The following is a 53,648-nucleotide window of genomic DNA, read 5'->3' on the forward strand; positions in this document are numbered from 1 at the left end:
TTCTGGGGTATTGGTTCTGTCGTCGGCTTCCTATCCGCATATGGCATGGCAGTTGCCTGGGGAAACACGAATCCAGACTTTACCTGGAGGTTCATGCTTGGTAGTGAGGCCATTTGGGGTCTGGTAGTCATTCTACTTAGGATGGGCATACTTGAATCACCTAGGTGGGCCGCACTACAGGAGCAATTGGGCAGGAGAGTTAGGGAGAAGAGTACTGATGTTGTTAAGAAAATGACTGGCGGTAGGGAGGCGAGCTTTGACCCTGGCGTTGTAAGAAAGCCATCGATTAAGGACTTATTCGCTGGTAAAATGTGGATAACAACAATATTCCTATGGGTTTGGTGGCCTGTAGCCGACATAGCCTTCTATGGATCAAACATGTACACGCCATACATTACTAAGGGCCTTGGATTAACAACTACGGAATTATCCTTCCTAGCATCAGCCCTCTACTGGGCTATTGCGCTCCTTGGTTATTACACAACGGCAGTTACCTACGATATACTTGGCAGGAGATTTGTGACAATACTTGGGTCGACAATAATGGGTATTGACATGCTCATTGGATTTGCACTATATGAGATGAAACTCTTCTCAACTTCCTTGGCATTCCCACTCGTCATGGCCTTATTCACAATATATTACTACTTCATGAATTTTGGCCCTGGTCCATTCACTGTGGCAATGGCCGAGATATGGCCAACTAGGGTTAGAGCTACTGGTCAGGGTCTCGCTGCAATGTTTTCAAGGTTTGGCGCCGCATTTGCTTCCTTCTATATGCCAGTACTGATTAATCAAATTGGGTATGATGGGGCCTTCATATTGCTTGGTGGTGCAATACTCTTTGTGGCCCTTTGGTCATACCTATTCATGCCTGAAACGAAGGGTTTAACGCCATCGCAGATAGAGCAAATGGTTCTAGAGGGGAGGATAGGTATATTCTCGTAATAATGACCTTGTTTTAATTACAGCCTTAATTAAATATTTCAATTACTCAATGAGAATTTTTGTTAATTTATCCTTCAGTTTCTCTATTTCGAGCAGTATTAATCCGAGGTTCGGTTCAGGCTTTGCTATCGCCGTTAGTATTAAGTCCTTACTTAATGGTGCTATTAGCAATGTGTCCTTTGTATATTGCACTATGCTTATTGCTGGTTCACCAAGGCTTAGTTCTACGCCAAGCCTATCTATTGTACTCCTTGCTATTGCAACCATGGCGCTCACAACCTTGGCATTGAATTCATTGCTAACCTTAAAGGCCACGGGTAATCCATCACGCCTAACCACGAGGGCGCCAATGATGTCTGGAAAGACCCTACTCATGAATTCCTCCAGGGTATCCACGACCTCCTTACCCACGCTGGATTCCATCGTTAAATCTACAGAGTTTTTGATTAAAAATCTTTCTATTCTTTATGAATTAAAGAATTAAGGAAAAACACTAACAAACCTTAAAAATATTCGTTAGATTAGGTGCCGTGCCAATTAAGGAGCACTTAGACATTATACTCGGTAATTCCACATATCTAGATGATATTAAGCTCAACAATATGGCTTACCTCCACGTAATTAGATCGCCATATGCAAGAGCCAGGATATTAAAAATAGAGGAGCCAGGTACTAAGGCCCTGCTATTTTTCACGGTAAAAACCATAGGTAATCTACTGATGCCAGCGGTGTCCGTACCCAATGCAAGGATAGTTAGGATGCCCGTACTGCCTAGCAATACTGTGAACTTCGTCGGCCAACCAGTGGCTGCGGTAGTCGCCGAGTCCAGGTACTCACTTGAGGATATTGCTGATGAGGTATCAATTGAGTATGAACCATTAAAACCCATAATTACGATAGATGAGGCATTGAAAAATGAGGAAATAATACACCCTGAAATAGGCACGAATATATCCCTAGACGCCACATTAGAGGGTGGCAACCTTAATGCGTTCAAGGAGGCAGACGTGGTTGTTGAGAGGGAGATTGAACAGGCCAGGCTAGTTGCCAATCCAATGGAACCCAAGGGCTGCATTGTTTATTACGACGGCGACAAACTCCTCGTTTATGCATCAACACAGTCAACATTTAGGGTTAGATCAGACCTGGCTGAGACCCTTGGTCTACCCATTGATAAGATTGTGGTTAAGGCGCCTAAAAATATTGGAGGAGCCTTCGGTAATAAGACGCCAGCTTACCCTGAGTACGTACTTGCTGCAATAGCGTCAATGAAATTGAGAAGGCCCGTTAAGTGGGTTGAAACGAGGACCGAGCACTTAAACAATGCGACTCAGGGCAGAGGCGTTAAGTCAAGAATGAGACTCTATGCTAAGAGGGATGGCACTGTGTTAGGTATTGAGGGTGAGGTCATCGTTAATTTAGGCGCCTATAACTTCACGATAAACGCATCATCGCCATTGTTCATTGCGAATCTATCCACAGGCCCCTATAAAATGATTGCGGCCAGGGTCAGGGCGGTCGGTGTTTTCACAAACACACCACCCTCTGGGCCATACCGTGGTGCTGGTAGGCCTGAGGCTGCGTTGATTCATGAGACATTAATGGATGATCTAGCTGATGAGCTTGGTATGGATCCTGTTGAGGTTAAGAGGAAGAATATAATTAGGGATGGAGAAACCTATAGGACACCGCTGGGCCTTGTTATTGACCCAGCCAATTATCAATCAATACTTGAGTATGCGGCAAAGCGTTACTACGAGTTCAGGAGTAAGTACCCAGATAAGGGCGTGTCTATTGCCGTTTTTGCGCTGTACGTGAGCGTACTCGGTGGTGAGGGTGTTAAGGCCGTGATAGGTAACGGCAAAATGAGACTAATTATTGGTTCTAGGCCGCAGGGCCATGCCCACATATCGGCCTTTACGAAGTATGCATCAGAGGTTTTCGGAATACCTGGGGAGTTTATTGAGGTTGTGCCTGGTGACACGGAGACACTTAATTATGGTGTTGGTACATTCGGTAGTAGGAGCGCTACCGTGGTTGCGGCTGCCATTACGGAACTAGCCGAGAGAGTTACTTCGAGGTTATCGTTAATGGGTTTATCATTAATCGATGCGATAAGGTCTAAGGATGTGGTTATTGAGGAGGAGGTTGATTATAAGCCTAGCATTGCTGTATTCGCACCAAGTGCTCATGTTGCAGTGGTTGACTTTAACCCAGAGACGCTAACTGCTAGGGTCATTGATTACTACACGGTACATAATGTGGGTAAGCCACTCCTTAAGGATGAGGTTGAGGCCCAAGTCCATGGTGGCGTACTCCAAGGTCTTGCCCAAGTCCTTTGGGAGGGCGCATTTTATAGTGAGGATGGTACACCATTGCATGCATCGCTTGCGGATTACGGCCTACCAAACACGGGAGATATTACCTATAGGATCACGACAAACGAAATGAATACACAATCACCACTACCTGGTGGCCTTAGGGGTATTGGGGAGTCGGGAACGACAGGTGCCTTGGTATCCGTGTTCCTCGCATTGGAGAAGGCCATAAAAAGTAAAACCAGTGTTAAGGTAAAGCTCGGTAGAACGCCTGTAACGCCGTCCTACCTATACCAATTAATAAGTGGTTTTTAAGTTGTGAATATTATCTCCAATACATCATATTGTTTCAAGTAAGGCCTTTAGTAGGTTTATTGGGAATCTATGGTCCATGCCTAAGTAATCAAGTAGCACTCTGTATAAATTAAATGGCAGTGAACCTGCCAATAAAGTCCTTACCAGGAAGAACTTCGCATCATTTTCACCGCAGGTCTTTGCTACCTCCATTGCCTGAAAGGCAGCAAATACTGCGTATATTCCTGGATCGACATTATACGTAGTGAATATTGTTAATACACTATCTGCATATTCACCAACGTCCTTAATCCCAACAAGTTTCTTACTTGCCTCCTGTATTTCCGTAAACTTACTGGCCAGTGCATTTAACTCCCTTGATAGTTCAGGGAATAACTTAATTATTGAGTTTACGGCATTCATTGTAATAACACCATAATTATTTAATAGGCAATCACTAGGTTTAACATCAAGCGATGATGAAATTATGTGAGCAATGTACTTAATAATATCCTTAACATCTGCATTGCCAGCAATGCCAACTATAGTTCCTCCTTCCGTACCCATCCCATTTATTGCGTAACTGAAAAATATAAACATTAAGTAATTGAAATAAAAATTAAACGCCTCTTCAAGACTTGATTATTACGGTATTATTTCAATGTTCATGATAATCTAGGGACACCTATTCTACTGTAAAAAGTGAGCTACAGAGGAATTCAACCTTTATTGTGATTGTTAACCACTTGTCTTCATTACTCGATCTCCACCAAGTTCGCAGGAGTCTAATAGCGGCATTCGTACTCAAGGAAGCAAGGGTATTCAATTAACTAATGTCTAGATTTTTAATTAAAATAAAAAGAAAATTTTTTCCCGAATTATGAAAGCTAAAGTGATGAAGTGCCAGCTGGAGTACTCCGAAATGCCGAGTACCTATCCTAAAGACGAGGTGGACATATACAGGGTAGTTAAGGGCGAGGATGGCAAGTATTACGTGAGACTTGAGTTAATGGGGTTTCCCTACTACTTCACAATTACGAAGGACAAAGTAGTCACCCACACGAAAGAGGCTCTCGAGACTTTCAAGGAAATAGAGCCCAAGGACTGTTCTCCCTGGAGTATCTTCACTGAAATAGTTTACGAAATGATTTACATACTTGGCGAGAAGAGGAACGAGTACTACGCTATCTATGAGAAGCTCTTTGAAGAGGCAATCGCGGGAGAGCCCATTGAAGGCATCGAAGTAGTCCAACTCAGGAGAAAGGCCTATCAGCTGTTCTCTGACGCCACTGTACTTTACTTCGTTGTTAAGAAACTCTCAAAGGAACTGGAAGAGCAGGTGGAGGATGATGCTAAGTTCTCTTTGGATAGGGCCGAGCTACTAATTACGAGATTGTCGGACTTGTATAATTTGTACTACACGAAAGTGCAGTACGACTTAAATGAGGTAATCAAGAAATTGACCTCAGTTTCAATCCTATTCTTGCCCATTACAGCAGTAGCGAGTGTCTATGCGGTGACCTTTCCCTCTATCTGGCAGAGTCTCTTAAACATTAGTGCACTGATTTTCCTGTCTCCTGTCATAATCGTCACTGCAATAATGGCCGTTTACTTAAGGAGGAAGGGATGGCTATGAGGAGAGTGATCATTACTGCTCAAGCATACATTCCTTTATTCCCTACCAAACTCCAAGAAGATTTTCCTTTTCACTTTCACAGAAAGGCAAATATATTCCTTATAGTATCAGAAAGATAGGGCGGTAATTGGGGGAATTAGAAATAATTAAAATAACAAATAGTCATACAAAAGCATTATAGGCCTTACTCAAGTTATTTAGTATTGGTGCTAAAGCAAGTGAAGCCGTTATTATGGCTATGGGTTTCCAAGGTATTAATGCCTTGGGCGCCCTCAACTCAATACCGATATTCTCAATAACATCACCTATACACATACCAAACGGCCTAATGCATATCTTCCTTTCGCTAACGTAATTCCTAAGCGATTCATAGGTCTCATAAACAACATTAAACCTGGGGCCAACAAGGTGCTGTAGGTAATCCCTGTTAATCTCAACCTCAGTCTCTATGGTGCCATCATTAAATATTCTTGTATGAAGTTCCCACGGGCCATAAGCCCTCATCGAGAGACTATATGACTCGCCCTTATTAACCGCTAATAGCGTTGGTTTAAATCCCTTCTCAATTAATCCCATGGCTGCGCGCCTTATTTCATAACTTGGTATCTTAATGATGAAGATGTTGCTACGTAATCCCCTCATTATTAAACTAAGTGGTATCTTATACCTGGTACCATCCTCGAGCTTCACGTACCAAGGCAGATAAGCAATGTATGTATTTTTCATATACAGAGATTCTATGCGGATCCCTTAATTTACATTGCGCGGAATACATTATTAAAGGGGTATTGTTGATTGATTCTTACGAATAAATGGCCACCAGTTCCACCTACCAAGTAGCACGATTATTGCCGGCACAAGCAATGGTCTAACTACGAATGAGTCTATTATGACTGATGAAGCCACGGCTAACGCGACTTGCTTAAGTATGTAGATGCTTGATAACGCCAGTGATGCGAAGGCCATGGCCAGTACTAGGGCTGCTCCCGTAACCACAGGCCCTGTGAACTCCACAGCCCTAACGATAGCGTCCTTATCGTTATATCCATTAATGACCTCCTCCCTAAACCTGCTGATTATGAATAAGTCGTAATCCGTACCAACACTTAACAATAATGATATTAATATCACAGGTAATAACCAATAGGTCTTTATCCCCATTAAGCCCTGGAATACGAATATTGTCAATGCAAGTGACCAGGTTATGCTCATTAACACGGTTGCGACGAGTCTCAATGGTATCATCACCGACCTCATGTAAATCGTAAGTATTACTACGTTAATTATAATCATTATATAGAGTATGAAGCCGTAGTATTCACGTTCAAAGCCAAGCACGAAGTAATACTTATATGATGGTGAGCCTCCAACAAGTACCTTAACACCATACTCCCTAGATACCTCATTGGCTATGCTCTTAAGGCTTATGTAGATTGGTATTAACTTATCTGATAATGATTGTTGATTTACCGTAGCAGTTATTATGTATAGGTTTGAGCCATTATATGAGAGAGCTGCATTAATTACATAGCTCTGATTCCTAGTCTCATTAAGCAATGCTAATGCCGCCGTCTTGTTCCCATAAACCACTAGATACGCTGTTGAGTAATCATAATTCCTAAAATAATTAATTAGAATGCTAAGTCCGGTCTTAGCAGGTGTGTTTGGCATTACTTGTACTGGGTCTGTGGTTATGTTAATGTTGAGTAAGAGGTACGTGAGTGCCAGGATCGTTACAACCAAGAATATTGACAATATTGTCTTTGGTTTGTTAACAGCCAGCTTGGCCATTCTTGAGAGGAAGGCGGTCCTTAACTCAATTGACTTAGCCCTTAATCCCATAGGCCATAGTACACTATCGCCGAGTAATCTCATGATCTCGGGTAGTATTATTGCGGTTGCCATTATCGTGAGTGCCACGGCAATTATGAAGCCAATACCAATGTCCTGTATATAACCATACCTCGATATTGCGAAACTACCGAGTCCAAGTCCAACCACGGATGCGCTTGTTAATACTGTCGGTCTAACACGGGATAAAACAATGCTCAATGCCCTATCCTTACTATACCCCTTAATCCTCTCCTCTAGATACCTACTGAGCATTAGCATGCTGTAGTCAACGCCTATTCCGAAGATTATTGGGGCAATCATGTAAACAGTGAGGTAATAAAGCTTGAATTGTATTGCCCAATTATGGAGGAGTCCAAGGGATGCTAGGTATGTTAATCCAAGTATTGTTAGTGAAATTACTGGCCCTATTAATGTTCCTAGCATTGTTGTCATAGTTGCGAATACGAGGATTGCCGTTGACTTATCAATTATATTCACATCATTAGTAACCATCTTCTCAAGTTCATAGAGAATAACACCAGTACTGACTGGGTATATCCAATTCTTATGTGTTAATAGGTCGTAAACCTCATCCTCATAATTACCTGGCAATATTATGAAGACCACGGTATACGTACCATTCAGGAACCTTTGCGTCAAGTTATTGGGTAGATTAAGTATACTTGGTGGTGGGTATTCCTGCATTAGGGCGTTCATGATGCTATACCTCAATTCATTAATTATTGAGTAAACAATCGATGTATTATTGTTACACGCTAATTGATAAATGTATGGCATGAGTATTGGTGAAGTATCATTGAGGTATTCCTGAATTAATAGAAACCTTAGGAGATTTAAGTTAGTACTAGGTCCTATTAATATGGCAATCTTGAGTGTTGATTCATTAATACCATCATTAATTAATTGATTATAGACGTAACCAGTCACGTTATTTATGTTAATTCCCGGATATTCCTCCTGAATAATACGTTCATAATTCGTCAGTAGAATGCCAGTTATGTTTCTCGTGATTAACACGTATGGTGATGGATCATCACCAATTACACTAATTAATTGACTGAGGGTTTCATTGGCTAGCTCATTGATGTACTTGTCATAATATCCATACTTAAGTTCGTACTCCCTAGTCGTTAATTCAAACAAGGTATTTAGTGATGTATTTGGATAATTCCTCAAGTAATAATTTTCAATTTCATAATAAAGTAATTGGGCATAATTTATTGTGGCGTTGAGTTTACCCCCCATTTCATTACCTATGCCATAAACCGTTGAATAATACTCCCTATTCAAGTGTATTATTAATGAGCACTTATTATTTAATGACCAATAAAGTTCCCATATATCTTTAGTTTCATTACTAATTATTTCATTAGTAGCATTACTTATAGTTTCATTATATATCATATAAACATCATTATATGCAGTTAACAGGCTAGTTACTGATATGTTGGGTGCATCAACTTCCCTAATAATCCTACTAACGTAATTCAACCTATTCCTTATACTTACTGTTCCATTACTACTCAATTTAACTACGACCACAAGTGTTGTTTCGTTAGACACACCTACGTACTTATTGACTAGATTGCTTACAATTACTGGTTCTATATTACTCGGCATTAATTGTGTCTCGTCATATGTTAATACATTGAACACATTTATCGAATAATACGTTAAATAGATCATTACCATTAGCCAAGCCATGATTACTGCGATTGATAGTGCCTTTCTCGATATCATTCGCAATAAGGATTTTAACTAGTATTAAATACCATTTTCCGTGAGAAGCAATGAGGAGGTCATTAAGCTAATTAACATTAGTAAGAGGTATTACCTAAGCAGTAGTGTTTATGTTGATGCATTAATCGATATAAACCTAGTCATTAGGAGTGGGGAGATAGCAATTGTAATGGGGCCCAGTGGCTCTGGTAAGACGACGCTTATGAATATAATGAGTACGCTCGATAAACCAACCAGTGGTAGAGTTATCATTGATGGTGTTGATGTTACGGATGCTGATGAGAATTACCTATCGAAGTTTAGACTTGAGAAACTTGGCTTTGTATTTCAGCAGTACAACCTGGTTTCACAATTAACAGCGCTTGAAAATGTTATGTTGCCAATGTTGTTGACGGGTAGGTATACGAAGGATGAAGCCAGGGAGAAGGCTAGGTTACTTCTTGATCTTGTGGGTGTTGGTGAGTTCATCAATAATAAACCAAATCAACTAAGTGGTGGCCAGCAGCAGAGGGTTGCCATTGCAAGGGCCTTGGCTAATGCCCCATCCTTCATAATAATGGATGAGCCAACGGGTTCCATAGACCTGGCCAGTTCATACTTAATCCTAGACCTAATTAGATTATTGAATAGGGCCGTGGGTGTTACCTTCGTGATTGCGACACATAATATGGAGGTTGCATCAATTGGTAATAGGATTATTTACCTCAGGGGTGGTAGGATAATGCAGGAAAGCGACCTTGAAAGGATAAAGGAGGAGTTCAGTAAATTAAGGATTGATCAATTAGCGGTGATTAAGTCGTATTTGAGGGTACTCGAAATTGATGAGAGGAGACTAAGGAGACTAGGTCAGGATATTAGTGATATAGAAAGGAAGAGGAGTTTAATTGATAGTCTCATGAAAACGATATAAAAGTTTAATTAAGTAATATGGGTGGTGCATATTGATGGGAATTAGGTACATGTTAATATTAATGATATTAATAGTAGCATTAATGAGTACCATAACCCACGCCAGCGAATCATTAAATGCATACTTCACTATTAACTACGTCACTTACCTAAACCCCTATAATCAAGCTACGAATTACTATATCGAATACTCATTAATGCTTTATAATAATGGGCCATACGTAATACCACTCAATGTTTCCATGACAATACTACCATACTCAAGCATATTATACGTATCACCATCAGCAACAGTAATTGGTACTAATACGGTTGACTGGGTAATCACACTTCAACCATATTCGCAGGAAACCCTTGAGGTAAGGTTTAAACCCATTTATACAATGCTCCCAATAGCGTCGATGAATTATGCAGTTCTCGTTAATGATTCCTACGTGAATTCCACAGTAATTAATGGTGGCGTTGGTACTGAGGTAAGCGTCTCCATAAACACCACAAATTCATTGCCATTCCCTGTAATGACCACGATATCCCTAACCAAGCAGTCGGGGCTTTTTTATGAATATAACATCACACCAACAATAACACAAAATATACTTGGTTATGAGGTTAATTATTGGTTATTCAATACTGAAAACTCGTCATCATTGTCATTAAACATGGTTGTTGAGGATATGGGTCCATGGCATAGCGTTAGGATAAATCCAATAACTGTCCAGGTAAGTATTGACTTAAATGAATCAGTGAACTCATTGAATGAGGCCATTAATAGCCTAAATAATACACTTGGTCAATTAAGATCATTATCGAACTCTGTAATTAACGCATCTGGAATGGCTAATAACTACACGGCGCAATTCCTCCAATTAATAGATTTACTTAATCAGACGGCTCAGGTACTCGGTGCATCAGCATACTTGATAAATTCGACGCTCATCGTTGAGAGCCTACTTCAGGCTCAATTAATTGAGCTTAAGGTAGCACTTTCCGCGGGAGGTCAGGTATTGAATACTGAGGCTAACGTAATATCCCAATTAAGGGCTTCGCTTAGTCCTCTTGTTAGTAATCAACAATCATACATGAATTCACTGAATTCATTAAAGCAGGAATTACTACAAATAGAGAGTTCCACAAACAATAGTACGCTTACTAATGAAATAAATAATGCAATAACGACAATAAACCAACTCGAGAATGCATTAACAACTCTTTCTCAGGTATATAATAACCTTGGTACTATTCAAGGTGAGCTCTCAGCAACGCAGAATCAGGTTAATCAGGCTACGGAGGGGCTTAATTATGCGATATCTGCGGCTAATGAGAGTGAATTATTAATAATTAATATATCAAGGAGTCTTTACCTGTTGCACAATGAATTGCTTAATTTAACGAACCAGCTACTAATTACGTATATAAACATATCATCATATCAAACAAGGGCTTTATCATACATCACCAAAGTGAGTGGGTATGAGGGTGAGGTTGAGAGCATGATCATGAGAGACGAGGTTAAGAAGGCAGTACTTACTGCCTTAGCTAGGCAATACCTCAATTATCTGTACATCAATAATAGTAATGTTAATGTCGACGTGACTGTGGAGGAGACTTTTATCATAAACATGCCGTCAATCATAAATACACAATACCTGGCGCAACTCATAAATATGACCACGGTCCCAAGTAATGAGTCAACAAGTTCTAAGGTTGTTGGTGTTATATTGAGTAATTACTATGATTATTACTTATCGGTAATCGGCATTATAGCATCAATAATATTAATAGTAATATTAATGAAAAGACTTCGTTAATAATACGCTCAGCAATTATTTTTAATAGGCATGGGTGCTTTATTTAAATAGGGGTATTATCCACCTGGTCTTGTGAATGATCGTTACAATGATACAATGTTAGAAATTGAAGAATACATAAGAAAGATAATAGAATTTTTAGGTGATGACCCAGATAGACCTGGATTAAAAGAAACACCTAGGAGATTTTTGAGCGCACTTCTTGAGTTAACTCATGGCTTGAGGGAATCACCACCCGAGGTTAAGTTTTTCCCTATGGAAGGCAGTAAGTATGTTGGGCGTATCTCTGTTAATGATATTGAGTTCATATCACTATGTGAGCATCACTTGTTGCCTGTCATGGGCACCGTCACTGTAGTTTACGAACCATTCAATAGTGAGGTTCCCGGTCTAAGTAAGGTGGCTAGGTACGTTAAGTGGCTTGCTGCGAGGCCAATGCTTCAGGAGAGGTTTACAAGTAAGTTGGCTAATGAACTCAAGGAGCTACTGCATGCGAGGTATGTTTATGTTAAGGTTTGTGCCCTTCACATGTGTGCTATGGTTAGGGGTGTTAAGGACGAGGACTTGTACATGGTTACGGAAGCTTGGTCTGGCGGTATAGGTGATGATGAGTTGAAGGAGTTAAGGGAGACAACTCATTGTAAGGTGCCTAAGATAGTTCTGGTTAAGGAATATTAAGGGGTATTACTAATTAACTTGGTAATGAATCCCGTGGAGCATATTGAGATTAGTACCCATGTACATGCCACAGAGAGCGAGCTTAAGGTCGTAAAGGCCCTACTTAACTTATTACCACCGCAGTATAGGGATAATGTGAATATAATGAGGAGCGGTGGGCAGGGGCACTTCGGCAATAATATAGGCACTGTGAAAACGCAATTTAAGGGTGAAGATGCACTGCAGATTGTTAAGTATATGTTTTCAATTATTGATCAGTTGGATAGGGAAATAATTCTGGTTACCATTAATAGCAGGTTCAGTGATGGTAAACTATACCTCAGGTTTAATAAGCAGCTGGTGTATAATGGCGTGGCTAGACTCGATGATGGTGACGACGTTATTAAAGTAATAATAAGGTTCAACCACTGGGTTCTCAAGAACGAGGGTATTGAAAACGTAATTAAACAATTAATGACTCACTAGGGTTTTGGTAAAGTCACTGCGCCTATTGATGCCGATGTAACTAACGATGCATATTTAGCCAGTAACCCCCTCGTATACCTAGGCGGTGGTGGCTGCCAATTCTTTAATCTTCTCCTAATCTCCTCCTCGGATACAAGTAGGTCTAAACGCCCATTCTCTACATCAATTAGTATTTTATCTCCATCCTCAACAATCGCTATTGGGCCTCCAACGGCCGCCTCAGGAGCCACATGACCAACCATGAATCCTCGAGTAGCGCCACTAAACCTACCGTCAGTGATCAATGCGACGTCCTTACCTAGCCCAGCACCGACAATGGCTGCCGTGACCCTAAGCATTTCCGGCATACCAGGACTACCCTTAGGACCTTCGTACCTAATGACAACTACGTCACCCGGCTTAATCTCACCCCTCCTAATTGCTTGGAATGCCTCCTCTTCACTATTAAATGGCCTTGCTTTACCCTCAAATTTCATTAATTCAGTCGCTGCAACCTTAATGACGGCACCCTCAGGTGCCAATGAACCCCTAAGTATTCTAATTCCGCCCCAGGGCTTTATTGGATTGTTGGCATCCCTAACAATGTGGTCATGCGGTACATTGGGGAATTTATAATCCCTTAAATTCTCCTCCATTGTCTTACCAGTTATTGTTAGTACCTTACCATTGAGCAAACCAGCCTTCAGTAACTTGAGCATGATTAACGGGACTCCGCCAACCGCATCTAAGTCAGCCATTACATAATCACCCCCTGGTCTCAGACTAGCTATGTATGGTGTTCTCCTGGATATTCTATCGAAATCATCAAGGGTTAACTTAATCCCAGCCTCATATGCAATGGCCAATAAATGGAGTATTGCGTTTGTTGATCCACCCATTGCCATTAGTACGGTTATTGCGTTCTCAAATGACTCATAAGTCATTACATCCCTAGGTTTAATGCCGAGTTCTATCGCTTTCATAAGCGCTGCACCGCTTTCTATGGCATACATTACTCTTCGAGCAGATGTCGCTGGTGGTGATGCGTTACCGAGTAGTGCCATACCCAATGTCTCAGCGAGTGTTGCCATGGTGTTTGCGGTAAACATGCCAGCGCAGGTTCCGTAAGTTGGGTGAGCCCTCTTTTCTATTTCATAAAGTTCATCCTCAGCGATCTTTCCCGACAAATAGGCACCAACGGCTTCATGCACATCCTCAATCGTGAGCTTGCGATCACCATAGAAACCAGGTTCTGCAGTTCCACCATATAGGTAAACTGCAGGTATGTTTAGCCTAGCCATTGCCATTAAAATACCAGGGGTTGTCTTATCACAGCCGCCAATACCGACGAACCCATCAAATGCATGGGCATTAACCTGAGCCTCTATAGTATCAGCAATGACTTCCCTACTCACTAGGCTATATCTCATGCCCTCAGTGCCCATACCAATGTTATCATTAACAACAATTGTGGGTACAGTGAGTGGTGAACCACCACCCCTACGTACACCCTCCTTAGTATGCATAGCTAATTGAAGTGTATGTATATTGCACGGACCAGCCTCACTCCATGCAGCAACAACTGCGATCAATGGTTTACCAATATCATCATCAGTAAAACCAACAGCCCTCAAGAAGGCCCTATGCGGAGCATTTAAGGCTCCGCCGTATCTTTCCTGACTACGGAGGTTTATTTTAACCATTAATACTGCTTATTTTAATCCTACTAATTAATTTGCTATTTAACATGTTATATATGAAATTAACGTAATACTTAATAAGTTTGAAGCAGTAGTGACTTAGTATGTCGTTCACATTAATGAGTACAGCCTTTAAGTACGGTGAACGAATACCCAAGAAATATACCTGTGATGATGTTGATATAAGCCCACCATTGCAATGGTCAAATATACCAGCTGGTACGAAATCCCTCGTCCTAATAATGGAGGATCCAGACGCACCGATAGGAGTATTCACGCATTGGGTATTATATAACATTACTCCTGATAAAACAGAACTCCCTGAGAATGTTCCGAAGACACTCGTGGTTGAGGGCATAGGCATGCAAGGCGTAAATGACTTTGGTAGGGTTGGTTATGGTGGACCATGCCCACCGAGAGGTCATAAACCTCATAGATACTTCTTCAGATTGTACGCGTTGAATACCGTGCCTAACATAAAGCAGAGGGCGTCTAAGGATGAAGTGCTGAGGATCATAAAGAATAATATAATTGGTACTGCAGAATACATGGGCACCTACTCAAGATAACACTTTGTATTTACTTTTGTTCTATTTAAAATCACGCCTCAGATAAGTACCTCCACGAAAGTATTATGCCTATTATCGAGAATATTGCTGCAAAGATCACTAGATACGTATAATCAAGTAGTAAGCTATGTCCAGTTACACCAAGTAGTAGTTGCCTATTGATATCGTTGACATACGTGAGTGGATTCACGTAGGCTATTGGCTTAAGCCACCAGGGCATTGACTTAACTGGGTAGAAGGAATTGCTTGCGAACATTAGTGGCATGTTTAGTAGGTTCATGATGGCCATTTGTGATTCCCAGGAGGTTGACCTTAGGGCTAGCATCACGAATAGGGATGCAAAGCCCATGGACATTAATGTCAATGCCGCATACGCACCCACTATATCCAGTGGGTTAAGGCTTGGGTTTAACTTCATACCTAGTAATACTGCTATTATTAGGACTATTGTTGCTTGAGTTAGGGATCTAATCACGGAATTAAGTACCTTAGCCATTACAATATTACCCCTAGGCACTGGCGTTGTTAATAACTTACCTAAAACACCAAGTCTCCTATCCCACACTATGCTCATACCGCTTTGCAATGATGTGAATAGCGTTATGAAGGAGAGCATGCCTACGGCAAGGAATGAGAAGTAGTCCGTAGTTCCAAAATTCGCCTTAAGAATCTCGGAACCTATCTCATCAATTACCTGCTTAGGTATGTTTAATCCAGGTATGTTTAGTCCGCTTGTGAACATCGTTGCGAAGTTCATGGACTTACCAAAGAATGCAAGCCAAACAATTGGTTGTATCAATGAAATTATTAATATCACTGGCGCCTTATACCACTTAGATAGTTCCCTGTTTGTTAATGCCCAAAGACCGTGCAGGGGATGCAGTCTCACTGCCATGTTCATCACCTTCTCGCCCTAGTCACCGTTCTCCTAAACCTCATGAACTCCTCTGTACTGCCTTCCTCCTCTCTAAGTCTCCTACCTGTGAATTCAAGAAATACCTCATCCATTGTTGGTTCCTTAATGGTTATGCTCGTAGCCCTTATACTAAGTTTATTAAGTGTCTCGAGTATGGCTGGGGCTGCCGTATTTCCATTCTTAACCTTAAAGGTTATCGTGTTGCCATTCACAGTAACCCCATTAACACCATCAATACCCTCAATAACCTTTCTGGCGAGACCAATATCTCCATTAACCTCAATCGTCACAACATCACCACCAACCTTCTCCTTAAGCTCCTTAGGAGTGCCAATGGCGAGTATCTTGCCGTGGTCAATAATCGCAATCCTCTCAGCATACCTATCAGCCTCTTCCAAGTAATGCGTCGTCATGAATATAGTTACGCCATACTGCTTCCTAAGCCTATACACATAATCCCAAATCGCGGCTCTGGTCTGAGCATCAAGGCCAAGGGTCGGCTCATCAAGGAACAATATGGCAGGCCTATTAATAAGTCCCATGGCAATCTCCAATCTCCTCCTCATACCACCAGAATAGGTTTCCACCTTCCTATCAGCAGCATACGAAAGTTCCACCAAGTCAAGTAACTCGGCAGCTCTCTCCCTAGCCTTCTTCTTAGGTATGCCGTATAAGGCAGCAATAAGCATTAAATTTTCCCAGCCCGTCAAATCCTCATCTGCAGTATATTCCTGAGGCACGGTACCTATGCTTTCCCTGACCTTGGCTGGTTGTTTAACAATGTCATAGCCATTAACTATTGCCGTTCCCTCTGTTGGTCTCGTTACCGTGGTTAGCATCTTTATTGTTGTTGTTTTACCTGCGCCGTTCGGGCCGAGAAATCCGAAGATCTCTCCATAATATACCTCAAAGTTTATGTGATCAACGGCTGTGAAGTTTCCATAACGTTTTGTTAAGTTTATTGCTTTAATTGCTGCTTCCATGATGGTCATGTAAGCCGCTCTATACCTTAAATATAAATCTTTCTCTAAATCGATATCGGATAATCGATTACGTATCAATCCTCCTCATTACCTGGGATATATTTGGTACAAAATTATCTAGTGTAATGTGGGGTATGAATTGCCTAATGTATTCGAAGGCATTGACTATCGGCCAATTTGTATTATTGCCTTCATTTCCCCTTAATTCCACATACCCAGTTCTCCACAATGCCGTTAATGTCTCCGCATAAGTCTTTCTAACCTTAATTGCTTCCTTGGCAGCCGCCACTTCCCTAGGCATTACCTTAACGGCAATCTTAATATTACCTATCATCATCTCTAAATCCTCCTGCGTATAATTATTCTTAATGACCGGGCATAATGTGGATACTACGAACTCTACGGTGAAGTCTACGAGCTTTAGCTCTGGGTCAATTACGTACCTAATTACTCTGGGTAGGTATGGAAAGGATCTACAGGTTAACGGCTTATAGAGGGAGTGCACCTTACATGTTTTATCGCTTGGTTCTAGGAATGGGCATATTCCCTTATCATTTAGTTGCATTAGGTATGATAATGCGATCCTAACACCATTCTTAATATCCGCTATTACATAGCCAGGCCTGAATGTTAAGTCATTTACGTTAAGCTCCTCGGCTAATTTACTTAGTATTATCATTTCATGTGGAAATACCGTCACTGGCGATATTGCGCAGCAATAGCCGCAGTTTGGCATGCACTTAAAATGCGTTACCACGGTTCTCACCTCGGTTCACTAATTAAAATGTTTTCTTCATTCGAGTCTCACGAACAACCAGAGACTATGTGGGGTATTAGTAATACTTCTTTTAATCTCCTAACAGCATAGGCCCTACACCTAATGAGTTCCGTGGGACTACCACTACTAACCACAGAATCTGTCCTATCTATGTAAACGCCTATTACATCATCAAGTAATGCGCCAAGTAAGTCCTCCTTAAATCCATCACCGACATGTATAGCGACATCAGGCTCAACACCATGCGTGAGTAACGAGTACGCTCGTTCAAAAATGGCTGGATGAGGCTTGGCCCTACCAACCTCATCAGCATAAACCTGCACGTCAATGAACCTACTTAGGCCAAACTTATCAAGAAGTTTCCTAGTTACTGAACTACTCCAAAATATTACATTAGATATTACGCCTATCATGAATCCATCGCTCTTCATCTCCATTAATACATATTGAGCATCCTCATTGAGCTTTACATTACCTGATCCAAGTAATGTATTCGCTATTATATTGGCAACGTCAATTACCATCCTCTCATTAAGTTCAATATTGTACTTACGCATTAATCTCTCCAGGAATGTCCTCACGTTATCCATCGGCGGTACGTACACCATCTCCACAACTCTCCTAAGCCTAATTTCCCTATCAAGGCCCATGTATATTTCGTAAACGTGATCGAAATGAGCCTCAATATCTAATGACTTAAGGTACTTGGTGATATTCATGGCTATCTCCTCTATTAATTCCTTACCGTAGTTTATCAGCGTGTTGTAGGCATCGAATGTAATAACCCTTAAGCTCATTAATTTGTTATTCAATCACATTATTTTAAGTATTCCTACTCATTTGAAGGGTTATGTTTTTAAACTAAAGGTTTAAGCTCGGTCTCGGTGTTAAACCTTTGGTTCAGGTAACAATAATTAGATTAATTGGGTATAGGGAATGGACTGAGAGTCTCGGGCCAGATAGGGAGCACATTATTCAACGCGTACAGGCCCAATTACATAGGGAGTTGGTTGAAGCATTCTCCAAGCTTAACGCCTGGGCTCATCCGCTCAGGTATGATTACTTGCTTGCAATAACTAATGGTTTGGGTAATGATGAATTAATAAGGATTATTAAAGGACTTGCTGATTATAGTCCAGTGCCGTTATCAAGCGGTACATATGCTGATGTTAATCCTAGAGTTGCCGAGAAGGAGGCATTTAGGCTTGCCATAAAGGCAGGCCCTGGTGTATCATTAATGGGAGACTTTGATGATGGTCCTGTTGCTATTGCCCACATTGATCTTATTGACTCAACATCCAGTACTGAGTGGACATCCAGTTATCAATTATATGAGCATGTATGGGGCGTAGTTAACCAGGTGAGACTTCACCTGGCGCAATATGGTGGTATCACGCTTTACCTAGGTGGTGATAACATAGTATCAATAATACAACCAACAATTAATGAGGATGACCTCAAGCCGTTAGCCAACCTAGTAAATTCAAGGATAGGTATTGGCATTGCAAGTAGTGGTAGGGCTGCGATGAAATTAGCGACTGAAGCCCTTGACATGCTTAGGTCTAGAAATAATCATGGAGTACTAATGCTTAGAGAGGATTAATCAAGCTTAGGCTTCTTAATGAGCCTAATCTTATTAACCCTACCCTCCTTAATAATCTGTACATAACCTGCACTCTCAAGTCTTCTGATTGCTCTCCAAAGTGTTGCCTTAGGCATGTTCAGCTTCCTCTGGAGATCAGCTTGATAAGCCTCACCGCCCATGTCAATTAAGGCCTTAACAACATCCTTATCCGTTGGGTTCAAGCCCTCAACAATTACTGGATTTATCTCAGGACCTCTATGCCTAATTACAAACAAGTAGGTAAGCAATACTGCCGTAACTATGATTACTGCAGTAATGATGTAATAGAGCACTGAGCCTATACCAAGTGATGAAGTAGTAGTCTTAGTGGTACTTGGTGTTGTTGTATTGGTCGTGGTTGTTATGGTACTGCTTCTATTCGCACTGGTTGTTGTCGTGGTTGTCGGTAATTCAGGTATGAAGCCTATTGAGTAATTACCTGGTGCTAGTTGAAGTAGTATTCCATTATTCATCTTTGTGAAGTTTGTTATTAAGCCTATGGGTAGTTGTGTTAATAATATGTTGTTGCTTACGAATAGATTAATGGTGTATGGTGATGAAACATTGATGGCAAGGTAACCACTGGGTAATGATATTATGTAAGGTACGTACTTAATTATAAACGAACCATTACCAAAGACTGGTATTACTAGGTGATTTCCTATGAGTATTGCTGGTATTGTTGATCCGCTTGAATTCTGAACTATTATGGGTCCCATTGGCCTTACGGGTAATGTTACATTTAGTAGGGCTGTGCTTTGCATGGTAGTTACATTTATGCTAATTAATGATCCATTGCTCAGCAGGTACATGAATACAGTGGTTAATGCTATTAATAGCATTAATCATAAAGTAATGCCTATGACTTAAAAACTTTATTAATTCACTTAATAATAAGAAGAGAAATAGAATGAAAAACCCTAAAGAACAAGGACGAAATTAATGAAATAATTTTAACGGAAAACGAACCTATAGTATTAACGACCTATTAGCCACCGCCTTTACCCCGTCCTCCCTGCCCATGCTGTCCCTGTTGCCCACCATTTCCTTGACCGTGCTGCCCCTTACCATGTCCCTGCCCATGTAACTGCCAACCCTTTGCCTCCTGACCAAATTGTTGCGTTACATTGAGCCAGTTATTGAATCCCTTACCATGCTTAAGCAACTGCAGTAGTTGTTGCTGGGCTGTCTCATTACCCTGTATTAATGGGTACATCATCTTAAGCTCCTTGAAAAGCTCATGCAGCTCCTTAACGCTTGTTATATTAAGTCCAGTAACGTTCGTTAGCATACCCAATTCATGATCTAGCATGGCCAATTGACTTAGAGTGCCATTTAGTGTTATTGATTTCCCTATTATCTGCATCACGTAATGCTCAAGTTCATGGTCAATCCTGTTTGCAAAGCCTATCTTCTGCTCCTCATAGTACTGACTACTAATATTACTTAATAACGACTTATACTCACTGAGTAATGCCATTGCCTCTGAGTAGTTACCACTGACCATTGCCTCCTTCAACTGGCTCATTAGGCTATAGATTTGGCTTGCCTGTGTGCTATTCAGTAGTCCCTGTTGCTCAAGTCTCGCCAGTGTCTCATTAAGTAGCATTAGCCTATAAGTCAGTGTTCTATTCAGTATCTCGGCATGTTTCTCAAGCACGTAAACATGAACCAAGTAATGCCTAAGGTGTACTAGGAATTGAAGCGCAAGTAAGCACTCACCCTTACTAATATAATAATTAGTAATATTTTGCAGAGTTGCTGGCGTTAGGTTGAAACCAGTTATATTGAACGCAGTCATGTTAAACTTGGTTATGTTGAATCCTGTGAATGTGCCGTTTATGGTAGTCTCATTAAGGCCCGTGGCATTAACTATGATGAATGAAGTTGTATTAAAACCGCTCATGTTTGCGCCAACCCTCATCAACCACATATCATCAATGTATAGGTTAGCCTGTACTGCAGTGAGTAGGCCGGGTGGGCATGTGGTTACGTTTGTCATAGTCACATTACTTACGGATGTTGCATTAACACTAACTGTCGAGTTCGTGGCATTAGTTGATTGTGAGGCTAATAGTGGGTTTGCTGCCATGACCACGGTTAGTACTAGTACTAGTGCTAGCGCCGTGACCAGCATTATTACTCCTATATCTGTTATTTTTCTGTTTCTCATAATCATCACCCAATCCATAGATTAATCATTTAATAAGGAATCTCCCTGAAAAATCACGTACAATTACAATGAAACAAAGTGAAACCCAAAGTATTATCCTTAAATAGTGGATTAGTTAGCCGTACAATGTGCTCATTCTCATTGACCTGGACGGTACACTATTACCCCTCGAGGCGTGGGATCCTGTATTTCAAGACGTAAGTATGTTAATAGCAAGCAAGGTTAATGTTGATTGGAGGGTCATTCATAATACGGCAAAGGATCTCAACAAAGAGTTACTGCGGGAATTTACAGTTAGGGCCTTTGATTGGGACTACATATTTACTGAGGTTGCTCGTAGATTTGGTGTTCCGATGAGTATTGATGTAAATACCGTGTTAGTAAAGTATGTGCGTGATTTCAAACCGTTTAACGGTGCCTTGGAACTCCTTAGTTTAATCAGGGAATTAGGGCATAGGATTGTCATCGCCACCAATGGGTTGTATAAGTATCAATCAGTGGTTATTGAGGAATTGGGATTTTCGAAGTTTATTGATGGGATTAGGACACCTGACATGATAGGTTGCCCTAAGAATTGTCGCGAGTTCTTCAGTGATGCCCAGGTAATGATTGGTGACAATCCATTATTTGATGTTTACTATCCATTAATGTTTGGATTAACGACTATATTTATTGGTGATTGGCATAAGAGACTGAGGTATGTAATGGATATTTGGGGTATTGATCTATCCAGTATTAAGCCCACGTACTCCTTTAAGGACGTACAGGAAGTACTTATGGCAATTCCAAAAATACTCAATAGTAATCCTAATGATTCCTCGCTTTAATGAAGTAAGTGGTTATTATTGTGAAGTCTATTATTATCATTACGTGCATTACCGTGCAATAAATGCACAGGGCATGGAGTAGGTACGTCTCTACGAATATTAGGTATGGAACTATGGCAATTCCAAGAAATCTCCAATAAAATAGTGCATTAATGGATAATGTGGCTATGCTGCCTTGTCCTAGGTCATAGGTTACGACTAGGATTATGTTTATGATAAACCAAATCGCAGCGAGTAAATCAAGTGGTACACCATTTATGTCTGAATACTTACTTGAGAGTACTCTCTCACAATCAATGGTTATTCCAGGAAATGGGGATTTAAATGATGTACAGAGTGGTGGTAATTTACGTAGGTAGTAGTAGGTGTATATGACGATGAATGATGCGAACAAGCCTATTAATGAAAAGGTTAGCATTAGTATCAACCACGTTCTAGTTAATCTACCCATCATAGGCAATGAATCGTACTGCTCTTAAATACCAATTAATTAGGGCAATTAATGCATAGTTTACTAAATTTAATGGACTAATAAGTTATTAAAGCTAAGTACTGCATCGGCATTACAATGTCTGAGGCAGGTAAGAGGGTAATATTTCATGAATTACTCACACCTGAGGAGGCATTAAGCAAGGTATTTAGTGCAGTTAAGGTTGAGCCGTTGGGAACGGAAGTTATTAGGATTGAGGAGAGTTATGGGAGAGTTTTGGCGAGGGATGTATATTCACGGATTGATGTGCCACCATTTGATAGGGCAACAATGGATGGTTTCGCTGTCAGGGCTGAGGATACGTTTGGGGCTGATGAGTTAAATCCAGTTAGGTTAAGGGTTATTGGTAATGTGGAGACTGGGGTTGAGGAGTTGCCGCAGATTAATCACGGTGAGGCCGTTGAAATAGCCACAGGAGCGCCCATGCCGCCTGGCGCCAATGCTGTGGTTATGGTTGAATACACTAGGCGGGATGGCAATGAGTTAATGATATACCGCTCAGTAACGCCTGGTGAGAACGTAATGTCAGCAGGCTCTGACGTGATGATGGGTGAGTTAATACTTAGGAGGTGCACGGTGATTAGGGAGAGGGAGGTTGGCTTACTTGCGGCTGTGGGTATTGATAATGTTGAGGTGATTAAGAGGCCTAGGGTTTCAATAATTTCCACGGGTAATGAATTAGTTAGTCCAGGTAAGGAGTTAGGTCGTGGTAAGATATACGACATAAACACATACACAATAGCGCATGCCGTTAGGTCAATGGGTGCTGAGCCAATAATCATGGGCATCGTTAGGGACAACATTAATGAGATGAGGAGTATGTTAAGCAATGCCTTAGGCACTAGTGACTTAGTGCTTCTTTCAGGTGGTACCTCCGCTGGGCTTGCTGACTTAACATACAAGGTACTTGATGAATTAGGTCCTCCAGGCATAGTAGTTCATGGACTTAAGGTTAAGCCTGGTAAGCCAACGGTTATTGCGGTATCGCGGAATAACAAATTAATTGTTGGTTTGCCTGGTTATCCAAGTTCCGCTCTAATGATATTTAATATAATTGTTAAGCCAATACTGGCTAAAATGCTTTGTATGGGGATTGATGAGGTAAGGGTTAGGGCAAGGCTGGCGATTAGGGCTGATGGTGCAAAGGGTAGGAGGGCACTATACCCAGTTAGCCTTGTTGATACGGGTCATGGTATTGTGGCCTACCCATTACCTGCTGAGTCGGGTGCCATAAGTACGCTGGCCTTTGCTGATGGTTATATAGCGATCCCCGAGACTGTGGAGTACCTGGATAGTGGTGATGAGGTTGAGGTGGCACTATTCACACACCAGTACATGCCGGCTAACCTATATATAATCGGTAGCCATGACCTTGGACTAGACGTATTAATACCGATGCTTCCAAGTTTCATTAGGGCTAGGGTAATCAATGTTGGTTCTATGGGTGGGTTATACGCTGTTAAGCGTGGTGAGGCTGATGTAGCTGGCTTACACCTGGTTGATGAGGAGACTGGTCAGTATAATGTACCGTACATGATTAAATATAGCGTTAATAATGCTGTGCTAATTAGGGGTTACTCCAGGGAGCAGGGACTCATAATACCCAGGGGTAATCCCAAGAATATTAGGAGTGTTGAGGATTTACTTAGGGATGATGTGAGGATTGTTAATAGGAATAAGGGTGCAGGCACTAGGTTTCTACTTGATATGAAATTGAAGGAGATAGCCTCAAAAATGGGCATTAAATTTGAGGATTTAGTGAAGAGGATCAATGGTTATTATTACGAGGTTAAGACACACACGGCAGTTGCAGCGGCGGTGGCTCAGGGTAAGGCTGATGTTGGTGTTGGTATTAGGGCCGCGGCCGCAATGTACAGCCTTGACTTCATACCACTTGGTTGGGAGAGTTATGACTTTGCAATATCAATTGATAGGCTTGAGAAGGATAGTGTTAAGGCATTCCTAAGCATGTTGAGAAGTAATGAGTTTAAGGAGGCCCTTGAGAGATTACCTGGCTATAGGGTTCCCAATGATATTGGTGAGATTATTTGGAAAAGTCAATGATTTTAATTTTAATATTCAACACAGATAGAACTATTTAGTGGGTAGTTTATCTACGAAGTACACCTTCCTAAGCTTCTTGTAAAATGCAACCCTAGAATTTACAAAGTCAATAAGGTCCTTATCAGATATCTTATCCCTATACTCATCATGAAGAACCACATATGCAACAGGTAACTGGCCAATGCTTGGTTCATCAGCCTGCTCACCAGTTACATAAACCTCCTTAACAGCTGGGTGTTTCATTAGCATTATTTCCAAGTCTCGTGGAAATATTGGGTAGCCCTTGTACTTAATCATTCTTTTCTTAACGCCTCTGAAATACAGTAATCCCTTGTCATCCATCATCATTAAATCACCAGTTAGTAACCAACCATTGTAGAAAGCTTTCCTAGTGTCCTCAGGATCTGAGTAGCCCTTCATAATCCAGGGCGCCTTGGCAGCTAATTCACCAACCTCACCCATGCCTAATTCCCTGGATGGATCGTTGGGGTCTACTATTTTCAATTCAGCACCAGGTATTGCGGAACCAACGGTATTAGTCACGTCCTTATACTTGGTTGGTTGTACGGTAAGTACGTATGCCTCAGTCAAGCCATAGAATTGAATAAGCGGTACACCGAACTTCTGGTAAAAACCTAGTTGTGTTGATGGCGATAATGGTGCAGCCGCTGAAAGTGTTAGTCTTAATGATGATAACATGCCTGGACCCAGGTCCTTATTATTAAGGATTTGATCAAACATTAGGGGTACTCCTGCGAATACGGTTACGCCATACCTATGTATTAACTCAGGCGTATCCTTAGCATCAAAACGCTTGGCAATAACAATCCTAGCGCCTCTAACGAAGGCTGACATGAACTCCGTAAGTCCAAGTATATGGGATAATTGAGCCACCACTAGGACAGAGTCACTTCGACCAAGCCCTATTGCCTCACCGAATGCGTATGGACCCGAATACAAGCTGAAGTATGTATGCCAAACCTGCATGGTCCTTCCAGCAATACCAGCATAGTAGTAAATTAAGCCAACATCATCCTCCTTAACCTCTACGGGTTTGAAACCAGTCAATGAACCAGCGCTTAGTAAATCCTGAAAACTTAGTATGCTTTCCTTAGCTGTGTCAACACTGATGACTTTATACTTCGATAAGACGGTTGATTCTCTCTCGATGACTGACTTATCGGTAATAACAACCTTAGGTACAGAATCGCTTAATTGATAATCGAGATCCTCAGATATTGTTAATGGGTCTATCATAACCGTTGCAGCGCCAAGCATCCATGCTGCAAATAATGAGATAACGGTCTCCACACTATTACTCATCATTATTACAACCCTATCCCCATAATTAACACTAAGCCTATTGAGAGAGTTCGCTAACTTAACTGATTTATTATAGAGTTCCTCGTACGTTAGTGATAAGCCATGTTCGTCAATTAATAATACATCGTTAGGACGATCCCTTAAATACCCAAGTAATGCATCAATAGGGTTTTGATGAGGATAATTCAATTCCGTCGACATAGGCATCACGGCTTTATGTAACCACGCTCCATTAAGGCAGCCTTTATATCATCTAATGTCCTAATATCATCCAGTGTTGATACATCGCCATACGGTTCATTCCTCGCCAATGCCCTCAATAACCTCCTCATTATCTTCCCGGACTTAGTCTTTGGTAATCTCCTTACTATTACTACATCATCCACCCTAGTCCCTGACGCCCTTGCGAACTCCTTAATATCATTAACCAAGGTCTCAGATGGTATCTCCCCAGACTTTAGTACGACAAAAGCCAGGACCTTTTCACCACCGCCAGGTGCTGGAACACCTACAACTGCCGCTTCGGCAACTGCCCTGTGCCTTGCGAGGATGCCCTCTATGTCCATTGTACCAAGTCTTTCACCAGCAATGCTTAGTATGTCATCTGCCCTGCCAAGTACGTATAGATAGCCGTCGTTGTCGTAAAATCCATAATCACCTGTATAGAAGTAACCAGAGAACCTGGACCAATACGTCTTTATTAATCTCTCATAATTGGGGTCATTCCACATCTTAGCCATTGCTGGGTTTGGAATGGCAATGACTATGTAACCCCTCTGTCCAGGTGGTAGTGGGTTACCATCATCATCAACCACAAGCCACTTACTACCTGGGAATTGAATACCCGTCGAACCAGGTTTAAACGGTATTTCACCAAGGCCATAGGGTGTTGCGGCTATTGGTATTAAGTGCTCAGTCATCCAATAGGCATCCGCAATTATTGTGCTCGGTAATTGCTGAATATACCACTCAGCAACACCTGGATTGAGAGTCTCGCCAGTGTTGAGTATTATCCTTAGGCTCGATAAATCTCCCTTAAGGGCCTCCTCACCAATACTCCTAATTGTGTAAAGTGTAGTTGTACTACTCCAAATCAGTGAGACGTAGTACTTCTCAATAATCCTAGCGAATAAATCCCTCTTATAGCCAATAAATCCCTCGAATAAAAGGCTCGTTAATCCCATCACGGGTGCGGTATATAAATTAGCCATAGGCCACACAGGCCAACCTAGTTCGCTTATTGTCCACCAAACATCTACATCTTGCGGATTAAATAACGCCCTAAATGTCCAATTAAGGCCTATTGGGTAACCACCATTACTTTGCCATAAGCCCTTAGGTCTTCCCGTCGTACCTGATGTATAGTATATCGTGGCTGGTTCATTCGCCTCCACCGGTGTGGGTTCAACATAGACCTTGCCCTTGGGAGCCGCATCCTCATACACAATATCCCTACCCTGCTTAATATTAAAGTCAGAAAAACCTCTGGAGACTACGAGTACCTTCTCCACAGGTGTCTGATACTTTTCGAGTGTCCTATCAATTAAGTCCTTCATCCTGACCTCCTCACCAGCCCTAAATCCCTTTGATGCAACCACGAAAATCTTTGACCCACAATCCTGAAGCCTATATGCAAGTGTCTCCTCGCTTAAACCTGCATAGTGAATCACGAGGGTAGCGCCAAGTCTATGTACGGCAAGACCGAAGTAAACAGCCTCCGGTATGCTCGGCATCATCATGGATACTGCATCCCCCCTCCTAACGCCAAGCTCCTTAAGTACATAGGCAGCCCTATTTACCTCCCTATAAAGATCCCAATAACTAATGACCTTACTATCGCCTCTCTCATTCTCATAGTAAAAAGCAACCCTATTGGCCCTAGCTGGTATATGCCTATCAACTGCATTATAACTAATATTTAGGTAACCACCCCTAAACCAATAAACATCGGGCGCCTTACCTTCAAGTATTGACTTCGGTCTCTCAAACCACGTTAAATAATCAACCTTATCAGCCCAGAACTTAGCTGGATTTTCAGCGGCCTCAATAGCAATTCGCCTAATCCTATCTAAGGAATAGAACTTTTGATTAACTGCCATGTATTAATGGTTGTATTTGAATTTTAAAGTATTACCTTATGAAATACATGGTTTTTTATCAATATTATCATTTATATAAGTAAATTGTTATTTCAATTAAGAAATCATAATATATAAGTAATATAAACCATTAATTACTCTGGTGATAATGATACGGATGTTCATACAGGTCTTTTGATTTTCATGACTTATTAACTTAAATATACAATGACTTAGTGTCATAATATCTAATTTATCCTAGAATAGTATTATTAATATTGCATTTATTTCCGTAATTTACTTGGTGATTCGACAAACAAGTATTTAAGTACCTAGATTCTCTCTGGTTTAATGATCATTGATTTAGCCAGAATCATTATTAGATTTAAGGCTTATTGGGCGTTAATTAAAGGCCTTAAGGAGTTTATTGAGGATTATCCATTTGATGAGATTGCGATTAAGGCTATTAAGGGCCGTGATGCGGTTTATCCATTCGGTGAAGTCGCTACTTATGGTTCTGCCATACTTGGTTCCGGGGTTTATGACAGAAGGGGATTTCCACGTATTAAGACTCTAGACAATTCAATAATACTGTTGCCACCGGCATTCACACCAAGGAGACTTGAGAAGATGACTGAGTTACTTCGGGAGCCAACCTTCATGGATGTGAACCTCGAGGATTCATTAGGCGGCTTTAAGGTTTCCATGCCCATAGTTGTTGGTTCGATGGGATCAACAACAGTAGCCAGTAGGTTCAGCCTTGATATTGCTAGGTCAGCTGCTAAGGCAGGTATTGTGATGGGTATTGGGGAGAATGTGGCCGCCGTAAGGGGTTACTCAAGAAGATATACAAGAGGTCACCCAAGTTTTAAGGAGAGGTTGATGGCATACTTAACGAATGTTGATAAGTATGGTGGGGTCATAATTCAGCAAAATGTTGAGGATGCATATGACGAACTCTGGAATAGAGTGTATAGTGATAAGGATGTTGAGCCCTACATTGAGGAGGGTTTGATTGGCTTTGAGATTAAGATGGGGCAGGGGGCAAAGCCTGGGCTTGGTGGTGTGATCAAGATTCCTAAGGAGGAGGCAATAAGACTCAAGGCTAAGTACCACTTTGAGATCGATCCTGAGAAGATTAGGGCTAAGTACATAACCAGGTACTCGGTGCCTGGAACGTACACGGAGGACATACTCAGGGGCATGATTAGGTTCATGAAGACGGCATACCCAAGGGCGAGGATTTGGATTAAGCTCGGTCCCTATAGGGATGTTGATAGGGCCATTAGCATAGCCCATGAAGAGGGTGCTCACGCCGTGGTTATTGATGGAAAGGAGGGTGGCACTGGTATGGCGCCCTCAGTGGCCATGAAGGACCTGGGCTACCCAACAATAGTGGCTCTTAAGAAGATACATGATGCCAGGAAGTTAGGAATAACTAATATATCCTTACTGCTCGCAGGTAGGCTCTATAATGGTTCACACGTGGTTAAGGCCATAGCCCTTGGTGCCAGCGGTGCCTACATGGCTAGGCCGTTCCTCATGGCGGCGATGGTTAAGGGCGAGAGAGGTGTTTTGAATTACATAGAGGCTGTTAAGGAGGAGATGCAGATGTTAATATCTGCGTTGGGTAAGTATGGCATTAAGGAGGTTAATACGGAGGACGTCGCAGCACTCGATAGGGATGTTGCAGAAATGCTTGGGATTTCCTATGTCTACTCATCCTCATTTTAATGGGTCTAGCTTAATAATGGGCCATTTTTAGTGTCCCTGTGAACCTGAGGGCGTTTGTTAAGCTTTCGAGGATCGAGCATGGAGTATTAACTAGCTTAATAGTTATTGCATCCTACGTAATAGCAGGTGGCAGGAACACTATCGCTATGGTGCTTCTTTTCCTATCATCATTACTTACTGAAATATTCCTCTTCGCTACAAACGATATTTATAATATCGAGGAGGACAGAATTAACAGGCCGGATGCACCTCTTGTGCGTGGTGAGGTATCCATTAAGGAGGCTTGGTTTTTATCATTATTATCATTAATCATAGCAATATTACTTAATGCGCTTGGTATAGTCATGAAGTACTTAATGACCTGGAGTATAGTAATACTACTCATGGCCATCATACTTGGTTTCTCCTACAATTATAGGCTGAAGAGGGTTATTATTGTAAATAATATTCTAGTGGCAACAACATCATCATTAACCTTCCTATATGGATTATACGCCATCTCCTCAATACCACCAACGCTAAACATCCCCTACCTATTATTTACCGTATCCTTCCTGGCCACAATAGGTAGAGAATTAGTTAAGGGTGCAATTGATGTTGCGGGTGATGTTAGAGCCAGTGTTAAGACTATAGCGAATGTTTACGGCATTAAATCAGCAGTAATACTTGCAGTGGTGTTTACGTTTATTGCGGTCTTTATATCTCCATTAATAGTGATTCAAGCCCTTCATGAATTCTATGGCTTAGTACTGTCCGTAGGCGTCCTAATGACGGATGTCATCCTCATATACATATGCATAATGCTACTGAGGAGTACTAATTACATGGGTAGGTTTAGGGTTTGGTCTCTTGGGGCTATGGCTATCACGATAATAGCATACCTAGTGTTCGCATTACTATTGTTTGTTCATTAGATTCCAAGAACACTTCGAAGAATTGCTAAATAATTCACCTCCTTAAGCTTCATTTCCCTAAGTGATGGTATCTCAATGAGCATTGGTTTCCTCATTTTCATTCTCATCTTATCGAAATCCTCCCTAACCCTATCCACTAGATCGCTTGTTATTAGTAATGCACCAACACTCTCCTCAAGACTTAACTCCTTAATTATTGATATTACATTCTCATTTTCATTAACAACCCTACCCTCAAACCCAAGTAACCTAAAGGTATAGACCGTATGCTCATCACCAAGCACTACTGCACGCACGTTCTCAGACACTATAATGAATTTATAAAGTTAATTACATAATCACCATGGCTCCCTCTTAAGCCTGAGTAAATAAGCTATGGTGTTCGTGGCCAGGTGTATTGGTGGTGTTATTATCACCGCGATGACCACGTAAATCACCCTTAGGACACTTGATTGAATGAACCACAGGGCTAGTAATGCCGCCAGTAGGAAGTCAAGTTGGTCAAGTAGCGGCGCTGATGCTCCACGGGGCAGCCCAAGTCTCCTCTTAATGAATGCCCCAAGTAAGTCGCCCAGTAACGCCGCAATGCACATTACAAATACGGCCAATGGATTTGGGAGCTCTGAGGCAATGTTCACAGCCCTGGTTACTATGATGTACGTTAACTCTCCAATTACGAAACCAGCCAATAGACCCGTAATGAAACCCTCATACGTCTTCCCATCACCAAAAAGCCTTTTCCCATCAATGAAATTCCTACCGAGATCTATGGGCGTCCTACGCCTAAACACCTTACTGGCCACGACAGGCGTTGCATTGGCGACATATGGAGGCCAAATAATCAGTAACGTAATTATGAAGTCCCAAAGTAAGCTCACACGTAATCACTCGAGACTATGCCTCTTGATTAAGTGCGTTATCGCGGAGTTCTTCGTTATGAATTCCTGACCGCACACGAGGCAGTAGTAAACGTCCATTCCATTACGCCTAACCGAAACTATCAAGTGTTCCTTAATGTGCCTAAGGAATGTCCCCTCACCATTTAATTTCGCGCCGCAGATTTCACATGTTATTGTCTTACCACCAACCCTACCATGCTTACGCATGTGGGTAACGAAGGAATTTGCGTCAACCTCAGCACCGCACTTTGGGCACTTCAGCTTGGGCCTTGGTATGGCCTTGGTTATTGCGTCAACTACTTTATTGACATCCTCACCCATGTAATCGCACAGTGGGCAGACAACCACCTTAGTTAATGCCTTAGCCGCAGTGCTCATAGTCGTGAGAACCCTAACCCTCTTACTTTTTAAGTTCTAACACCCAGCTAAGGTAATGGGTAGAGTCATAGGCTTGGCAATGCCCAGGTGGGACTTGGGTACCGTGGGTTACGTGGCGAGCTTACCAAGTGAAATTGATAATGCATACTCAGAATTATTTCTACGTTGTTATCCAACTACCGTGGATATGACTAGGGAAATGGATAGTAAGGTCTCCTGCATAGTCAATACAATTAAGAGGGGGTTACCCATAGTTAGTGTTGTATTTCTGCTTGATCCTTACGGTATCGCCAATGACATCGGTACTAAGTATGGTATTAGGAGGGAGCTCATCCTTAATAGTGTGTATTCGTGGTTTATTAATTACCTAAGGAATAACGGTCTCATTACTGACGTAGATGTGGTGGAGCTTGACCAGGAATTATCAGTATTAATGCTCAGTATTAAGGCTAGGGTTGGCGGTAATGCCAGTATGATAGCCGGTGTTATGGCTACGATAGTGATGAACCGGAGAATTAAGGTCGATGAATTACCCATAAGGATAATGGATATCCGAAATGACGCGATTAACCATGTTAGGAGTGTGTTCTCCATTCATTAATCAGTATTTCCAGCGTTCATTCACTGATCAGCCAAATGCCTCCTCATCACTGCGTATTAACCTACCCAATTACTTATACTTAAAGGCTTTTTGCGGTAGGTAGGGTGATTCTTAAATATAGCCTCATTAATGTATAGGCTATGGTAGGGGGTACACCGATTAGGGAGAGTGATATTAAGAACTACCCGCATGAGGAATGGACGAGACCATTCCAGTACAGTGTGACCGCTGGTACGGCTTACTCCAAATTCCTAGATGGCCTGAGGAATGGTAAGATATACGGCACGTACTGCAGCAAGTGTGGTCATGTGTTTGTACCACCTAAGATGTATTGCCCGTATTGTTTTAAGCCTGTGGATGGTTGGGTTGAGGCTAAGGATGAGGGCACGGTAATCACGGCGGTGGTTAGTTACATAAGCGCTACGAGGGAGCCGCTTAAGGAGCCTAGGGTTGTTGGTGTGATTAAGCTTGATGTGCCTGGCAAGGAGTTCAGTGAGCATAGGTTTCCCGGCATAATGCATTACCTATGTGTTGATCCCGAGGATGTTAAATCAATGAAGGTATTTGGCATGAGGGTTAAGGCTCGGTGGAAACCTGCCAATCAAAGAACGGGGTCTGTACTGGATATTGAGTGCTTCGAGCCTGTGAGGTGAGAGGGTATGTCCTTCGAGAAGATAAACGTGAATACGGATATTAGGCATTGGCTCCACACCATTGAACAGGGATATAGGTACACGGCCGGTCCAATAGGCACTAAGTTCCTTGAGGGCATTAAAGCCGGTAAATTACTCGCTGGTAAATGCCCTGTGTGCGGTAGGTTGTTGATTCCGCCAAAGGCCTTTTGCCAGTACGATTTCGCCGAGATTAAGGACCTCGTTGAGATAGCGCCCGTGGGTGTTGTCAGGACTTATACGGTGGTTTATGAGGATTCGTATGGAAATAAGTTGGCTAAGCCGGTAATTATTGGTTTCATAGAGTTCCCAGGGGTTGTTGGTGGTCTTATCCATTACATAATTAATGCTGAGCCCAATAATGTTAGGGCCGGGCTTAAGGTTAGACCTGCGTTCAAGCCTGAGAGTGAGAGGAGGGGTTCAATAACCGATATTATTGGTTTTGAGCCTATTTAGGGTCTTTGAAATGCCAAAAACTTAAATAGGCATAGGGTTGTTGATTTTCCTTGAATGAGCCAAACGCAGAGAAGAATTCCTGTCTATAAGAAGATACTTCAGGATAAGGTTAAGGAGTGGATGATTAAGGAGTTCCTAAACTATAGGTTGGCTAAGCAGGGTTACGTGGATTCTGACGTATTGAAAACCCCACTTGGTACTAGGATAATTATTTATGCCGAGAGGCCGAATAGGATAATTGGTAGGAAGGGCGTTATCGTCAAGGAATTAACTGATTTACTCAGTAGGAAGCTTGATGTTGAAAACCCAATAATTGATGTAACACCAATACAAAGTCCAGAACTTAATCCCAAGATTATTGCGAATAGGATTGCGTGGGCAATGACTAAGGGCGTTAAGTTTAGGAGGGCTGGCATGATAGCCATTAGGCAGATAATGGATGGTGGCGCAAAGGGCGCTGAGGTTACAATTAGTGGTAAATTAACCAGTGAGAGGTCAAGGTTTGAGAAGTACGTATTTGGTGTCATTTATAAGAATGGTTTTGATTCAAGGACGAAGGTACAGAGATTCGTGGGTCAAGTACTCTTGAAGCCGGGTCTTTACGGCATTGAGGTTAGAATAACACCACCAATTAGATTCAGTGATGAGTTTCAAATAAAACCACCAAGTAGGGAGGTAGTTACTGAGGCACAGGCACAACAGGCAGAGGGTGGTGAGGGTGGCGAGCAGGCAGAAACTTAATGCTAAGACCATTAGGGGCATGAGACCTGAGGATAGGGCTAAATTACTCAATGACTTGAGGAGTGAGTTACTTAAGCTACAGACACAGAGGGAGCGAGGTACTCTGGATAATCCTGGTAGAGTTAGGGCTATCAGGAGGGCTATTGCCAGGATATTAACCATAATAAATGAAGAGACTAAGAAAGAAAATAAGGCAGGTAAATGAGTAAGCCGTTATTATTTAAGTTCATAGAAACTGTTAATTGTAGAAATAAGTCCTTAAATGGCGTCAGTGGCATAGTCATTGATGAAACGGCTAAGACAATTAAGGTTTTGACCTTAACTGGTTCCATTAAGGTTATTGTCAAGGAGGATTGCTGGTTCTATGTGAACATTAATAACTGTACGTATCTAGTTAATGGACGTAGGCTAATTCTTAAGGGAGGGAAAGGAAAATTTTTAAATTCGTAAAATAACCTTGCCTCGTGTCTGAGCAGGAACTTACCGAGCGATTGATTAGTGGTATTATTACCCGACTTGAGAATGAGATTAATGAGTGGAGTAACAATGTTAGGCTCAGGGCTGAGGCTGAGCTTCTTGATGGCGTTAAGGCAATCATTGATAAGTACTCAAGTACTCTTGAGAATATTGATAAGGAATTGAATATGGAGAGGGAGTATAGACTTTATGATGAGATGATGAAGGAGAAGAGGGAGAAATTGAGTATTCTTGAGAAGGCATATGAGGAGGTTGTTAGTAGGATTAAGGAAAGGATTAAGTCCATGAGAGGTACTGATGACTATAAGAAGTTCCTTAGGAATTCGATTCAATGGGCAGCGTCAATAATAGGCTCACAGGAATTAGTAATAACAGCAAGCAAGTCTGACAGGAGTATTGTTAAGAGCTTGATATCGGAGCTAGGACTTAATGCGACCATAAACACAACAAGTGAGGACTTACTTGGCGTTATTGTCTCCTCCCAGGATGAGTCAGTGAGGATTGACGCAACACTGGATTCAAGGCTCAGGCTTATGGAACACCAAATAAAGACTTTACTAGCTCACTTGGCGTTGTCGGAGTAAGTCATTAATGATGTAGAATTAATTTTTTAAATATGTGAGGTTTTAGGCTAACGTGTCATCGAGTAAGGGTAAGATTGTTTATATCAGTGGGCCTGTTGTTAAGGCCGAATTACCTGGAGCATTGCTTTACGAGTTAGTCTTTGTTGGTGAGCTTGGTCTCTTTGGCGAGGTTGTTAGGATACAGGGTGATATGGCCTTCATACAGGTTTATGAGGAAACAACGGGATTAAGACCTGGCGAACCCGTTGTTAGGACAGGTGAACCACTTAGTGCATGGTTAGGTCCTGGCATACTTAATAGGGTTTATGACGGTGTTCAAAGGCCATTACCATTAATATTTGACCTAACGAAGAGACCCTTTGTTGCGAGGGGCATCAACTATGAGAAATCACCACCATTAGATTTCAATAAGAAGTGGAAGTGGATACCAACTGCCAAGGTTGGTGATGAGGTAGAGGTTGGTGATGTACTTGGTGTTGTCCCAGAGACACCACTCGTTGAGCATAGAATACTCTATCCACCGATATATAGAACTGGCGGTGTTGTTAAGTACATAGCCCCTGAGGGTGAGTACACAATAGATGATGTGATTGCCGAGGTGGAGACCAAGGAGGGCACTGTGAAGGTCAAGATGTGGCATAAATGGCCTGTGAGAAGACCAAGACCATTCAGGGAGAAGTTGCCGCCAGTTGAACCATTAATAACGGGCATTAGAGTTATTGATACATTGTTCCCAGTAGCCATTGGTGGTGCAGCGGCAATACCAGGGCCATTCGGTAGTGGTAAGACAGTCACAATAAGGACCCTGGCAATGTATAGTGAGGCTAAGCTGGTCTTCCCAGTGCTTTGTGGTGAGCGTGGTAATGAGGCTGCGGATGCATTGCAGGGATTACTGAAGCTTGTTGATCCGAACACGGGTAGACCGTTGATGGAGAGGACAACGATTATTGTCAACACATCAAACATGCCTGTGGCGGCTAGGGAGGCTAGTATATACATGGGTGTTACCATTGCTGAGTACTTCAGGGATCAAGGTTATGACGCGTTCCTGATGGCTGACTCAACGAGTAGGTGGGCTGAGGCAATGAGGGAGGTTGCCCTGAGAATTGGTGAGATGCCTAGCGAGGAGGGATTCCCAGCGTACTTACCGACTAGATTGGCCGAGTTTTATGAGAGGTCTGGTAGGGTTGTGACTTTTGGTAAGGGTAATAGGTTGGGTTCGGTGACTATAGCGGCATCAGTATCGCCACCTGGTGGTGACTTCACGGAACCAGTAACAAGCCATACACTCAGGTTTGTAGGGGCGTTCTGGCCATTGGATGCTAAGCTTGCTTACTCAAGGCATTATCCAGCCATTAATTGGCTAATGGGCTTCAGTAGGTACGTCGACACAGTGGCCGAGTGGTACCAGAAGAATGTATCCCCTGACTGGAGGGAGCTTAGGGATGAGGCTGTTAGGATACTAACCAGGGAGGCTGAGCTTCAGGAGGTCGTTAGGATACTTGGCACTGAGGCACTTAGTGAGCAGGAGAAGCATCTATTAAATGCAGCATTCATAATTAGGGAGGGCTTCCTGAAGCAGGATGCTTATCACCCAGTCGATGTTAGGTCTTTGCCACCCAAGCAGTATTGGTTATTGAGACTTATCATAACATTCTATAGGAAGGGACTTGAGGCAATAAGCCATGGAGTTCCAGCCTCAGCACTTAGAGAGTTGGATGCGGTTAAGAGACTGCCTAGGCTTAGGATGGAGGTTAAGAATGAGGAGTATAAGAAGCTAGTTGATTATGAGCAGGAATTGGTAAATGCAATAGGGAATTTAGTTAAGCAATACGAATTACAGAAAGCAACGGTTACCGCATAATTATTCGACTAATTAATACAGTCTAAATACTAATAATAATGTTCACTAATGATCTTATTAATTGATAACTTTCATTTCCACATAGAATAACCATGAACTTATCACATGATATATTGCTTAACTTCCGTAACTCGTTAGCAGCCTCCTGTGACAGCTCATCCAAGTAATTATTAAGTTTGAGTATTAGGAATCGATTTTGCGGGCATATGAATTTAATAAATAATACTGCATCTGACCCATTCCTTATTGCTATATCCCTTAGCCTAACAACCTCGTTCTCATTAATACTACGACTTATTACCGACGCATAGCACCTCTTACAATTGCACCTAAATACTTGGGAGAATTGATTAACCTCCCTTACCTCATCAATACTGAAGTCACGTAATAATTTACCAAGTAATTCTTCACCTTTACTCGTTAATTCAGCGCCACCCTTCATTACCCTAATTGCCCCCCAATTCTTAAGTTCATTCAGTACGCGCCTCACGACGCCCTCCCCCATACCAGAAACAGAGCTCAGTGAGTACCTACCCATTCTTCCATACTTCTTAAGCATTAGGAGCACTGTTAATTCCTCAGCGCTCATTCGAAGTAAATCTATATTCTAAAGTAAAATAACTTTTCCTTACCAAGTTATACTTATTAATCCTTATGATAATTGTGCCTGGTGACCATTATCTGCCCAGTAAGGGCATGTACACCAATTCAAGGGAGTTACCAATAATAGTTTACAACACCGTGTCAAAGAACCTTGAGAGAATAACCCTACTACGACCTGGCCTAGCTAGGATCTACGTATGTGGTTTAACACCATATGACTCTATGCATGTTGGTCATGCAAGAACATTCGTATTCTACGACATACTTAGGAGGTACCTGGAGTACCTCGGTGTTGAGGTTAGGTTTGTGACTAATTTCACGGACATTGACGATAAGATAATTAACAAGGCTAAGCAGGAATTCGGGAGTGACTTAATTAATAGGTGGTATGAGGTACCGAGCAGGTATATTAAGGAGTTCTTTGATGCCATGGACAAACTATACGTGAAGAGGGCATATGCCTACCCAAAGGTTACTGAGAATATAAGTGATATGTTAAAGTGGATCCAGGAATTAGTAGGTAAGGATCTTGCCTATGTGAGTCCTGATGGCTCTGTATACTTTAATATAACTAAGGTGCCGAGGTATGGTGAATTCTCGGGGCAAAAAATTGAGGATTTAATCGCGGGCGCCAGGGTTGAGCCCGAACCAGGTAAGAAGAATCCACTAGATTTTGCGCTCTGGAAGTCATGGAGTGAAGGTGAGCCTTGGTGGAATAGCCCATGGAGTCCAGGTAGGCCCGGTTGGCATCTTGAGTGCGTGGTCATGTCCAGTAAGTACCTTGGCGTACCCTTTGATATACACGGTGGTGGGCAGGACCTAATATTCCCTCATCATGAGAATGAGATTGCCATTGCCAGGGTCTACTTTGGCATTGATTACTTTGCCAGGTATTGGATTCATGTTGGTCTGGTAACCATTAAGGGCCAGAAAATGAGTAAGTCGCTTGGTAACATAATACCAATAATGGATGTGCTCAAGAAGTACGATGGAGAAGTGCTCAGGCTGTATTACTCAATGGCTCAGTATAGGAAGCCAATGGATTTCGACCCAGATGCCCTAGACCAGGTTAGGAATTCATTAATGAGTATATACGCGGCATACGACATGCTGACCGAAGTCATAAATGAAGCCCCTGATACGGGTGACGAAGATAATAAATTACTAAGTAGGGTTAATGATTTTGTTAACTCCTTTGAGGAATCGTTAAATAATGACATAAATACGAGTGGAGCGGTTGCAGCACTCATGGACTTTGCTAGGTATATAACATCCACAGTGATTTACAATACTCAGCACTTCTCAAGGACGGCATTAATGAATGCCCTAACGGCATTTACTGATTTAGCGAATATACTAGGCATATTGAACAGGACTAGGTTACCTCCATCCATCATTTCACTTATAGAGGCCTTAATTAGGGTTAGGACTCAGTTAAGGGCTAGGAAAATGTTTGACTTAGCTGATGAGATTAGGAATGAGCTCGGAAGACTTGGTGTTGTAATTAGTGATGTTGGGGAAAAGACGTATTGGTATATTGATAGGGATAGGTTATATCAATAGGTTAAGTAATACTTATTATTCTTCAATTTGATATTACACATAATGAGGACAGTATTCCTGAGTAATGGTGTATTGGCCGTATTGTATGATGAAAACTACTACATAAGGGATATTTACTATCCATTACTTGGTCAGCATCATCATCATTCCTTCAGTGGTATGTTTAAGATTGGTGTTTGGCACGATGGTAGGTTCACGTGGCTAGAGAACATTAGTAATAAGGAGATTAGGCTCAATGGTTCTAAGGCAGAGCTTCATGTCCAATGGGATGGACTTGACATTTACATGGAAGATACTGTATTAATACCACAACCTGTGCTCATTAAGCATGTTGCGATAAAAGGCCCTGGATTCATTAGGGTAATATTTTACCATGACTTTAGGTTGAATGGTTATGAGGCAGGGGATACGGCATTCTACGATCCCTCACTTGATGCGGTTTTTCATTATAAGGCTACAACATGGTTCGGGGTAGCATCAACAAACCCAATATATGAGTACACCATAGGTAGGAGGGATCTTAATGTTGTTTTACCTGATTGTGAAGATGGCATTTTAAGTAAGAACCCAATAGCTCAAGGCTCTGTGGCATCCGCAATATCCATAGCAAGCCCCGAGTTTTACTACTTCGTTATTGCCGGTGATAATTATGAGAAGGTTATGAGGTTGATAATTGAGCTTAGGGATGAGGATAATATACGAACATACTTCCGTAGGTCGATTAATTACTGGAGCAATGTTGCGTCTGAGTATGGTGATGATGAATTAGCTGCGCAAAGCATTGTTGTATTACTTGGACATGTTGGTATTAATGGTTCAATTCCTGCTTCCTTGGACACATCAATAATAAAGTTCAACCTGGACACGTACGGCTACCTATGGCCTAGGGACGCGGCGTTTGCTGCCATGGCCCTTGACATGGCTGGTTACTATACATTCACGAAAAGGCTCTACTCATTAATGTTTAGGTTATTTGGTGGCGAGGGCTTCCTATTCCAGAAGTATAATCCAAGTGGTACCTGGGGCTCGACGTGGCATCCATGGACCGTCAGGAGTAGGAAGTCGCTTAATATTCAGGAGGATGAGACGGCCACTGTGATCTACGCCTTCTGGCACTATTTCCAGAGGACTAGGGATTATGACCTACTTAGGGAGGTTTATGATGTAATAACTAGGGCTGCTAACTTCATGGTTAATTTTAGGGATGAAAAATTGAAATTACCCCTAGAATCCTTTGACCTATGGGAGGAGAGACTTGGCGTGCATACGTATACCGTTGCATCCGTATATGCTGGCTTACTTGCTGCGAGTAATTTGGCCAAGATGCTTGGTGAGTATGAAAGTGCCAGTAAGTGGGAGGAGGCTGCCATGGAGATTCGAGAGGCAATTAGGAACTACCTATTTGATAAGGATAGGGGTGTCTTCTATAGGTCTGTCAGGGTTGATAACGGTAAGGTAATTGAGGTCGATAAAACGGTAGACGCAAGTATCATGGGTATTTTTCTCTTTAATGCATTTGATGTTTATGAGCCAATGCTCGAGAGTAGTGTTAAGGTTATTATGGATAGGCTTTGGGTAAGGCCCATAGGCGGCATTGCTCGTTATGAGGGTGATTACTACCAAAGGGTTCCCGGTGATTACAGTGGTATTCCTGGTAATCCATGGATAATAACGACCCTGTGGGTTACCCAGTACTACATGGTTAAGGGTGATTGTTATAAGGCCAGGGACTTAATATCATGGGTTAATAAGGTGAGGACACCCACGAACCTACTACCTGAACAGGTAGATCCGTTTAAGGGATTACCAACGTCAGTAACGCCTTTAGTTTGGAGTCATGCTGAATACTTAAGGACTTACATAATGAGGAAGAAACAATGTGTTTAGAGTCCCCAATATATTTCGTACAGTCTCATCCAATAACCACTCACTAGCCTATTCTTGCCTAAGATCTCTGTTATGGGTATATTGACTATATCACCATTCCTATAGGCAACCATTTTACTGAAATCACCATCTTCAATTAAACTGTGGGTTTCCGTGGCAAATCTAACGGCTAATACCCTATCAAATGCCGTTGGAGCTACACCCCTAATTATATGCCCCGGAACCACGGCTCTAGTTTCAAAGCCAGTAATTTTCTCAATATATTGAGCTAATTCATTACCAACGCCACCAAGCCTCGAATGCCCAAACTCATCCCTAGGTCCACCGTACTCCTTAATACCCTCAGAAACAACAACCAAGGCCCACCCCCTATCCCTATACACCTCCTTAACCCTATTAGCCACGACATCCCAGTTAACAGGTCTCTCGGGTATGAGGACGAAATCAGCCATTGTAGCCAATCCAGTGAATAGGGCTATCCAGCCAGCTTCCCTGCCCATGACCTCAACAATACCAATCCTCTCATGAGAGATCAACGTAGTCTTAAAGGACTCCGTTACTCTGATGGCCTCATTAACCGCAGTATCAAAGCCAATAGTATAGTCAGTACCATATACGTCATTATCAATAGTCTTTGGAATACCAACGACATTAGCCAAACCCCTCGCCTGGGTCTGCGCAGCGGCGCTCAGGGTATCGTCACCACCAATGGCCACAATAACATCCAAACCAAGCTCCTTAAGATTCCTGGCAAAGGTCTCAACCCTAGTCTCATCCTTAAATGGATTTGTTCTCGATGTCCTAATGAATGTACCACCTGTGAATGCGAAGTCTATTAGGTCCTTAGACGTGACCCTCCTAACCTCCTTATCCAGTATTCCCCTCCAGCCATGGAATATTGCATAAACCTCATGCTTCCTCTCCAATAATTTAGTCAGTGTATATACGGCTATGTTAAGCCCTGGAGCATCACCTCCACCAGTAAGTATGCCAATTCTCACTTGACCTCACCCAATACCTCAACTACCTTCTTACCACCATAAACTATTTCTGAAAGCACCCTAGTGAATTTTAGGGCATCCCTTCTCTGCCACACGTTCCTACCAACGGCAATACCAATGGCGCCAGCCTCAATAACACCCTCAACCTGCCTTAGGAACTCCTCCTCAGTCTTTGTCTTTGGTCCACCAGACATTAATACGGGAACCTTACCAGCTACTTTCACAGCCCAGGAGAATGTCTTCGGATCACCAGTATACTTTATTTTCATGGCATCCGCACCAAGTTCGAGAGCCACCCTAGCCGCATAGGCAACAATCTCCGGTGCCGTTTCATTAGTTACCTTACCACCCCTTGGATAAGACCAAACAATAAGTGGCAAATCGAACTTAACTGCTTCCCTCTTTATCCTAGCCAATTCCTCAAACATCTTCCACTCATAACCACTACCTGGATATATTGTGTAGCCCACGGCAGATGCACCTAGGCTAACCGCCTCCTCAACGGTGCAGTTAGCCACTGATATTGGCTCACCATTGTATAGGCTTGTCTTACCATTCAACTTAACAATAAGTGGCACACTACCATCATAGTACTTCTCCGCAATACCCCTCTGGAAAACAACACCGTCAAAACCAGCCTCACGTGCTAATTTAATTATGTACCCTGGATCAACCGCATCAGGGTTGTCCATGAAGTCGGTTGGGCCGTGCTCAATACCGTGGTCATAAGCCAGTATTATTGACCTACCTCTCCTTGCGAAAATCCTTAGGAACTTCTCAACTAATGCAGTCATTAATTACTTCCTGAATAAACCCATATTTAATATATGGATGTTAGAAATGTGTTGCCGGGTATAATTATTATTACTCTAATGACTTTCCCAAGTGCTATTACCTTTCATTATCAATTGTAATTCCATAGATGTCCTGGATTTGCCTAAGTATGTCATTAACCATGAACCTAAGTATTTCGGAACCAACCTCAGGCTTTACGAGATCCCTACTTAACGAACCAACAACACCCGTTCTACTAACATCGATTGTCCTAACAATATTAATATTACCACTAACATCAACATTAATAATCCTATCCCACCTAACCAAGTCCCTATTTATCGCCGCGATCAAGGATGTTTCAACGGCATCTGCATGCCCAAAGGATGGGAAATACCTCGTTATAAAATCAATGACCCGCCTATTATACGCATAATAATGATAAATCCTCGGATTCCTCCTCGAGTAATTCCATTCCTTAACAACGATATTTAACGCATCGACATTACCACCATGCCCATTAACAAACACAACGCCAACCGGGTCCCACGCAGAAACCCCCTCAATAAAATCAAGGATATAGTGAATTAAGTTTTCAAAACGAACCCACGTAGTACCCGTAAATCCCACGTGCTCCATTGAGGAACCAACAGCAATCACAGGATAAAGCAACACCCTACTCGGCAACCTACGCTCGACTTCCTCAGCAACGTAGTTTGCAATGATCGAGTCAGTACCCAAGGGTAAGTGCGGACCATGCTGCTCCACAGAACCAATAGGCACAATAATCAATGAATCCTTAGGTACATCATCACGAGTTATCTCCAGAATTCTCACATAATAACATTAACTACGTGTTTATTAAAAACTATGTTTAGGTTGAAACATAACCATAGATAAATATGGACATGAAAATAAAAGAAAGAGTTGACCTGGTGCGGCCGCCGGGATTCGAACTTACCCCGCACGCCCAATCGGACGCACGGCCGGGTTCTGCGGCTCGGCAGGCCGCCATCCTAGACCAGGCTAGACTACGGCCGCCGCGCGGAATGATAATTTTGAGAGAATTTTAAGTTTTTTGTATCGGTCTTAGGTCCTGTTCTTCGATTTTGAAGGATTTCATGGTCGTTAGGGCACTGTCTATTTTTCTTAGTAGGTTTTCCTTGTTTATCCAGGGTATTTCATTGCTTGTGATTAACTCTCTTGCCCTGATTATTAATCTCCTGAATGCCTCTGGGTTGTTTTCCTGGATTTTCACGAAAGCTGCAGCTAATATTATTAATCCTTGTATGCCCTCGTCCTTACTCTTATGCCAAATCCTCTCAAGAGCTTCATGGGCTTCCCAAAACCGTTCTTCATTAAATAATCTGACGTACGTCATTGCGGCATTTTCCTCATTGAGTACTTTATCTTCATTCTCTTTATTTATACTTATTAATTCTCTAATGATAAAACCAAGTGACTTTATTTTTTCTATGGTCATGTCATTTATGTACAGATCTATTTCAATATGATCACTTGCAATTCTTACATTTATTATCTTAAGCCCTGCTCGTCGTAACTCATTCATTAATTCCTGCCTATTAGCTGGTGTGAGTCCAGGATTGTTAACGATGATTAAGGTCCTATTGCCCTGCATTAGATATGTAATTTTATGCTGTTATTATATTCTTTAATTCAGGGTATATTAATCTCTCCTCCTTATTGAAGATCTTCATCTTATCAGGCTTAATAAGTAAGTGGGCTTCTCTTCCTGGTTCAATCGGTTCATCCGACACTACTATAATGTTTATACTCTCGTCGGATATTGGGGATACTACTATCCTGAAGACGCCTAGGGTATAACTTGAAACTTTAACCCTTATTTTACCAACATTAACAAATCCATGTATGTCCTGCTGCTCTATGAGTATTTTCATTTCATCTGGCCTTAGTCCAATTATGACTTCGTTATCATTAATTAATCCTTTAACTAGCGGTATTCTTAAATTAGCTATAAGTGCCGTGTCCTCGACCACCTTAGCAGAGAGCAGATTTATATCGCCACTAAGTGCTGCTATTAATGTCGTAGCTGGCGTATTATAAATATCGGTTGGGCTTCCTATTTGAGCAAATTTTCCATTTATTATTACACCAGCCGCATCAGCTATTGAGAATATGTCTGCAGGATCATGAGACACTATTATTGTTGTCAACTTACGTTCCCTCTGTATCCTCCTTACCAAGGCCCTTGCACTATCCCTTAATGCAGCATCTAAATTACTAAATGGTTCATCTAGTAGTAAAATCTTAGGGTTTTTCACTAACGCCCTTGCCAGTGCCGTTCTCTGCATTTGCCCGCCTGATAATTCCTTTGGGTAATGGTTAAGGACTCGTGTGAGTTCAAGTTCCTCAGCGATCTCCCTAACCCTCTTATCTATCTCGTGTTTGCTCATTTTAGCCATTTTTAACGGGAACGCTATATTATCGTAAACAGTCATGTTGGGATATAATGCCCAATTCTGAAAGACCATGGCTATATTCCTCCTCTCCGGTTCAATAACGATTCTACCTGGCTCTGACATAAGTTCATCATTAAAGTAAACATAACCATCAGTGGGTATTTCAAGGCCTGCTATTAGCCTTAATAGTGTTGTTTTTCCATGGCCACTTGGTCCAAGAATTCCAAAGGCTATTCCATCACTTATTTTATATGTTATATGATCTACGGCCTTAATTATATTCTTCCCTTTCCTGAAATACTTAGTTAATTCTTCCATTCTGACTGTAACCATAACTGACTTCTAATGCCTTGTACTTTGCTTTAAGTTTTTTGTGAGTAAAAATGTTTTAATGATTTTTATGAGTAAAATACTGCATGGTCATATACCCTTGGCACCACCACCGAGTGCAGCTAGACCCCTTATGAAATATCTGCCTAGGAAGGCGAATATAATGAGTGGCACTAATGATGTTATTACACCAGCCGCAAATGATCTATTATAAAGTATTGCATAACCCCCAACGTATTGCCTAGCGGCTACTGGTAGCATGTAGAGGCTTGGTTTTGTGGCTATTATTAATGGTGTAAAGAAATCCTGCCAAACCATGAGGAATACAAATATTAATGTCGATAGGAATCCTGGCAAGACTAGTGGAAATATTACATGCCAGAATATGGACCAATCACGTGCACCATCAAGCCTAGCACTCTCTACTAGGTAATTAGGTACAACAGGTAGGAATATTGACATTAATAGTGCTGACATTGGTAGGTAGAATATGAAGTATGCAAAGGCAAGACCCCAATAGGTTTGGTAGATCCCTAGTGATGAAGTTAATTCAATTAAGGGCACGGTTAATGTCTGGGCAGGTAAGAATGTGGCTAGCGAAATTATTGAAAAACCTACATTACTAATCCATGGTCTCCTCTCCATTTGCATATAGAAGAAGTAAGCACCCATACTACCTAAAATTACTGAGGCTAGTGCAACAGGAATTGTAATTAGTAATTGGCGTATCATGGGAAATTCAAGACCAACTAATGTACCGAAACCAAACCAATCAAAGTAATAGGCCTCCGTCGAGAATTGCCTAGGTAGTAACAGGATTGGAGCAGATGCAGCTTCCATGTTTGATTTGAAGCCACCAACAATCATGGCGTATAACGGAAATAACCATAAAATAACAAACATAACTGCAATCAACTGAAGTATTGCATACTTAATGACCCTAGTAATGTATTTATTACTCATGCTTATTCACCTCCTGAAGACCCACCTCTTAAGTCCAAGCAATGCATATGGTATAATCACAATAGCGGCTATCACAGCCACAAGGGTAGCCAACGCAGCTGCAACTGAGAAATACTCAGAATAAGCAAACAGGTAATAGATGTATGTTACTAGTGTCATTAATGTTGGGCTTGTTGCTGATCCACTCATTATAAATGGTATGTCAAATATCCTAAATGAGAATAGGAATAATAATGCTGTGGTTATTATAAACCCATTCATTGAGTTTGGTAATAATACCCTAAATAGTAAGTTCATGCTAGATGCGCCATCCAATCTAGCGGCCTCTATTATTGACCTATCTACACTTAGAAATGAAGCCAGGTAAAAGAGTACGGCTAAGCCCGTATATGCCCATACTTCAACTAACACCAGTGCTAATTGCGTATTTAATGGTGTTGCGAACCAAGGTATAGATGGCAAGTAGAGTTTTGATAGTAACCAATCTATACCAATCTGTGGATTAAATAGCCATAACCAAACTAGTGCAGTTGCTGTTGGTGGTATTGCTATTGGGTAGATGAATATTGATAGATATATGGCTCGTTGAGTATTATTAGGCAGGAAATAAAGTAAGGCGGCAAGTAATAATCCAAGTATATTACCAATCGCTACGAGACCAACTGTGAAGAGTATTGTGTGCTCTATTGATGCATAAAAGAAGTTCTGTGTGAATAGGTAGAGGTATGATAATAGGCCTGTGAATTTTGGGAATGGATTAAATAATGACCAATTCTCGAGTGATATTACGAAGTTCCATATTAATAGGAATACAATGATTCCTCCGAAGAATAATGTGGGTATTGCCATTATCAGTGATTGCCTTATCATCAAAATAAAAATTGTTTAATATTTTTAAGTTTTAATGAAGGGTATTATGCTACTAACTGCTTGTTTGCCACCAGGGTGTGTATGGTTGGTAGTGGTATGTTGTTGGGTTGACCCATGGTGGTAGGTAATTGGCGAATGGATGCCCTGGGTAGCCCATGTAGCCCAGCCCAAGCTTAACAGCAGCCATCCACTCATTATACGTCTCCTGCTCAGCAGAGACTAAGAAACTATTAAACGTTGGTATATAACTAGCACCTACTTGCTGGAGGCTCGAAACATAAGTATTTAAATTGCTAAATACATCATCAAACAAACCACCATCACTAGGAGCAATTGTGAACTGATTAGGTGGTGTTGATATTAATTGCTCGTAGTCAAACCACTGGGCTGGTGTTGGGTAGAAATCAGTACCATTGCTCCAAATTATTACGCCCTTGCCGCTCGAGGTCCAGATCTCCATACCTATGTATGAATCCCAAAACTCTGCCAGTTTGATGGCGGCGCTCTCATAAGGATTCTCATAAGCAGGTACGGCTACCGAATCTATAACTAATACGTAAATGCCCTGAGTTCCTGGAAATGGTTCCTCCATTAGTGTTATGTTTGTCCAGCTTGTATATGGTGATGTTGCTGGGTAGGTTATTGTGTGGTACCAGATGTATGCATATTCAGTTATCCAGTTACCGTTCACTTGGAATGCTGCCTTGCCCTGTATTATGTAGGCTAGGCCTGATGACCATGTCATTGTTTGCCATCCAGGGCAGTCATACTGAGTGAATAGTAGGAAGTATTGATCTGTTTTGTTTATTAGGCTTGCTATTGCTGGATCGTTGAGGTTTAGTGTGCCGTATAGGAGTTCATTCATTAATTGGGCGGCCTGGGCAGGCCCGTATTTCTCACCAGCAAGGCCGAGGAATACGTACTCCCAAAGGTTAAGCTGATCCCAACCACCATCACCGCCAGGTATGATCCAAATACAAGTCATACCATGAGAAGCAAGATACAGAGTCTCATTAGCAAGCTGCTCAACAGTAGTCGGAATAGGCAAACCATACTCAGCCAAAACCTGAGGATTGAAGTAAAGCATACCGCCCCTGTGAATATTAGTTGGTAGTGCAAACATCGTTCCATTAAACATGCCCGCAAGTACAGCCTCAGTCACGCCCTTGCTTAATAACCCAGTTTGTGCAGCAATTGACGTGAAGTTTACGAAGTCCGCTGGCCCGTGAGGCATTATCTCAACGTAAGACAAAACCTCAGGTGCGAAGTGCGCCTGGAAACTAGCTGGCGGTTTACCTGCCTCCAACATACCTAATATTACGTACTTAGCATTTGTACCACCAGCACCAGGTACTGAGTAATACTCAACGGAATAACCTGGGTAATACTTCGAGAAATTGCCGGCAACCCATGCCAAACCCTGTGGATCTTCAGGACCCCACCATGTTAAGAATTCAACAGTAGTTGGTGAGGGTGCTGTTGGTGGTTTATGGCTTATTGTCGAATAATACCATGCAGCTACAGCGCCGATTATAACTACGATCACCACAATGGCCACGATCGCTATTAATGCAGTTCGTGAAATACCCACATTAGACGGACCATTCATACAGGAAAAAACTCTATATTTCTCTCTAATAAATTTTATGGGTTATAATAGTATACCCAATTTATATTGCTAAATAGATAATTCATATTACTTGATATTAATATTATGATAATTTTTCATAGAAATACATACAAAAGCATAGAATTCCTCAAAGAATTAAGTAAGTAATATTGATAAAAATAATGATTTATACCGACCTTAGTATAATTAGCTTAACGTATGAAGAAATAATGTTAACTATGTTTGATATAGTACTTATATTTTATGCCTTTTATCATTACCTGATGTCATTAGAAACAATCGTGGAGAGACAGGCCTTAGTGCTTAATTCAAGCGATAATGTAGCAATAGCACTTAGGGATTTGAAAGCTGGTGAGGAGGTTGTGGTTAGGATTGGTGATTCCGGCTTAAGGGTGAAGTTTCTTAATGATATACCCTTTGGTCATAAGTTTGCCATTAAGGATATACCTAAGTGTGATTATGTAATCAAGTATGGTCACGTGATAGGTAGGGCTAAGAGGGATATCAAGGTTGGTGAACATGTGCATGTTCATAATGTGGAGAGTTTGACAGTCGTGCATAGTGTTTGCAGGGGGTGATGAATCATGAGTAGACCCACAATACTTGGTTACGTTAGACCTGACGGCAGGGTTGGCATTAGGAATCACTTGCTCGTTATGTCCACGGTGATTTGCTCAAGCTTTGTTACACGAAGGATTGCGGATCAGGTAAAGGGCGCTGTGGCCATCGAGAATCCGTTTGGTTGCGGCCAATTAGAGCCCGATCTAGAAGTTACCAAGAGGACCCTGATTAATACTGCTAAGAACCCCAATGTAGGCGGCGTATTAGTTGTTGGCCTTGGTTGTGAACAGATTCAGGCTGATGATTTAGTTAAGGAGATCGAAAGGACAGGCAAGCCTGTGGAGAGGGTTGTTGTTCAGGAGGAGGATGGTGGAACGCCAGCTGCTATTGAAAAAGGGGTTAGGCTTCTCAGGAGGATGGCTGAGGAGGTATTAACCCAAAGGCCTGAGGAGGTTGACATATCGAACCTAACAATGGGCGTTGAATGCGGTGGTTCAGATGCTACCTCAGGCCTTGCATCAAACCCTGTGGTTGGTTATGCATCGGACAAGCTAATTGATCTTGGTGGGACCGTGATATTGTCAGAGGCTCCAGAGATGATTGGTGCAGAGGAGATACTGGCCAATAGGGCTGTTTCTAGGGAGGTTGGTGATAAAATAATTAGAATGGTGAGGAAGTGGGTCGACCTTGCTGCATCATATAACGTGGACCTCGTCGGTACACAGCCAGCTCCCGGAAATATTGCCGGCGGGATCTCAACCATCGAAGAAAAATCCCTGGGTGCGATAATTAAGGGAGGCTCAAGGCCAATACAGGGAGTTGTTGATTACGCAGAGGAGGTGAAGGGTAAGGGGCTTTGGTTAATGGATACACCAGGCTATGATGTAATGTCCGTGGTCGGTATGGTTGCTGGTGGTGCTACCCTGGTCGTATTCACCACAGGCCGTGGAACACCCACCGGCAACCCAATAGCCCCCGTGATCAAGGTCACGGCTAACCCATACACAGCTAAGAAAATGCGTGAGAACATGGATTTTGATGCAAGCACGGTAACGCTTGGTCAAGAAACCATTGAGCAGGCAGGTGAGAGATTATTCAAGCTAATAATTGATGTGGCTAGAGGTAAACCAACAAGAGCTGAGTTACTTGGCTTCAATGAATTCGTAATACACAAGATAATACCATCATTCTAATTAAACTATTAAAGCAATAATTGTTCAGTCTCTTTAAGCGTTCCCCTGATTAAGTCAACCTCAAGCCCAAGGGCCTCTAGAGCTGTGACTCCAAGCACGTTTATGTCCTTCTCCTCACCGAAGATCACAGTCACAGCGCTTCTTTTACCCATAATCTCAATAGCAGCACCACCAACATCACGCTCAACATAACCACCAAATACAGGAAACTTTCTTCTTGCTCATGTCAGCTGGATTATAGACCTTAAACCTAACCTTAACAATACCCATCAACATTTTAAGCGACTAACGACCTTTTAAACCTGCCCATCGCTGATGTTTGCTAATTCGTAGTAGAGTTTTAGTAGGGCTTGGGTGCCCTTTTCGCCGAGCCCCTTGGCGACTAGGGCATTGTATAGTTGTAGTGTTAATGCTGTGCCTGGCAACGAGACGTTGAGCTTATTCGCGGTCTCTATGGCGTACTTAAGGTCCTTCCTTAGGTGGGCTGCCCTGAATCCAGGTTCGAAGTCCCCCCTCATCATCTTAGGCATGTAGTATTGTACTGTGAATGAGTTTGCGGCTCCCGTGGATAGGACCGTGAATAACTTCTCCATATCAATGCCGGCCTTCCTAGCCAATGCCATCGCCTCGGCAACGGCCAGCATGTCAATACCAACAACTATTTGATTAAGGAGCTTAAGCATCTGCCCATTACCAACATCCCCAGCATAAATTATTGTCCTACCCATAGCCTCAAATACAGGCTTAACCCTCTCAAAGACCTCCCGCTTACCACCAACCATTATAGTCAATGTGCCCTGCCTAGCACCAACATCACCACCAGTCACCGGTGCGTCCAGAAATTCAATCCCATATTCAGCCAATTTCCCCGCGAAGTACTTAGCGTAGTCAGGGGAGTTCGTACTCATGTCAATCACTACCAACCCAGGATGAGCCCCATTGACAACACCATCCTTACCAAACAGCACCTCCTCAACATCAGGCGCATCAGTAACCATTTCAATAACGACATCAGATTTCTCAGCAACCTCCCTAGGCGAATTCGCAACAGGTATTCCCAATTTAGCAAAGGGTTCTGTCTTCGACCTCGTCCTATTATAAACGATCAATGGAAATCCGGCCTTATGAATATTCATCGCCATAGCACTACCCATAATACCTAAGCCGATTAGTCCAACTTTGGTTTTGTCCATACTACTTAAATTATGGGTAAGCCTGTTAAATACCTTGCTTATAACTGGTTTAATGAGGATTTAATTATAAAGGCGCATTAATCAATACGTACTGTGAGGCTTGTTAGGGTTGAGGATGCTGTTGGGCAGATTCTTGGTTATGACACGACATATGTCGGTAGGGATGGAGCAGCTTTATTACTGCCTAAGGGCCACGTGATTACTAATGACGATGTTGAAAGACTTAAAGACTCGGGGGTTTACTTCGTTTGGATTGAGGGTAATGAAGAGAGCAGTAACTTGATGTATGAGTGGGAGATCGCTGAGGTAGTGGCTAATGCATTGGCTGGTGAGAATACATACGTAAAACCAGCGAGACAAGGTTCGGCCCGGATACTATCAAGCATTAATGGGGTCTTAAAAATAAATGTAGATAGACTTCGGGAATTTAACCTAAATGGTAATGTGCTCTTAATTACGAAAACAAGCATGACTGGTGTTGTTAAGGACGAGCTTATTGGTATTGTTGATGTTGTCCCGCTGGGTATGAGGAGAGAGGATGTTAATGAATTACTCAAGTATAGGGACTTGGTCAGTGTTGTTCCATTTAGTAGGAGGAGGATTGGCATTGTCATAACAGGTACGGAAATATACCAAGGCAGGAAGAAGGACCTTTACCACCCAGTGATAAAGGCAAAGGCTGATAGATATGGATGGGAAATTGTTTATAGTACGGTTGTTCCTGACGATGAGGAGAAAATAATAACGGCAATAAGGGAGGCAATAAACAACGGTGCAGAGACAGTAGTAGTTACTGGAGGTATGTCCGTAGATCCAACAGACAAGACACCAATAGCAATTAGGAACCTGGGAGCTAAGGTCATAGCCTATGGAATACCCATCAAACCAACAACAATGACAATGATAGCCCTACTCAATGGGACACCAATACTCGCAATATCAGCGGGAGGAATATACTACAGCGATTACAATGCTATCGACGTTTTCCTACCAAGACTCATGGCGGATTTAATACCCAGCAGAGAGGAGATAGCGGCAATGGGTCATGGAGGAATATTAGTGAGTTATAAGTTTGAACGAAGGACTTAGTGAAGTTTATTAGAAATTTGTATCGATTTATTTTCTAATTTGAATATTATTTTCAAGTCTATATATTTATATTAACG

54 protein-coding genes and 1 tRNA gene (1 of these 55 running past the window's edge) are annotated in these 53,648 nt (G+C 41.9%); 26 read left to right on the forward strand and 29 right to left on the reverse strand.

Features of this window, described 5'->3' with window-relative positions; genetic code table 11:
- Positions 1-948, forward strand: the 3' portion of a protein-coding gene (locus ACP5L5_RS03635; protein ID WP_428761680.1) for an MFS transporter. The gene continues 471 nt to the left of window position 1, outside the view; 948 of the gene's 1,419 nt are visible here — the last part of the coding sequence; its start codon lies off the left edge, out of view; it ends in the stop codon at positions 946-948.
- A 42-nt stretch (positions 949-990) separates the two neighbouring features.
- On the opposite strand, the gene ACP5L5_RS03640 is transcribed toward ACP5L5_RS03635, so the two are convergent.
- Positions 991-1,371, reverse strand: a complete 381-nt coding sequence (locus ACP5L5_RS03640; RefSeq protein WP_428761682.1) for a roadblock/LC7 domain-containing protein — start codon at positions 1,369-1,371, stop codon at positions 991-993.
- 107 nt (positions 1,372-1,478) lie between these two features.
- On the opposite strand from ACP5L5_RS03640, the gene ACP5L5_RS03645 reads away from it, so the two are divergent.
- Complete coding sequence (locus ACP5L5_RS03645; RefSeq protein WP_428761683.1) at positions 1,479-3,581, forward strand: xanthine dehydrogenase family protein molybdopterin-binding subunit; 2,103 nt, start codon at positions 1,479-1,481, stop codon at positions 3,579-3,581.
- A gap of 24 nt (positions 3,582-3,605) precedes the next feature.
- Here ACP5L5_RS03645 and ACP5L5_RS03650 read toward each other — a convergent pair whose 3' ends face one another.
- Entirely contained in the window at positions 3,606-4,127 is a 522-nt protein-coding gene (locus tag ACP5L5_RS03650) for a hypothetical protein (RefSeq protein ID WP_428761685.1), read from the reverse strand.
- Between the two features lie 328 nt (positions 4,128-4,455).
- Here ACP5L5_RS03650 and ACP5L5_RS03655 point away from each other — a divergent pair, with 328 nt between their 5' ends.
- Positions 4,456-5,196 carry a CorA family divalent cation transporter gene (locus ACP5L5_RS03655; RefSeq protein WP_428761687.1) on the forward strand — a complete coding sequence of 247 codons (741 nt, stop codon included), beginning with the start codon at positions 4,456-4,458 and terminating at the stop codon, positions 5,194-5,196.
- Between the two features lie 162 nt (positions 5,197-5,358).
- Here ACP5L5_RS03655 and ACP5L5_RS03660 read toward each other — a convergent pair whose 3' ends face one another.
- Entirely contained in the window at positions 5,359-5,922 is a 564-nt protein-coding gene (locus tag ACP5L5_RS03660; protein ID WP_428761688.1) for a hypothetical protein, read from the reverse strand.
- Positions 5,923-5,973: 51 nt separating this feature from the next.
- On the reverse strand, positions 5,974-8,790 hold the full coding sequence (locus ACP5L5_RS03665; protein WP_428761690.1) for an MMPL family transporter: 2,817 nt from the start codon (positions 8,788-8,790) through the stop codon (positions 5,974-5,976).
- A gap of 40 nt (positions 8,791-8,830) precedes the next feature.
- Between ACP5L5_RS03665 and ACP5L5_RS03670 the strand changes: the two genes are divergently transcribed.
- The 4 genes from ACP5L5_RS03670 (at position 8,831) to ACP5L5_RS03685 (ending at position 12,650) form a co-directional block, all read left to right on the forward strand.
- Positions 8,831-9,700, forward strand: coding sequence for an ABC transporter ATP-binding protein (locus ACP5L5_RS03670; protein WP_428761692.1), 870 nt, complete (start codon positions 8,831-8,833; stop codon positions 9,698-9,700).
- Positions 9,701-9,734: 34 nt separating this feature from the next.
- Positions 9,735-11,507 (forward strand): hypothetical protein, encoded by a 1,773-nt coding sequence (locus tag ACP5L5_RS03675; RefSeq protein WP_428761694.1) that lies wholly within the window; start codon positions 9,735-9,737, stop codon positions 11,505-11,507.
- A 72-nt stretch (positions 11,508-11,579) separates the two neighbouring features.
- The gene (gene folE, locus ACP5L5_RS03680) at positions 11,580-12,185 is read left to right on the forward strand and encodes a GTP cyclohydrolase I (RefSeq protein WP_428761696.1); all 606 of its coding nucleotides are present in this window, start codon (positions 11,580-11,582) and stop codon (positions 12,183-12,185) included.
- Positions 12,186-12,209: 24 nt separating this feature from the next.
- Positions 12,210-12,650: an RNA-binding domain-containing protein gene (locus tag ACP5L5_RS03685; protein ID WP_013604662.1), complete on the forward strand. Its 441-nt coding sequence runs from the start codon at positions 12,210-12,212 to the stop codon at positions 12,648-12,650.
- Here the strand turns inward: ACP5L5_RS03685 and ilvD are convergent.
- Positions 12,647-14,332, reverse strand: coding sequence for a dihydroxy-acid dehydratase (gene ilvD, locus ACP5L5_RS03690; protein ID WP_428761698.1), 1,686 nt, complete (start codon positions 14,330-14,332; stop codon positions 12,647-12,649). The genes ACP5L5_RS03685 and ilvD overlap by 4 nt on opposite strands.
- 101 nt (positions 14,333-14,433) lie before the next feature.
- On the opposite strand from ilvD, the gene ACP5L5_RS03695 reads away from it, so the two are divergent.
- Complete coding sequence (locus tag ACP5L5_RS03695) at positions 14,434-14,898, forward strand: YbhB/YbcL family Raf kinase inhibitor-like protein (RefSeq protein WP_428761700.1); 465 nt, start codon at positions 14,434-14,436, stop codon at positions 14,896-14,898.
- Between the two features lie 31 nt (positions 14,899-14,929).
- Here ACP5L5_RS03695 and ACP5L5_RS03700 read toward each other — a convergent pair whose 3' ends face one another.
- The 4 genes from ACP5L5_RS03700 to ACP5L5_RS03715 form a co-directional block, all read right to left on the reverse strand.
- On the reverse strand, positions 14,930-15,799 hold the full coding sequence (locus ACP5L5_RS03700; protein ID WP_428761702.1) for an ABC transporter permease: 870 nt from the start codon (positions 15,797-15,799) through the stop codon (positions 14,930-14,932).
- A complete protein-coding gene (locus ACP5L5_RS03705; RefSeq protein ID WP_428761765.1) occupies positions 15,799-16,800 on the reverse strand; it encodes an ATP-binding cassette domain-containing protein in 1,002 nt (333 codons plus the stop codon). The genes ACP5L5_RS03700 and ACP5L5_RS03705 overlap by 1 nt, the downstream gene beginning before the upstream one ends.
- Positions 16,801-16,864: 64 nt before the next feature.
- The gene (locus ACP5L5_RS03710) at positions 16,865-17,563 is read right to left on the reverse strand and encodes a YkgJ family cysteine cluster protein (RefSeq protein ID WP_428761704.1); all 699 of its coding nucleotides are present in this window, start codon (positions 17,561-17,563) and stop codon (positions 16,865-16,867) included.
- A gap of 38 nt (positions 17,564-17,601) precedes the next feature.
- On the reverse strand, positions 17,602-18,372 hold the full coding sequence (locus ACP5L5_RS03715) for an HAD family hydrolase (protein WP_048056925.1): 771 nt from the start codon (positions 18,370-18,372) through the stop codon (positions 17,602-17,604).
- A gap of 98 nt (positions 18,373-18,470) precedes the next feature.
- On the opposite strand from ACP5L5_RS03715, the gene ACP5L5_RS03720 reads away from it, so the two are divergent.
- Positions 18,471-19,178 (forward strand): GTP cyclohydrolase IIa, encoded by a 708-nt coding sequence (locus ACP5L5_RS03720; RefSeq protein ID WP_428761706.1) that lies wholly within the window; start codon positions 18,471-18,473, stop codon positions 19,176-19,178.
- On the opposite strand, the gene ACP5L5_RS03725 is transcribed toward ACP5L5_RS03720, so the two are convergent.
- Positions 19,175-20,041 (reverse strand): helix-turn-helix transcriptional regulator, encoded by an 867-nt coding sequence (locus ACP5L5_RS03725; protein WP_428761708.1) that lies wholly within the window; start codon positions 20,039-20,041, stop codon positions 19,175-19,177. The genes ACP5L5_RS03720 and ACP5L5_RS03725 overlap by 4 nt on opposite strands.
- Positions 20,042-20,187: 146 nt before the next feature.
- Complete coding sequence (locus ACP5L5_RS03730; protein WP_428761710.1) at positions 20,188-21,372, reverse strand: hypothetical protein; 1,185 nt, start codon at positions 21,370-21,372, stop codon at positions 20,188-20,190.
- 128 nt (positions 21,373-21,500) lie between these two features.
- On the opposite strand from ACP5L5_RS03730, the gene ACP5L5_RS03735 reads away from it, so the two are divergent.
- Complete coding sequence (locus tag ACP5L5_RS03735) at positions 21,501-22,199, forward strand: HAD family hydrolase (protein ID WP_428761712.1); 699 nt, start codon at positions 21,501-21,503, stop codon at positions 22,197-22,199.
- Here ACP5L5_RS03735 and ACP5L5_RS03740 read toward each other — a convergent pair.
- Positions 22,180-22,650, reverse strand: coding sequence for a vitamin K epoxide reductase family protein (locus ACP5L5_RS03740; protein ID WP_048056923.1), 471 nt, complete (start codon positions 22,648-22,650; stop codon positions 22,180-22,182). The genes ACP5L5_RS03735 and ACP5L5_RS03740 overlap by 20 nt on opposite strands.
- A gap of 117 nt (positions 22,651-22,767) precedes the next feature.
- Here ACP5L5_RS03740 and ACP5L5_RS03745 point away from each other — a divergent pair, with 117 nt between their 5' ends.
- Entirely contained in the window at positions 22,768-24,753 is a 1,986-nt protein-coding gene (locus ACP5L5_RS03745; protein ID WP_428761714.1) for a molybdopterin biosynthesis protein, read from the forward strand.
- A gap of 30 nt (positions 24,754-24,783) precedes the next feature.
- Here ACP5L5_RS03745 and ACP5L5_RS03750 read toward each other — a convergent pair whose 3' ends face one another.
- Positions 24,784-26,277 (reverse strand): class I adenylate-forming enzyme family protein, encoded by a 1,494-nt coding sequence (locus tag ACP5L5_RS03750; RefSeq protein ID WP_428761716.1) that lies wholly within the window; start codon positions 26,275-26,277, stop codon positions 24,784-24,786.
- Positions 26,278-26,282: 5 nt separating this feature from the next.
- Entirely contained in the window at positions 26,283-28,175 is a 1,893-nt protein-coding gene (locus ACP5L5_RS03755) for an AMP-binding protein (protein WP_428761718.1), read from the reverse strand.
- 330 nt (positions 28,176-28,505) lie between these two features.
- On the opposite strand from ACP5L5_RS03755, the gene ACP5L5_RS03760 reads away from it, so the two are divergent.
- Positions 28,506-29,888, forward strand: coding sequence for a glutamate synthase-related protein (locus ACP5L5_RS03760; RefSeq protein WP_428761720.1), 1,383 nt, complete (start codon positions 28,506-28,508; stop codon positions 29,886-29,888).
- 38 nt (positions 29,889-29,926) lie between these two features.
- Positions 29,927-30,802 (forward strand): geranylgeranylglycerol-phosphate geranylgeranyltransferase, encoded by an 876-nt coding sequence (locus ACP5L5_RS03765; RefSeq protein ID WP_428761722.1) that lies wholly within the window; start codon positions 29,927-29,929, stop codon positions 30,800-30,802.
- Here the strand turns inward: ACP5L5_RS03765 and ACP5L5_RS03770 are convergent.
- The 3 genes from ACP5L5_RS03770 to ACP5L5_RS03780 are packed head-to-tail and all read right to left on the reverse strand — an operon-like array spanning position 30,799 to position 32,079.
- Positions 30,799-31,098 (reverse strand): V-type ATP synthase subunit F, encoded by a 300-nt coding sequence (locus tag ACP5L5_RS03770; protein ID WP_048056922.1) that lies wholly within the window; start codon positions 31,096-31,098, stop codon positions 30,799-30,801. The two genes, ACP5L5_RS03765 and ACP5L5_RS03770, sit on opposite strands and share 4 nt — an antisense overlap.
- A gap of 42 nt (positions 31,099-31,140) precedes the next feature.
- Positions 31,141-31,680, reverse strand: a complete 540-nt coding sequence (locus ACP5L5_RS03775; RefSeq protein WP_013604644.1) for a CDP-2,3-bis-(O-geranylgeranyl)-sn-glycerol synthase — start codon at positions 31,678-31,680, stop codon at positions 31,141-31,143.
- Between the two features lie 6 nt (positions 31,681-31,686).
- Positions 31,687-32,079, reverse strand: coding sequence for a hypothetical protein (locus ACP5L5_RS03780; RefSeq protein ID WP_273303722.1), 393 nt, complete (start codon positions 32,077-32,079; stop codon positions 31,687-31,689).
- A 55-nt stretch (positions 32,080-32,134) separates the two neighbouring features.
- Between ACP5L5_RS03780 and ACP5L5_RS03785 the strand changes: the two genes are divergently transcribed.
- The 8 genes from ACP5L5_RS03785 to ACP5L5_RS03820 all read left to right on the forward strand — a co-directional run bounded on the left by ACP5L5_RS03785 (position 32,135) and on the right by ACP5L5_RS03820 (position 37,473).
- On the forward strand, positions 32,135-32,680 hold the full coding sequence (locus tag ACP5L5_RS03785; protein ID WP_428761724.1) for a hypothetical protein: 546 nt from the start codon (positions 32,135-32,137) through the stop codon (positions 32,678-32,680).
- 140 nt (positions 32,681-32,820) lie between these two features.
- Entirely contained in the window at positions 32,821-33,333 is a 513-nt protein-coding gene (locus tag ACP5L5_RS03790; protein WP_428761726.1) for a Zn-ribbon domain-containing OB-fold protein, read from the forward strand.
- A 6-nt stretch (positions 33,334-33,339) separates the two neighbouring features.
- A complete protein-coding gene (locus ACP5L5_RS03795; RefSeq protein WP_428761728.1) occupies positions 33,340-33,807 on the forward strand; it encodes a Zn-ribbon domain-containing OB-fold protein in 468 nt (155 codons plus the stop codon).
- Positions 33,808-33,861: 54 nt separating this feature from the next.
- Entirely contained in the window at positions 33,862-34,548 is a 687-nt protein-coding gene (locus ACP5L5_RS03800) for a 30S ribosomal protein S3 (protein ID WP_013604639.1), read from the forward strand.
- Positions 34,526-34,753, forward strand: a complete 228-nt coding sequence (gene rpmC, locus ACP5L5_RS03805; RefSeq protein WP_273303730.1) for a 50S ribosomal protein L29 — start codon at positions 34,526-34,528, stop codon at positions 34,751-34,753. Before ACP5L5_RS03800 ends, rpmC begins: the two co-directional genes overlap by 23 nt.
- Positions 34,750-34,998: a ribonuclease P protein subunit gene (locus tag ACP5L5_RS03810; protein ID WP_428761730.1), complete on the forward strand. Its 249-nt coding sequence runs from the start codon at positions 34,750-34,752 to the stop codon at positions 34,996-34,998. The genes rpmC and ACP5L5_RS03810 overlap by 4 nt, the downstream gene beginning before the upstream one ends.
- 14 nt (positions 34,999-35,012) lie before the next feature.
- Positions 35,013-35,609, forward strand: coding sequence for a V-type ATP synthase subunit E (locus ACP5L5_RS03815; RefSeq protein WP_428761732.1), 597 nt, complete (start codon positions 35,013-35,015; stop codon positions 35,607-35,609).
- A gap of 52 nt (positions 35,610-35,661) precedes the next feature.
- Entirely contained in the window at positions 35,662-37,473 is a 1,812-nt protein-coding gene (locus ACP5L5_RS03820) for a V-type ATP synthase subunit A (RefSeq protein ID WP_013604635.1), read from the forward strand.
- Between the two features lie 22 nt (positions 37,474-37,495).
- On the opposite strand, the gene ACP5L5_RS03825 is transcribed toward ACP5L5_RS03820, so the two are convergent.
- The gene (locus ACP5L5_RS03825; protein WP_428761734.1) at positions 37,496-38,062 is read right to left on the reverse strand and encodes a hypothetical protein; all 567 of its coding nucleotides are present in this window, start codon (positions 38,060-38,062) and stop codon (positions 37,496-37,498) included.
- 134 nt (positions 38,063-38,196) lie between these two features.
- Between ACP5L5_RS03825 and cysS the strand changes: the two genes are divergently transcribed.
- Positions 38,197-39,639, forward strand: a complete 1,443-nt coding sequence (gene cysS / locus ACP5L5_RS03830; protein WP_428761767.1) for a cysteine--tRNA ligase — start codon at positions 38,197-38,199, stop codon at positions 39,637-39,639.
- A 42-nt stretch (positions 39,640-39,681) separates the two neighbouring features.
- A complete protein-coding gene (locus tag ACP5L5_RS03835; protein WP_428761736.1) occupies positions 39,682-41,526 on the forward strand; it encodes a glycoside hydrolase family 15 protein in 1,845 nt (614 codons plus the stop codon).
- Here the strand turns inward: ACP5L5_RS03835 and ACP5L5_RS03840 are convergent.
- The 9 genes from ACP5L5_RS03840 to glcS form a co-directional block, all read right to left on the reverse strand.
- On the reverse strand, positions 41,523-42,527 hold the full coding sequence (locus ACP5L5_RS03840) for an ATP-dependent 6-phosphofructokinase (protein ID WP_428761737.1): 1,005 nt from the start codon (positions 42,525-42,527) through the stop codon (positions 41,523-41,525). The two genes, ACP5L5_RS03835 and ACP5L5_RS03840, sit on opposite strands and share 4 nt — an antisense overlap.
- On the reverse strand, positions 42,524-43,321 hold the full coding sequence (locus ACP5L5_RS03845) for a class I fructose-bisphosphate aldolase (RefSeq protein WP_428761739.1): 798 nt from the start codon (positions 43,319-43,321) through the stop codon (positions 42,524-42,526). Before ACP5L5_RS03845 ends, ACP5L5_RS03840 begins: the two co-directional genes overlap by 4 nt.
- A 97-nt stretch (positions 43,322-43,418) precedes the next feature.
- Positions 43,419-44,138, reverse strand: a complete 720-nt coding sequence (locus ACP5L5_RS03850; protein WP_428761741.1) for a creatininase family protein — start codon at positions 44,136-44,138, stop codon at positions 43,419-43,421.
- Between the two features lie 96 nt (positions 44,139-44,234).
- Positions 44,235-44,342: transfer RNA gene (locus ACP5L5_RS03855), tRNA-Gly, on the reverse strand.
- 28 nt (positions 44,343-44,370) lie between these two features.
- The gene (locus ACP5L5_RS03860; protein WP_428761743.1) at positions 44,371-44,940 is read right to left on the reverse strand and encodes a DUF309 domain-containing protein; all 570 of its coding nucleotides are present in this window, start codon (positions 44,938-44,940) and stop codon (positions 44,371-44,373) included.
- Between the two features lie 13 nt (positions 44,941-44,953).
- Positions 44,954-46,075, reverse strand: a complete 1,122-nt coding sequence (glcV, locus tag ACP5L5_RS03865) for a glucose ABC transporter ATP-binding protein GlcV (RefSeq protein ID WP_428761745.1) — start codon at positions 46,073-46,075, stop codon at positions 44,954-44,956.
- Positions 46,076-46,162: 87 nt separating this feature from the next.
- Positions 46,163-47,035, reverse strand: coding sequence for a glucose ABC transporter permease GlcU (glcU, locus tag ACP5L5_RS03870; RefSeq protein WP_428761746.1), 873 nt, complete (start codon positions 47,033-47,035; stop codon positions 46,163-46,165).
- A 6-nt stretch (positions 47,036-47,041) separates the two neighbouring features.
- Entirely contained in the window at positions 47,042-47,905 is an 864-nt protein-coding gene (gene glcT / locus ACP5L5_RS03875; protein WP_428761748.1) for a glucose ABC transporter permease GlcT, read from the reverse strand.
- Positions 47,906-47,957: 52 nt separating this feature from the next.
- Complete coding sequence (gene glcS / locus ACP5L5_RS03880; RefSeq protein WP_428761749.1) at positions 47,958-49,514, reverse strand: glucose ABC transporter substrate-binding protein GlcS; 1,557 nt, start codon at positions 49,512-49,514, stop codon at positions 47,958-47,960.
- Between the two features lie 284 nt (positions 49,515-49,798).
- Here glcS and ACP5L5_RS03885 point away from each other — a divergent pair, with 284 nt between their 5' ends.
- Entirely contained in the window at positions 49,799-50,113 is a 315-nt protein-coding gene (locus tag ACP5L5_RS03885; protein WP_202795169.1) for a UxaA family hydrolase, read from the forward strand.
- A gap of 6 nt (positions 50,114-50,119) precedes the next feature.
- Positions 50,120-51,289, forward strand: coding sequence for a UxaA family hydrolase (locus ACP5L5_RS03890; protein ID WP_428761752.1), 1,170 nt, complete (start codon positions 50,120-50,122; stop codon positions 51,287-51,289).
- Positions 51,290-51,297: 8 nt separating this feature from the next.
- On the opposite strand, the gene ACP5L5_RS03895 is transcribed toward ACP5L5_RS03890, so the two are convergent.
- Complete coding sequence (locus ACP5L5_RS03895; RefSeq protein WP_428761754.1) at positions 51,298-51,441, reverse strand: hypothetical protein; 144 nt, start codon at positions 51,439-51,441, stop codon at positions 51,298-51,300.
- Positions 51,442-51,585: 144 nt separating this feature from the next.
- Positions 51,586-52,524, reverse strand: a complete 939-nt coding sequence (locus ACP5L5_RS03900) for an NAD(P)-dependent oxidoreductase (protein WP_428761769.1) — start codon at positions 52,522-52,524, stop codon at positions 51,586-51,588.
- A gap of 51 nt (positions 52,525-52,575) precedes the next feature.
- On the opposite strand from ACP5L5_RS03900, the gene ACP5L5_RS03905 reads away from it, so the two are divergent.
- Positions 52,576-53,571, forward strand: coding sequence for a molybdopterin-binding protein (locus ACP5L5_RS03905; protein WP_428761756.1), 996 nt, complete (start codon positions 52,576-52,578; stop codon positions 53,569-53,571).
- Positions 53,572-53,648: the final 77 nt, after the last annotated feature.

The sequence above is a fragment of the Vulcanisaeta sp. genome (genome assembly GCF_049966235.1).
Taxonomy (GTDB): Archaea; Thermoproteota; Thermoprotei; order Thermoproteales; family Thermocladiaceae; genus Vulcanisaeta; species Vulcanisaeta moutnovskia.

What these genes read in the sequence shown, in the direction of transcription:
- ACP5L5_RS03640 (WP_428761682.1), bottom strand. Translation starts at nt 1,371, where the DNA reads ATGGAATCCAGCGTGGGTAAGGAGGTCGTGGATACCCTGGAGGAATTC.
- ACP5L5_RS03650 (WP_428761685.1), bottom strand. Translation starts at nt 4,127, where the DNA reads ATGGGTACGGAAGGAGGAACTATAGTTGGCATTGCTGGCAATGCAGAT.
- ACP5L5_RS03655 (WP_428761687.1), top strand. Translation starts at nt 4,456, where the DNA reads ATGAAGTGCCAGCTGGAGTACTCCGAAATGCCGAGTACCTATCCTAAA.
- ACP5L5_RS03660 (WP_428761688.1), bottom strand. Translation starts at nt 5,922, where the DNA reads ATGAAAAATACATACATTGCTTATCTGCCTTGGTACGTGAAGCTCGAG.
- ACP5L5_RS03665 (WP_428761690.1), bottom strand. Translation starts at nt 8,790, where the DNA reads ATGATATCGAGAAAGGCACTATCAATCGCAGTAATCATGGCTTGGCTA.
- ACP5L5_RS03675 (WP_428761694.1), top strand. Translation starts at nt 9,735, where the DNA reads ATGGGAATTAGGTACATGTTAATATTAATGATATTAATAGTAGCATTA.
- ACP5L5_RS03685 (WP_013604662.1), top strand. Translation starts at nt 12,210, where the DNA reads ATGAATCCCGTGGAGCATATTGAGATTAGTACCCATGTACATGCCACA.
- ilvD (WP_428761698.1), bottom strand. Translation starts at nt 14,332, where the DNA reads ATGGTTAAAATAAACCTCCGTAGTCAGGAAAGATACGGCGGAGCCTTA.
- ACP5L5_RS03695 (WP_428761700.1), top strand. Translation starts at nt 14,434, where the DNA reads ATGTCGTTCACATTAATGAGTACAGCCTTTAAGTACGGTGAACGAATA.
- ACP5L5_RS03700 (WP_428761702.1), bottom strand. Translation starts at nt 15,799, where the DNA reads ATGAACATGGCAGTGAGACTGCATCCCCTGCACGGTCTTTGGGCATTA.
- ACP5L5_RS03715 (WP_048056925.1), bottom strand. Translation starts at nt 18,372, where the DNA reads ATGAGCTTAAGGGTTATTACATTCGATGCCTACAACACGCTGATAAAC.
- ACP5L5_RS03725 (WP_428761708.1), bottom strand. Translation starts at nt 20,041, where the DNA reads ATGCTATTAATAGCATTAACCACTGTATTCATGTACCTGCTGAGCAAT.
- ACP5L5_RS03730 (WP_428761710.1), bottom strand. Translation starts at nt 21,372, where the DNA reads ATGAGAAACAGAAAAATAACAGATATAGGAGTAATAATGCTGGTCACG.
- ACP5L5_RS03740 (WP_048056923.1), bottom strand. Translation starts at nt 22,650, where the DNA reads ATGGGTAGATTAACTAGAACGTGGTTGATACTAATGCTAACCTTTTCA.
- ACP5L5_RS03745 (WP_428761714.1), top strand. Translation starts at nt 22,768, where the DNA reads ATGTCTGAGGCAGGTAAGAGGGTAATATTTCATGAATTACTCACACCT.
- ACP5L5_RS03750 (WP_428761716.1), bottom strand. Translation starts at nt 26,277, where the DNA reads ATGTCGACGGAATTGAATTATCCTCATCAAAACCCTATTGATGCATTA.
- ACP5L5_RS03755 (WP_428761718.1), bottom strand. Translation starts at nt 28,175, where the DNA reads ATGGCAGTTAATCAAAAGTTCTATTCCTTAGATAGGATTAGGCGAATT.
- ACP5L5_RS03760 (WP_428761720.1), top strand. Translation starts at nt 28,506, where the DNA reads ATGATCATTGATTTAGCCAGAATCATTATTAGATTTAAGGCTTATTGG.
- ACP5L5_RS03780 (WP_273303722.1), bottom strand. Translation starts at nt 32,079, where the DNA reads ATGAGCACTGCGGCTAAGGCATTAACTAAGGTGGTTGTCTGCCCACTG.
- ACP5L5_RS03785 (WP_428761724.1), top strand. Translation starts at nt 32,135, where the DNA reads ATGGGTAGAGTCATAGGCTTGGCAATGCCCAGGTGGGACTTGGGTACC.
- ACP5L5_RS03790 (WP_428761726.1), top strand. Translation starts at nt 32,821, where the DNA reads ATGGTAGGGGGTACACCGATTAGGGAGAGTGATATTAAGAACTACCCG.
- ACP5L5_RS03795 (WP_428761728.1), top strand. Translation starts at nt 33,340, where the DNA reads ATGTCCTTCGAGAAGATAAACGTGAATACGGATATTAGGCATTGGCTC.
- ACP5L5_RS03800 (WP_013604639.1), top strand. Translation starts at nt 33,862, where the DNA reads ATGAGCCAAACGCAGAGAAGAATTCCTGTCTATAAGAAGATACTTCAG.
- ACP5L5_RS03810 (WP_428761730.1), top strand. Translation starts at nt 34,750, where the DNA reads ATGAGTAAGCCGTTATTATTTAAGTTCATAGAAACTGTTAATTGTAGA.
- ACP5L5_RS03825 (WP_428761734.1), bottom strand. Translation starts at nt 38,062, where the DNA reads ATGAGCGCTGAGGAATTAACAGTGCTCCTAATGCTTAAGAAGTATGGA.
- ACP5L5_RS03835 (WP_428761736.1), top strand. Translation starts at nt 39,682, where the DNA reads ATGAGGACAGTATTCCTGAGTAATGGTGTATTGGCCGTATTGTATGAT.
- ACP5L5_RS03845 (WP_428761739.1), bottom strand. Translation starts at nt 43,321, where the DNA reads ATGACTGCATTAGTTGAGAAGTTCCTAAGGATTTTCGCAAGGAGAGGT.
- ACP5L5_RS03860 (WP_428761743.1), bottom strand. Translation starts at nt 44,940, where the DNA reads ATGCAGGGCAATAGGACCTTAATCATCGTTAACAATCCTGGACTCACA.
- glcV (WP_428761745.1), bottom strand. Translation starts at nt 46,075, where the DNA reads ATGGTTACAGTCAGAATGGAAGAATTAACTAAGTATTTCAGGAAAGGG.
- glcU (WP_428761746.1), bottom strand. Translation starts at nt 47,035, where the DNA reads ATGAGTAATAAATACATTACTAGGGTCATTAAGTATGCAATACTTCAG.
- glcT (WP_428761748.1), bottom strand. Translation starts at nt 47,905, where the DNA reads ATGATAAGGCAATCACTGATAATGGCAATACCCACATTATTCTTCGGA.
- glcS (WP_428761749.1), bottom strand. Translation starts at nt 49,514, where the DNA reads ATGAATGGTCCGTCTAATGTGGGTATTTCACGAACTGCATTAATAGCG.
- ACP5L5_RS03885 (WP_202795169.1), top strand. Translation starts at nt 49,799, where the DNA reads ATGTCATTAGAAACAATCGTGGAGAGACAGGCCTTAGTGCTTAATTCA.
- ACP5L5_RS03890 (WP_428761752.1), top strand. Translation starts at nt 50,120, where the DNA reads ATGAGTAGACCCACAATACTTGGTTACGTTAGACCTGACGGCAGGGTT.
- ACP5L5_RS03895 (WP_428761754.1), bottom strand. Translation starts at nt 51,441, where the DNA reads ATGGGTAAAAGAAGCGCTGTGACTGTGATCTTCGGTGAGGAGAAGGAC.